Below are 55244 nucleotides of genomic sequence, written 5' to 3' on the forward strand. Positions count from 1 at the left end.
CGGGACGACGGTTCGATCGGCGGCAGCGGGGTAGGTCAACCCTCCGCCGGTTCCCCCGAATTGGGCCCGCAGACCTCTAGCCACTGTGCGTACTCATGGGCTTACCATCAGTCACCGCACTTGGCGGGGTCGGCCCGGTCGCTCCAAGCGGGCGCCATGAGGGGTGCCGCGACACGATCGCCCGGATCGCGATAGCGTCACCGGCGAACAGAGCTCGTACCACCTTGGAGGTGAGGGTGTCCCAGATCGCAGGCGAGCCCGGGACCCAGGACTTCGTGGAAGTCCGGCTGCCGGCTGCGGGTGCCTACCTGTCGGTGCTGCGAACGGCCACGGCCGGCCTCGCGGCACGTTTGGACTTCACCCTCGACGAGATCGAGGACCTCCGCATCGCGGTGGACGAGGCCTGCGCGATCCTGCTCCAGCAGGCCGTGCCGGGCTCCGTCCTCAGCTGCGTCTTCCGGCTGATCGACGATTCGCTGGAAGTGACCGTCTCCGCCCCGACCACGGACGGGCGGGCGCCGGAGCGCGACACGTTCGCGTGGACGGTCCTGTCGGCCCTGGCCGGCAAGGTCGAGGCGACGGTCGAGGAGAACAAGACAGTGAGCATCAGCCTCTACAAACAGCGCGGCGCGGGGCCAGGCCCGGCGTGAGCGGCGGGGAGATCCCGGTGCGGGGCGGGGATCGGCCCCGGGTGAGGCACGAGGTCGACGGCGGCATCCCGGAGCAGCAGCACGCCCGGCCGCACCCGGCTGACGCGGATGCGGAAGACGGCTTTTTGGACTCGGCGGAGCGACGGGCGGGCCCTATGAGCGAGAACCAGCACGAACAACCACAGCCCCCGGAGGCAGAGGCCCCGGAGGCGCCGGCCGCGCCCCTGGCGGTGCCGGATCCGCGGGACCGCAGCGGCGCGCGGGCCCTGTTCTTCGAGCTGCGCCGGCTGCCCGAGGGATCACCCGAGCGGGCGGAGCTGCGCAACCGGCTGGTCCGGATGCACCTGCCGCTGGTCGAGCACCTGGCGCGGCGGTTCCGCAACCGCGGCGAGCCGCTGGACGACCTGACCCAGGTCGCCACCATCGGCCTGATCAAGTCGGTGGACCGGTTCGACCCGGACCGCGGGGTCGAGTTCTCCACGTACGCCACACCCACCGTGGTGGGCGAGATCAAGCGGCACTTCCGCGACAAGGGCTGGGCGGTACGCGTACCCCGGCGGCTCCAGGAGCTGCGGCTCTCGCTGACCACGGCCACGGCGGAGCTGTCCCAGCAGCACGGCCGGTCCCCGACGGTGCACGAGCTGGCCGAGCGGCTGGGGATCTCCGAGGAGGAGGTGCTGGAGGGGCTGGAGTCGGCCAATGCCTACAGCACGCTCTCCCTGGACGTGCCGGACACCGACGACGAGTCGCCGGCGGTCGCGGACACCCTGGGCTCCGAGGACGAGGCGCTGGAGGGCGTCGAGTACCGGGAGTCCCTCAAGCCCCTGCTGGAGGGGCTGCCGCCGAGGGAGAAGCGGATCCTGCTGCTGCGCTTCTTCGGCAACATGACCCAGTCGCAGATCGCGCAGGAGGTCGGCATCTCGCAGATGCACGTCTCGCGGCTGCTGGCCCGCACCCTGGCCCAGCTCCGGGAGAAGCTCCTCGTCGAGGAGTAGCCGGGGAGGAGAAGGAGGACCCGGCTCCGGTCGGGCCCCGGGCCGCCGGATCCGTCGGAACTAGGGGGTGCCCCCCGGTCCGATGCCGAGCGCCTCGGTCGCCGTCGGGTTCACCAGCAGCGCGGCGACGGCCACCGCGGCCAGGGCGAGGGCCACGGCGGCGGCGGTCATCGCCCCGCCGGTGGTCCACAGGGTCCAGGCCACCGGCAGCGCCATCAGCTGCGTGATCAGCGCCGGGCCGCGGCTCCAGCGGCGGCCCAGGCGCAGCCCGCGCGCCGCGATCAGCGGGAGAGCGGCGAGGGCGAGCAAGGTGATGCCGCCGGTCTCGGCCTGCTGCGGGGAGTCGGGGTCGCCGGCGATGCCGACGAACAGCATGTAGACGCCGAGCCCGGCCAGGGCCAGGCCCTCCAGCGCGGTCAGTGCGGCGGCGGCGGTCAGCCGGCCCGGCAGCGCTGCGGGCTCGGGGGCGGCGGGGGCTTGGGGGCTCGGCTTCTTGCTCACCCCAGCAGGGTAGCCGCGGGCCGGAGGGCCCGGACGGTACGGTCGGTATGGGCCGCATATGGAGGGGTGGGTACTCTGGCGACCATGCGTGCTCTCCTCGTGGCCAACCCTGCAGCGACGACCACCAGTGCGCGCACGCGCGACGTCCTGACCCATGCCCTGGCCAGCGAGATGAAGCTGGAGGCGGTGACCACCGAGTACCGGGGGCACGCGCGCGACCTCGGGCGCAGGGCCGCGCGGGAGGGCGTCGACCTGGTGGTGGCGCTCGGCGGCGACGGCACGGTCAACGAGGTCGTCAACGGGCTCCTGCACGAGGGCCCCGATCCGGAGCGGCTGCCGGGGCTGGCCGTGGTTCCGGGCGGTTCCACGAACGTGTTCGCCCGCGCGCTCGGGCTGCCGAACGATTCGGTCGAGGCGACGGGTGCCCTGCTGGACGCACTGCGGGAGAGGCGCGAGCGGACGGTGGGCCTGGGGCTGGCGTCCGGCGTCCCGGGGACCGAGGACGAGTCGGTGCCGGAGCGCTGGTTCACGTTCTGCGCGGGCTTCGGCTTCGACGCCGGAGTGGTGGGGCGGGTCGAGCAGCAGCGCGAGCGCGGCAAGCGTTCGACCCACGCCCTGTACGTGCGGCAGCTGATGCGCCAGTTCTGGGAGGAGCCCAACCGGCGGCACGGCACGATCACGCTGGAGCAGCCCGGCGCGGATCCGGTGACGGATCTGGTGCTGTCGATAGTCTGCAACACCTCGCCCTGGACGTATCTGGGGAACAAGCCCCTTTATGCCTCTCCGGAGGCGTCGTTCGATACCGCACTTGACGTATTGGCGCTCGACCGTTTGTCAACTCCGGCCGTGGCCAGGTACGCGACACAGCTCCTGACCTCGACTCCTGAGCGCGGTCCGCACGGCAAGCATGCGGTGTCTCTGCACGATCTGACGGACTTCACCTTGCATTCGAAGGTTCCGCTCCCATTCCAGATGGACGGCGATCACCTCGGACTGCGCACCAGCGTTCGGTTCACAGGCGTACGCCGTGCACTGCGTGTGATTGTGTGAGTGGAAGGGCCCAAAGTCCTTTCAGTCGAACGTTTACACGCCAGTCCACCCCCAGGAACTAGGGCTGTGACCTAGTAGACACCGACGAATCCAAAAAAACTTTCCGGAAGGGGTTGTATCCCCGTCCGAGGTTTGCGAATCTCTACATGGCGATCGGGACAGCCCGCAGAACCCGGCACCCACACAGACCGCCAGAACCCCACCACGAATCTTCGGACCGCACCAGGCAACTGGGCGTCGGCCCTTCCCTCACGGGGGGATTCGTGAAAGCGTTCACATTCACAAGCAACCTGCCCGCAATACAAGGAGATGGAGCAGCCATGGACTGGCGTCACAACGCCGTTTGCCGCGAGGAAGACCCGGAACTCTTCTTCCCCATCGGCAACACCGGTCCTGCGCTGCTGCAGATCGAGGAAGCCAAGGCCGTCTGCCGCCGCTGCCCCGTCATGGAGCAGTGCCTGCAGTGGGCGCTCGAGTCCGGCCAGGACTCCGGCGTCTGGGGCGGTCTCAGCGAGGACGAGCGCCGCGCCATGAAGCGCCGCGCCGCTCGCAATCGGGCGCGTAACGCCACCGCCTGACATCGACTTTCGAGCCTCGAGCCGCAGCGCGTAGTACCCATATAAGCGCTCAGCAACGTGCTCTTGAGCCCCGGACCGATCACCCTCGGTCCGGGGCTCAGTGCTTTGCCGCCACAGTGCGCCCGAACGGCCCGTCACACTGAGTGACGGGCCGTTCGTACTACTTCTGCGGGCTGGCGGGTATGTCGAGGACGACCCGGGTGCCGCGCGGCTCGGCGCGGACCATGTCGAAGGTGCCGCCGAGCTCGCCCTCCACGAGGGTCCGTACGATCTGCAGCCCGAGGTTTCCGGCCCGCTGGGGGTCGAAGCCCTCGGGCAGGCCGCAGCCGTCGTCGACGATCGTGATCAGCAGCCGGGCGTCGTTGCGGCCGCTGCCGGAGCGACTGGCCGACACCTCCACGGTGCCGCCCTCCCCGTGGGTGAAGGCGTGCTCCAGGGCGTTCTGGAGGATCTCGGTCAGCACCATCGACAGCGGAGTGGCGACCTCCGCGTCCAGGATCCCGAACCGGCCGAGGCGCCGGCACTCGACCCGGCCGGGCGAGATCTCGGCGACCATCGCGATCACGCGGTCGGCGATCTCGTCGAACTCGACCCGCTCGTCCAGGTTCTGGGACAGGGTCTCGTGCACGATCGCGATCGAGCCGACGCGGCGCACCGCCTCGTTGAGCGCCTCGCGCGCCTGGGGCGAGTCCATCCGGCGGCCCTGGAGCCGCAAGAGGGCGGCCACGGTCTGGAGGTTGTTCTTCACCCGGTGGTGGATCTCCCGGATGGTGGCGTCCTTGGTGATCAGTTCACGTTCGCGACGGCGCAGTTCGGTGACGTCGCGGCACAGGACGAGGGAGCCGATGCGGGTCCCCTTGGGCTTGAGCGGGATGGCGCGGAGCTGGATGACCCCGCCGTTGCCCTCGACCTCGGTCTCCCGCGGGGCCCAGCCGCTGGCGAGCTTGACGAGGGCCTCGTCCACCGGGCCCCGGGAGGGGGCGAGTTCGGCGGTGGTGGTGCCCAGGTGCTGGCCGACCAGATCGGCGGCCAGGCCGAGGCGGTGGTAGGCGGAGAGCGCGTTGGGGGACGCGTACGTCACGACGCCGTCGGCGTCCAGGCGGATCAGGCCGTCGCCGACGCGCGGGGAGGCGTCCATGTCGACCTGCTGCCCCGGGAAGGGGAAGGCGCCCGCGGCGATCATCTGGGCGAGGTCGGAGGCGGACTGGAGGTAGGTCAGCTCCAGCCGGCTCGGTGTACGCACAGTGAGCAGGTTGGTGTTCCGCGCGATCACGCCCAGTACCCGGCCCTCGCGGCGGACGGGGATCGACTCGACGCGGACCGGCACCTCCTCGCGCCACTCCGGGTCGCCCTCGCGCACGATGCGGCCCTCGTCGAGGGCGGCGTCCAGCAGCGGGCGGCGGCCGCGCGGGACCAGGTGGCCGACCATGTCGTCCTGGTAGGAGGTGGGGCCGGTGTTGGGCCGCATCTGCGCCACGGAGACGTACCGGGTGCCGTCGAGGGTGGGGACCCAGAGCACGAGGTCGGCGAAGGAGAGGTCGGAGAGCAGCTGCCACTCCGAGACCAGCAGGTGCAACCACTCAAGGTCGGTTTCACCGAGAGCGGTGTGCTGGCGTACGAGGTCGTTCATGGAGGGCACCTTGCGAGCGTACCCCGGGTACGGGGATGACTTTCCCCACCACGAATACTCAGGAGTATCCAGGAAGGGCACACTCCGCGTACTGTTGGAGGAAGTGACGGGTCAGTAGACCCCGCACTTGGATGGACAGGACAGATTGGTCTAGTCCACAATTGGGTTTCAGACTTCCGCCCTCCCCGCACAGGAGGACGGAGCGAGGTGGCCACGCGTTCTGCCCTGACCGCGCAGGCACCTCCCAAACGGCCGCCGGGCACCGCACACCCTACGGCCGTGAGTACTCCGGGCTACGGTGCCGGGCGGGTTGAGGGTCCCGCCCTGCACCGTGGCCCAGAGGAAATCGCCTCTCGTGCGGATTCCCCCCGGCGGATTCCCCCGCGCGGATTCCGCTTCCCTATCGCGGCCAGGCCAGCAGCGCCCGCTCCGCGACCGCTTCCAGCTCTTCCCGGCTCGCCCCGTCGCGCGACTGCTGCGACATCCCCTGGAGCACCGCCCCGGCGAAGCGGGCCAGCGCCCGCGCGTCCGTGCCGGCCGGCAGCTCGCCGCTCGCGATGTCGGCCCTGATGCGGCTCTCGAACAGCTCCAGGTTGGCGTTGCGGCGCTCGCGCAGGGCCTCGGCCACCTCCTCCGAGGTGGTGTTGGCGGCCGCGCTGATCACCATGCAGCCCGGCGGGTGGGCGGGGTCGGTGTAGATCTCGGCGGCCTCGCGCAGGATGCGGCCGATGGCCGCGGCGGCGGTGGGCTCCTCGGCGAGCGCCACGCTCGCGAAGTCCCCGTACCGGCTGCCGTAGACCACCACGACCTCGTCGAAGAGCTTGCGCTTGTCGCCGAAGGCGGCGTAGAGGCTGGGCGCGCCGATCCCCAGGTTGCGGGTCAGGTCCGCGATGGACGTGGTCTCGTAGCCCTGCTCCCAGAAGGTGAGCATCGCCTTGTCGAGGGCGGCGGCCCGGTCGAAGGAGCGGGGTCTGCCGCGCTGTCCTGTCACCATGCGCGTCATTCTATAGCGGGCGCTAGGGAATCTGGTACGGTCCCTTTCTGCATCGATCGCTAGCGAATGATGGAGGGGGGCGCGTCATGGGCGTGCTCAAGGGGAAGACGGCACTGGTCACGGGCGGCAGCCGGGGCATCGGGAGGGCCGTCGCCGAGCGGCTGGCGCGGGACGGGGCGCTGGTCGCGGTGCACTACGGGCGCAACGAGGCGGCGGCGGAGGAGACCGTCGGGGCGATCGAGGCGGCCGGGGGGCGGGCCTTCGCCATCCGGGCGGAGCTGGGGGTGCCCGGGGACGCGCAGGCGCTCTGGGCCGCGTACGAGGCGCACCCCGCGCACACCGGGCGAGTGGACGTCCTGGTGAACAACGCCGGGGCCGCGACCTTCGCGGGCATCGGAGAGACGGACGAGGAGACCTTCCAGCGGGTCCAGGCGCTCAACGCCCAGGCGCCGTTCTTCGTGATCAAGCACGGACTGGAGCGGATGGCGGACGGGGGCCGGATCGTGAACGTGACCGGCACCCCGGACATCGCGCTGCCGGCGATCCTGGCCACGGTCATGGCCAAGGGCGCGGTGAACGCGCTGACGGTGTCGCTGGCCGCCGCGCTCGCGCCGCGCGGGATCACGGTGAACTCGGTGGGCCCCGGCATCACGGAGACCGACCTGAACGCGGCCTGGCTGGCCGATCCGGCGGCCCGGGCGCACGCCGCCTCCCGGTCGGTCTTCAACCGGGTGGGCACGGCGGAGGAGGTCGCCGACGTGGTGGCCTTCCTGGCCTCGCCGGACTCGCGCTGGGTCACCGGCCAGCACCTGGACGCCACGGGCGGCCTCCAGCTGGCACTGCTGTAGGCCCCGGGCGGGGCTGCTGCGGCTGCGCGGGGCCCTGCGGGGCCGATCCCCCTTCCACCGTTCCCAGGGGGTCCGCCCCTGACCCCGTCGCGGGCGCGGGGGCGGAGCCCCCCGCAGGGGGTCCGGGCGCAGCCCGGGGAACGGGCGAAGGGCGGGGCGGGGAGCAGCCCGCGCAGCGGCTCCGGCACGACCGGCGGGCAGGGGCCAACGGGGTGACGATGGATGTGGCGGAGGGCCGCCGGGGGCGGGCACGCTCTGCTAGATTGGTCTATACCACAAGCGCCCACACCTCTCAGATCGGCAGGCCCAGCGTGGAAGTTGTCATCGTCCCGGACGCCAAGGCAGGCGGCGAGCTCATCGCGGAGGCCATGGCCGCCCTGGTCCGCCGCAAGCCCGACGCCCTGCTCGGCGTGGCGACCGGCTCTACCCCGCTGCCCGTCTACGAAGCCCTCGTGGCCAAGGTCGCGGCCGGCGAGGTCGACGCCTCCGCGGCCCGGATCTGCCAGCTCGACGAGTACGTCGGCCTGCCGGCCGGGCACCCGGAGTCCTACCGCGCGGTCGTGCTCCGCGAGGTCGTCGAGCCCCTCGGCCTGACCGAGGCCTCCTTCATGGGCCCCGACGGCTCCGCCGAGGACGTCCAGGAGGCCTGCGAGGCCTACGACCGGGCCCTCGCCGCCGCCGGCGGGGTGGACCTCCAGCTGCTGGGCATCGGCACCGACGGGCACATCGGCTTCAACGAGCCCTGCTCCTCGCTCGCGTCCCGCACCCGCATCAAGACGCTGACGGAGCAGACCCGCGTGGACAACGCGCGCTTCTTCGACAACGACATGGACCAGGTGCCGCACCACGTCATCACCCAGGGCATAGGCACCATCCTCGACGCCCGCCACCTGGTCCTGCTGGCCACCGGCGAGGGCAAGGCCGAGGCGGTCGCCCAGACCGTCGAGGGCCCGCTGTCCGCCCTGGTCCCGGCCTCGGCGCTCCAGCTGCACCGGCACGCGACCGTCGTCGTGGACGAGGCGGCCGCCTCCAAGCTGAAGCTGGCCGACTACTTCCGCCAGACCTACGCCGCCAAGCCGTCCTGGCAGGGCCTGTAAGAGCCCTACGGCACACGAGAAGGCCGGGCCCCCCTCCACGGGGGCCCGGCCTTCTCATATCCCTGGCGCGTCCGGTCTCAGGCGCGTCCGGTCTCAGGCGCGTCCGGCGATGACCTCGGCCGCGGCCCGCCCGCACACGCGGGCGGCGCCGTGCGTGGCGACGTACAGCGCCCCGCGCGGCTCGGCGCGCGGCAGGCCCATCTCCACGACCACGGTGTCCGGCCTGGCCGCGACCAGGGCGTCCAGGACCTCCGTCATCCACGGGTGCCGGTGCGCGTCGCGGACCACCGCCACGACGGTGCGGTCCCCCGCGGCCGCCAGCACGTCGCCGGCGGCGGAGCCCTCGGGGTAGACGCCCGAGCCGGTCCCCGGGAGCAGCTCGGCCAGCTCCGCGGCGACCCCCCACGGGGTCTCGTCGCCCACCGCGATGTTCGCGACGGGCGCGAGCGTGGCCACGTACGCGTCGGAGGCCGGAGCCGTCCGGCCCGTCACGGCCACCGCGCGGCGGGCCGCCGTCAGGCCGATGCCGGACGCGCCGCTCCCCTCCCGCGGCGCGTCCGGGCGGGACCGGAGGGTCCACTCGGCGAGGGCGCGCACCCGGGCGGCGGCGTCGGCGAGCCGCTCCTCCGGGAGCACGCCCTCGCGTACGGCGGCGACCAGCGCGTCGCGCAGGCCGAGCACGGTCGCCTCGTCGGCGAGGCCCCCGCCGACGCAGATGGCGTCGGCGCCGGCCGCGATGGCCAGCACCGAGCCGCGCTCGATGCCGTACGTCCCGGCGATGGCGTTCATCTCCATGCCGTCGGTGACGATGAGGCCCTCGTAGCCCAGCTCCTTGCGCAGCAGGCCGGTGAGGATCTGCGGGCTGAGGGTGGCGGGGCGGGTCGGGTCGAGGGCGGGCACCAGGATGTGGGCGCTCATCACGGCCTTGGTGCCGGCCTCGATGGCCGCCTTGAACGGGATCAGCTCGCGGGCCTGGAGGGTGTCCAGGTCGACGTCGATGCGGGGCAGCGCGTGGTGCGAGTCGACGTTGGTGTCGCCGTGGCCCGGGAAGTGCTTGGTGCAGGCGGCGACGCCGGCGGCCTGGAGGCCCTCGACGTACGCGGCGGTGTGCCGGGCGGCGAGCGCGGTGTCGGCGCCGAAGGAGCGGACGCCGATGACCGGGTTGTCGGGGTTGGAGTTGACGTCCGCGGACGGGGCCCAGTTGAGGTTGACCCCGCACTCGGCGAGGCGGCGGCCCAGTTCGCGGGCGACCCCGCGGGTCAGGGCGGTGTCGTCGACGGCGCCGAGCGCCAGGTTCCCGGGGAAGGACGAGCCGCCCCGGACCTCCAGGCGGGTGACGTCGCCGCCCTCCTCGTCGATGGCGACGAGTACGTCCTCCCGTACCGCCCGGAGCTGCGCGGTGAGCGCGGCGAGCTGCTCGGGCGAGGCGATGTTGCGGCCGAACAGGCCGACGGCGGTGAGCCCGTCGCCGACCTGGCGCAGCAGCCAGGCGGGGGCGGTGGTGCCCTCGAAGCCGGGCTGGAGGACCGCGAGGGCGTCGCGGGTGAGGGTGTCCGGGCGGTGCGCAAGGATCGTCATGGTCCGTTATCCCTTCACGGCGCCGGAGGTCATGCCGCCGACGGCCTTGCGCTGGAGGAAGATGAAGATCACCAGGACGGGGATCGCGAAGATCGAGGACGCGGCCATGGTGGCGCCCCAGTCGTTGCCGAAGGCGGTCTTGAACTGGGTCAGCCACAGGGGCAGGGTCTGCGCGGTCTTCTCCTTGTTGAGGATCAGGACCATCGCGAACTCGTTCCAGGCGGTGATGAAGCCGAAGAGCGAGGTGGACATCAGACCCGGGGCCAGCAGCGGGAAGATCACCTTGCGGAAGGCCTGGCCGCGGGTGCAGCCGTCGATCTGGGCGGCCTCCTCCAGGGTCACCGGGACGGCGGCGATGAAGCCGCGCAGGGTCCAGATGGTGAAGGGGAGGACCATCGCGTAGTAGATCGCGGTCAGTACGGCGAGGTTGTTCAGCATCTCGGCGTCACGCATGATCATGTACATCGCGATGACCATGACCTCCCAGGGGGCCATCTGGGCCATCATCACGCCGAGGACGAGGCCCCTGCGGCCCTTGAACTTCATGCGGGCGATGGCGAAGCTCGCGGCGAGGGCGACCAGCAGGGCCAGCAGGACGGCACCCACGGTGACCACGAGGCTGTTGGTGACGTACGTCCAGAAGTTGTCGACGCCGGTGGCCTTGGAGAAGTTCTCCATCGTCGGGGTGAAGACGAAGACCGGGTCCTTGGTGAGGATCTCGCTGTTCGGCTTGAGGGCCGAGGAGAACATCCAGTAGACCGGGAAGACGAAGACCAGGGCCAGGAGCACCGCGCCGAGGTTCTTGGCGACGGTCGCGGGGCGCAGCGGCTTGCGGGTGCGCAGCTGCTGTGCGGGCTCGTTGGGGGCGGTGGTGGCGCTCACTGCTCCTCCTCCTGCTTCAGGATCAGGCGGAAGTAGAAGGACATGACGACCAGCAGGATCACGATCGTCAGGACGGAGATCGCGGCGGCGAGGCCGTAGTGGGCCTGGCTCTGGCCCTCGACGTAGGCGAACACCGGGAGGATCTCGGAGCCGCGGTCGGGGCCGCCCTTGTTCATCGCGTAGACCTGGGTGAAGGCCTTGAAGACCCAGATCACCTCAAGGAAGGTGGTGACCAGGAAGAAGGGCTTCAGGTTGGGGAAGACGACCTTCCAGAAGGTCTGCCAGCCGTTGGCCCCGTCCATGCGGGCGGCCTCGTACAGCTCGGCGCCGACCGTGGTGAGGCCGGCGTACATGTTGAGGGCGACGAAGGGGATGGAGCCCCAGACCACCAGGAGCGTGATGATCGTCAGGGTGGAGAGGCCGCTCTCGAACCAGTTGTGCTGCTCGTAGCCGGAGAAGCCGAGGGTGCGCATCACCCAGTTCATGACGCCGAACTGCTCGTCGAACAGCCAGTAGAAGACCTGGACGGAGGCGACGATCGGCATGGCCCAGGCCATCACCAGCGCCATCGACAGGACCAGGCGCATCCACTTGCCGAGGCGGTTCAGCAGGATGCCGATGAGGCTGCCGATCACCATGATCAGCACGACGTTGGCGAGGGTGAAGGCGAAGCTGCGGAGGACGACGGTCCAGAAGGCCGAGTCGCCGAGCAGCTGGGTGTAGTTGCCGAGTCCCGCGAAGGGGTACTTCCGCTGGATGAACTCGATCTTGTTGATGTCCTGGAAGGACAGGATCACGTTCTTGATCAGCGGGTACAGCAGCAGGAGCGCGAGGCTCGCCACGGCGGGCAGGACCAGCAGGTAGGGCAGCCACCCCGAGGGGAGCGGCCTTCTGCCCCCGCGAGGAGACGTATCACTGGGGCCGGTGCCGGCTGTGGGTGCCTTCGGCGGCCGTCCGGCGGACTTGTGTGGTGCGTCCTGTGGAGCGCTGGTCGTCGCTCCCTGGGAGTGCACGGTCATGGCTTGGCTTCCTCGCGGTTGACTGTGGAGTCAAATGCGCGACCGGGGGCGCGGCGGGCGGCTGCCCCCCCCCCCCACCCCCCGGTGCGTTCACACTGCTGGGCTGTGCGGGTACTGCTGGGTGGGGCCGTTACTTGTTGATGCGGTTCGCGATTTCCTTGTCCGCTTCCGCGCCCGCCTTGGCGGCGTCCTCGCCCTTCAGGACCTTGGTCATGAACTCCTTGACGGGGTTCGGCTCGGTCTCGACGTTCGCCCAGCCCGCGGTCACCGGGGTGATCTTGCCGTTGAGTCCGGCCTTGGCCATGGCCTCGGCGAAGGAGCCGGCGGCCGGGGCGAAGTTCGCGCCGACCTGGTTCGGCAGCAGCGCGCCCTTGACCTCGGCGGCGTACTTGGTCATCTGGTCCTTGCCGGTGGCGAGGGCCAGCCACTCCTTGGCGAGCTCCTTGTTCTTGGAGCGCTCGGCCACCGCGAGGTTCGAGCCGCCGAGGAAGACGGTGCCGGACTTGTCGGCCGTCTTGCCCGGGATCGGGAAGTAGCCGAAGTCGGCCTCCTTGCCCGCGTCCTTCAGGGCCTTCTCCGCGCCGCCGGCCTCCCAGCCGAGACCGATCCAGGAGGAGACGCCGCCCTTGGGGATGATGTCGGTGGACTGCTGCGGGGTGGCCTCGTCCTTGTCCTTCGGGGCGGTGGAGAAGGACTGGAGCTTCTTGTAGAAGTCCATCGCGGAGGCGGCCTGCGGGGTGGCCAGCTGGCCCTTCCACTTGCCGCCGTCCTTGACGGCGAGCTCGCCGCCCTCGTCCCAGATGAAGCCGGCGAGGATGTACCAGCTCTGGCCGGGCAGGTAGATCGGCTGCGCGGACGGGTCGGACGCCTTCAGCTTCTCCAGGCCGGCGATCCACTCGTCGCGGGTCTTCGGCGGGGTGACGCCGGCCTTCTCGTAGGCCTTCTTGTCGTAGACCACGACGCGGTTGGCGGCGTACCAGGGGGCGGAGTAGAGCTTGCCCTCGACCTCGGCGGAGGCGAGCATGCTCTTCTGCCAGGCGTCGGCGCCGAGCTTGGCCTTGTCCTTGGTGAGGTCGGCGAGGCCGCCGGTGACCGCGTAGCCGGCGGTCTGGGTGTTGCCGAGCTCAATGACGTCCGGCGGGGTGTTCTCGGAGAGGGCGGTGGTGACCTTCTCCTGGATGCCCGTCCACTTCTGCTCCTCGACCTTGACCGTGACACCGGGGTGCTTGGCCGAGAACTCCTTGTTGACCTGCTCGATCCAGGCCTTCGGAGCGGAACCGTCCATCACCCAGACGGTGATCTCCTTGGCGCCACCCGACGCGCCGGACTCCGGCTTGTCGTCGCCGCCGTTGCCGCACGCGGCGACACCGACCATCATGCCCACGACACCGACCGCCGCAATGAGCTTGCGCTTCACGCCACCCTCCTCAGGGATGCTGCTGCTTTGCACCTTCCCTCGCCCGCCGCGGTGACGTACGTACCAAGTACTGCCGTGGGGCCGGGATCTGATCCACATTGGTTTAGACCAGTACCGGGAGCTTGGCCTAGACCTTTAGGGGTGTCAAGGGTCTAATGAGCGGGTGCTCGGTCCGTTACCGGACCGACACCTGGGGGAGGGGAGGAGGCCTGCCCTCCCGCCCGTGTCACCATGTGACCGCACATATCGGAGGAGCCGGTGACGGCAGCGAAACTGGAGTCGGGAAGGCGGGCGGCGATGGCCACCGAAGGGGCGACCACGGAGCCGGAAGGCGGGGCAGCCACTCGCACGGCGCGTGTGCCCAAGTACTACCGACTCAAGCGGCACTTGCTCGACATGACCGAAACCCTCCCCCCCGGCACCCCCGTGCCGCCCGAGCGTACGCTCGCGGCCGAGTTCGACACCTCCCGGACCACGGTCCGGCAGGCCCTGCAGGAGCTCGTCGTCGAGGGCCGGCTGGAGCGCATCCAGGGCAAGGGCACCTTCGTCGCCAAGCCCAAGGTCTCGCAGCCGCTGCAACTCTCCTCCTACACCGAGGACATGCGGGCCCAGGGCCTGGAGCCCACGTCCCAGCTGCTGGACATCGGGTACGTCACCGCCGACGACACCCTCGCGGGCCTCCTGAAGATCGCCACGGGCGGGCGGGTGCTGCGCATCGAGCGGCTGCGCCTGGCCAGCGGCGAACCGATGGCCATCGAGACCACCCACCTGTCGGCCAAGCGCTTCCCCGCGCTGCGCCGCTCCCTCGTCAAGTACACCTCTCTCTACACCGCCCTCGCCGAGGTGTACGACGTCCGGCTCGCGGAGGCCGAGGAGACCATCGAGACCTCCCTCGCCACTCCGCGTGAGGCCGGACTGCTCGGCACCGACGTGGGCCTGCCGATGCTGATGCTCTCGCGGCACTCCCTTGACGCCGACGGGGAACCGGTCGAATGGGTGCGATCGGTATATCGCGGCGACCGTTACAAGTTCGTTGCCCGTCTCCAGCGACCTGCCACGTGATCACCGGTTGACTCCCCCTCCGACCTGGGTGGACGCTCGTACCGCTATGCGGACGGGGGCTTACATCCAGCGGTAACCCCCCGTAGATTCCCTGCGCTTAAGCAGATGATCAACGAGGGGACGAGGATCATGCCGGAACCGGAAGCAACAGGAACGGACGGGGCTCCGACAGCGGGAGGAGCGGCGGGTCCGGACTCGCCCCCTCCTTCGGGCAGGACCTCCCCCCAGTCCATCGCCGTCTGGGTGGGCGTCGCCCTCGTCGGAGCCCTCGGCTGGGGCGTGCTCGCCCTGTCCCGGGGTGAGGAGATCTCGGCCGCCTGGCTGCTCGCCGCCGCGCTGGGCTCCTACGCCATCGGCTACCGCTTCTACTCGCGCTTCATCGCCACCCGCGTCCTGAAGCTCGACAAGACGCGGGCCACCCCCGCCGAACGCCTCGACAACGGTGTCGACTTCCACCCCACCGACCGGCGCGTGCTCTTCGGCCACCACTTCGCCGCCGTCGCCGGCGCCGGCCCCCTGGTCGGCCCGGTGCTGGCGGCGCAGATGGGCTACCTCCCGGGCACCATCTGGATCGTCGCCGGCGTCATCTTCGCCGGCGCCGTCCAGGACATGGTGACCCTCTTCTTCTCCACCCGGCGCGACGGCCGCTCGCTCGGCCAGATGGCCCGGGACGAGATCGGCCCCGTCGGCGGAGCCGCCGCCCTGGTCGCCGTGTTCGTCATCATGGTCATCCTGCTGGCGGTGCTCGCGCTGGTCATCGTCAACGCGCTGGCGCACTCCCCCTGGGGTGTCTTCTCCATCGGCATGACCATCCCGATCGCCCTCTTCATGGGCGTCTACCTGCGCGTGCTGCGGCCGGGCCGGGTCACCGAGGTCTCCGTCATAGGCGTCGCGCTGCTGCTGCTCGCCATCGTCGCCGGCGGCTGGGTCGCCGACTCCTCCTGGGCGGGCACCTTCACCCTGGAGAAGGAGACGCTGGTCATCTGGATGGTCGTGTACGGCTTCATCGCCTCGGTGCTGCCGGTGTGGCTGCTGCTCGCGCCCCGCGACTACCTGTCCACCTTCATGAAGGTCGGCACCATCGCGCTGATGGCCGTCGGCGTGGTCATCGCGATGCCGACGCTGAAGATGCCCTCGGTCACCGACTTCGCCGCCCGCGGCGACGGCCCGGTCTTCGCCGGGTCGATGTTCCCCTTCGTCTTCATCACCATCGCCTGCGGGGCCCTTTCGGGCTTCCACGCCCTGGTCTCCTCGGGCACCACCCCGAAGATGATCCAGAAGGAGACCCAGGTCCGGGTCATCGGCTACGGCGCCATGCTGACCGAGTCCTTCGTCGCCGTCATGGCGGTGATAGCGGCGAGCATCATCGAGCCCGGCCTCTTCTTCGCGGTCAACTCCCCCGGCGGCGTCATCGGCGCCACCGTCCAGACCGCCTCGAAGGCCGTCACCGACTTCGGCTTCGCCATCAGCCCGGAGGCCCTCGCGCAGGCCGCGAAGGACGTCGAGGAAGCCAGCCTGCTGTCCCGCACGGGCGGTGCGCCGACCTTCGCACTCGGGATGTCGGAGATCTTCTCGTCGGTCATCGGCGGCGCCGGGATGAAGGCCTTCTGGTACCACTTCGCCATCATGTTCGAGGCCCTGTTCATCCTGACCACCGTCGACGCCGGCACCCGCGTCGGCCGGTTCATGCTCCAGGACACCCTCGGCAACGTGCACAAGTCCTTCAAGGACGTCAGCTGGAAGCCGGGCGTGTGGCTCGCCAGCGCCATCGTCGTCGGCGGCTGGGGCTACTTCCTGTGGGTCGGCGTCAAGGACCCGCTGGGCGGCATCAACCAGCTCTTCCCGCTGTTCGGCATCGCGAACCAGCTGCTCGCCGCGGTCGCGCTGGCCGTCTGCACCACGCTGCTGGTCAAGTCCGGCCGGCTCAAGTGGGCCTGGGTCACCGGCGTCCCGCTGGCCTGGGACGTCGCCGTCACCCTCACCGCGAGCTACCAGAAGATCTTCTCCGACGACGTGAAGGTCGGCTTCTTCGCGCAGCGCGACAAGTACCAGAGCGGCATCGACGCCGGGAAGGTGCTGCCGCCCGCCAAGAACATGGACGACATGCACACCGTGGTCACCAACGCCACGGTCGACGGGGTCCTGTCGGCGCTGTTCGCGGTCCTGATCATCATCGTGCTGGTGGACGCGGCCCGGGTCTGCCTCAAGGCCGTCGCCGACCCCGGGTCGGTCCGCCTCTCCGAGGTGCCGTGGACCGAATCGAAGATCATCGCCCCGGCCGGGCTGATCGCCACCGCCGGGGAGAAGGCCGAACTCGCCGCCGCCGGCCTCGACGGCAGCGGGGGCAAGGCCAAGGAGCCGGTCGCGTGAGCGGGGTGCGCGGGGCGCTGGCGAAGGCCAGGTTCTACGTACGGGAGTTCTCCGGCGAGGCCGCGTACGACCGCTACGTCGCGCACGCCCGCTCCCACGAGCCGGACGCCGAGGTCCTGACCCGGCGCGCCTTCGAGCGGGCCCGCACCGACGCCCGCGAGGCGGACCCCCGCGAGGGCTTCCGCTGCTGCTGAGGAACCAGAAGGGCCCCGCCGGACCTCCGGCGGGGCCCTTCGGCGCAGCCGGGGTCAGCGCACCCAGTCCTTGAGGGGCTCGGTCTGGAGGGTGATGCCGACGGGGTCGGGGAGCGTGACTTCCTTACCGAAGGGAACGGTGCGTACGCTCTCGTAGCATGTGCCGTCCGGGTCACTGTGGACGAGAACCTGGCACTTGAGCCGGTCGATGAGCAGGTAGACGGGGATGCCGGTCTCGGCATACGCGCGCGGCTTCTCGACCCGGTCGCGCCGTTCGGTGTCGGAGTCCCACGAGGTCACCTCGACGGCCATCAGGATCGGGCCCGGATCCACCCAGTCGCCCTGCCCGACGAACGCGTCCTCATGCGCCAGGATTCCATCCGGAATGGCGCGCCCGCCCCGGTACTGTTCGGCCTTGATCCCCTGCCCCGCGTGCAGCCAGAACCCTGGGCGGTGCTGGATACAGATCCGGGACAGCCACACGATGATCCGCCCATGGTCCCCGTCCGGCATCGCCTTGCTCCTCAGCACCCCACCGATGAATTCCAGCCGCAGCCCCTCCTCCTCGCGGGCCGCTATCCGTGCCAGGTGCTCGAACGCTTCGGTCGTCATGTGGGGATGGTCGGTCATGAGGGTCATGCCTCGCTCGCCTTCCTCGACGGTGCTGTCTCCGACGATAGCGGAGAGGTACGTCAGAGGGACGCGGAGTCGCGGGCGACACAACATCTAGGGGGTCACACAGACCCGGCCCACCACATGTATGCTCATCCTCGCTGTCGCCGCAGGGGAATCCGGTGCGAATCCGGAACTGTCCCGCAACGGTATGAAAAGTCCGAGGACCTGCCGACAGTGCGCCCGGATCGACCGAACCGGGTGCCGACACGTCCGGGCCTCGCGGTTGGGCCGGTGGACGCCATGCGGTGTGTACGCGATCCCGTCGCGCCCGCATGCGCCTCCCCGCGCCCCACCCGCCGATGACCGGGCCGAGCGAGGGAGAGCTCCCGCCGTGACCATCGCGCCTTCCGCACCGCGCGCCGAGTCCGTTTCTGGCGACACCACCGAAGGCCCGGGGGCCGCGCTGCTGCGTACTCTCACCGAGCTGACCGCCGACCTCCCCGACACCGACCCCGGCCGGGTCGCCGCCGCCGCCCTGCGCGGCCGCAGCGCCTCCGCCGACGAGGCCGAGCTGCGCGGGCTGGCCACCGAGGCCGCGGCGGGCCTGATCTCCGAGGACCCCGCCTACTCCCGCCTCGCCGCCCGCCTGCTGACGCTGGCCGTCGCCGACGAGGCCGCCGGCCAGGGCGCGACTTCCTTCGCCGAGTCCGTCGCCGTCGGCCACCGCGAGGGCCTGATCGCCGACCGCACCGCCGAGTTCGTCGCCGCCCACGCCGCCCGTCTGAACGCGCTGGTCGAGCACGCGCTCGCCGAGGGCGCGGACGACCGCTTCGGCTTCTTCGGCCTGCGCACCCTGCACAGCCGCTACCTGCTGCGCCACCCGATCACCCGCCAGGTGATCGAGACCCCGCAGTACTTCATGCTGCGCGTGGCCTGCGGCCTCGCCGAGGACGAGAGCGTCCAGGCCGTCGAGGAAGTCGCCTCGCTGTACGGCCTGATGAGCCGGCTCGACTACCTGCCGTCGTCGCCGACCCTGTTCAACTCAGGTACGCGCCACCCGCAGATGTCCTCCTGCTACCTGCTGGACTCCCCGCTGGACGAGCTGGACTCGATCTACGACCGCTACCACCAGGTGGCGCGCCTGTCGAAGCACGCCGGCGGCATCGGCCTCTCGTACTCCCGCATCCGCGCCCGCGGTTCGCTGATCCGCGGCACCAACGGCCACTCCAACGGCATCGTGCCGTTCCTGAAGACCCTCGACGCGTCCGTCGCCGCCGTGAACCAGGGCGGCCGCCGCAAGGGCGCCGCCGCCGTCTACCTGGAGACCTGGCACGCGGACATCGAGGAGTTCCTGGAGCTCCGCGACAACACCGGCGAGGACCAGCGCCGTACGCACAACCTCAACCTCGCCCACTGGATCCCGGACGAGTTCATGCGCCGCGTGAACGCCGACGCCGACTGGTCGCTGTTCTCCCCGGCCGACGTCCCCGAGCTGGTCGACCTCTACGGCGACGAGTTCGACGCCGCCTACGTCAAGGCCGAGGCGGCGGGCCTCGCCAAGAAGACCATGCCGGCCCGCGACCTCTACGGCCGCATGATGCGCACCCTCGCGCAGACCGGCCAGGGCTGGATGACCTTCAAGGACGCCTCCAACCGGACCGCGAACCAGACCGCGCTGCCCGGCACCGTCGTCCACTCCTCCAACCTCTGCACCGAGATCATCGAGGTCACCAACGACGCCGAGACGGCCGTCTGCAACCTCGGCTCGGTCAACCTCGGCGCGTTCGTCGCCGACGGCGAGATGGACTGGGCGCGCCTGGACGAGACCGTCCGCACCGCCGTGACCTTCCTCGACCGCGTCGTGGACATCAACTTCTACCCGACCGAGCAGGCCGGCCGCTCCAACGCCAAGTGGCGTCCGGTGGGCCTGGGCGCGATGGGCCTCCAGGACGTCTTCTTCAAGCTGCGCCTGCCCTTCGACTCGGCCGCGGCGAAGGCCCTGTCCACGAAGATCTCCGAGCGGATCATGCTGGCCGCGTACGAGGCCTCCTGCGACCTCGCCGAGCGCTCCGGCCCGCTCCCGGCCTGGGCCGAGACCCGTACCGCCCAGGGCGTCCTGCACCCCGACCACTACGAGACCGAGCGCCACTGGCCCGAGCGCTGGGACGCCCTGCGCGCCCGCATCGCGAAGTCCGGGATGCGCAACTCCCTGCTCCTCGCCATCGCCCCGACGGCGACGATCGCCTCGATCGCGGGCGTGTACGAGTGCATCGAGCCGCAGGTCTCCAACCTCTTCAAGCGCGAGACGCTCAGCGGTGAGTTCCTCCAGGTCAACGCCTACCTGGTGGAGGACCTCAAGCAGCTCGGCGTGTGGGACGCGCAGACCCGCGAGGCGCTGCGCGACTCCTCCGGCTCCGTCCAGGGCTTCGGCTGGATCCCGGCGGAGGTCCGCGAGCTGTACCGCACGGCGTGGGAGATCCCTCAGCGCGGCCTGATCGACATGGCGGCGGCCCGTACGCCGTACCTGGACCAGAGCCAGTCCCTGAACCTGTTCCTGGAGACGCCCACCATCGGCAAGCTCAGCTCGATGTACGCGTACGCCTGGAAGCAGGGCCTGAAGACCACGTACTACCTGCGCTCGCGCCCGGCGACGAAGATCGCCCGCGCCGCGTCCGGCGCCGCCGCCGTCCCGGCCGCCACCCCGGCCCAGCTGCCCCAGGCGCTCGACGCCGAGGCGCTGGCCTGCTCCCTTGAGAACCCCGAGTCCTGCGAGGCCTGCCAGTAATGAGCTCCACCGACAAGAAGAACCTCCTGGACCCGGGCTTCGAGCTCACGCTCCGCCCGATGCGCTACCCGGACTTCTACGAGCGCTACCGGGACGCGATCAAGAACACCTGGACGGTGGAGGAGGTCGACCTCCACTCCGACGTCGCCGACCTCGCGAAGCTGACGCCGGCCGAGCAGCACATGATCGGCCGTCTGGTCGCGTTCTTCGCGACGGGCGACTCGATCGTCTCGAACAACCTGGTGCTGACGCTGTACAAGCACATCAACTCCCCGGAGGCGCGCCTGTACCTGTCGCGCCAGCTGTTCGAGGAGGCCGTGCACGTCCAGTTCTACCTGACGCTGCTCGACACCTACCTGCCCGACCCGGACGACCGCGCGGCGGCCTTCGACGCGGTCGAGGAGATCCCCTCCATCCGCGAGAAGGCGCAGTTCTGCTTCAAGTGGATGGACTCGGTCGAGAAGATCGAGCGCCTGGAGACGGCCGCCGACCGGCGCCGCTTCCTGCTGAACCTGATCTGCTTCGCCGCGTGCATCGAGGGCCTGTTCTTCTACGGCGCCTTCGCGTACGTGTACTGGTTCCGCTCGCGCGGCCTGCTGCACGGTCTGGCGACCGGCACCAACTGGGTCTTCCGCGACGAGACCATGCACATGAACTTCGCCTTCGAGGTCGTGGACACGGTCCGCAAGGAGGAGCCGGAGCTCTTCGACGACGCCCTCCAGCAGCAGGTCACCGACATGCTGAAGGAAGCCGTCGAGGCCGAGCTGCAGTTCGGCCGCGACCTGTGCGGTGACGGCCTGCCGGGCATGAACACCGACTCGATGCGCGAGTACCTGGAGTGCGTCGCCGACCAGCGCCTGGTCCGCCTCGGCTTCCCGCCGGTGTACGGCTCGCAGAACCCGTTCTCGTTCATGGAGCTCCAGGGCGTCCAGGAGCTGACGAACTTCTTCGAGCGCCGCCCGTCGGCCTACCAGGTCGCCGTGGAGGGCACGGTCGACCTGGACGAGGACTTCTAGTCCCGGCCGCCGTTCGCCGTACGGACGTCCCCGCCCCGTGGAGCCACGGGGCGGGGACGTCGTGCTGTGGCGGTGCTACTTCTTGCAGGTCAGGTTGGCGGTCGCCTGCGCCGTCTTGCCCTTCGAGGGGCCGCTGTCGATCACGAACTTCTGGGTGACGGTGGCGGTCGCCGCGCCGGCCGGAACGGCCGCCTGGTCGGTCACGTTCTTGATCTCGCCCTCCGGGACGGAGAACTCGATGGTCCCCGGCACCTTTCCGGAGGTCCGCTCCCAGTGGTACTGGACGGTGCCACTGCCGAAGCCCACCAGGATCGCGGTGAACTTGACGCCCTCGGCGCAGTTGACCTCGCCGCTCGCGGGAGTGACGCTGACCTCCAGATCGCGGATGGCGACGTTGCGGGAGGTGTTGCCCTTGCGCTGGTCCTCCTTGCCCTCCTTCTCGCCCACCTTGCCGCCCTTGGCCTGGCCTTCCTTGAAGCCGGTCTCGTAGCCCCTGCCGTAGCCGTCCTGGAAGGCCTTGAGCCCGAATTCCTGGCACTGGTCGGCGGTGAGGCCGGGCTTCTTCTTGAACGCGTCGTCGTAGCTCTGGCGGTAGGAGTCGGCGAAGCCGTCGGCCCGGCCGTCCTTGAGGCCCTCGCTGTGGCCCAGTGCGAAGGCGTCCTTCTGCAGTTTCATCAGGTCACAGGCGGGAGGCGCAACCCCCACCGTGCCGGAGATGGTCTTCACGTCCTTGCCCACCCCGTCGATGGTGCGGGGGATGAGCTTGACGGTGATCGTCCGGGCACCGGGTTTGGCGTCCTTCTCGACCACCAGGAGGGCATTGTGGGTCACCGCGGTGCCCGCGGCGCCGAGGTCGAAGCAGCTGACACCCCCGCCGCCCTCCATCGTTATCTCCGTGCACGACTTCTGGCCGGCCGGGGCCTTGGTGTTCGTCACGACGACCTTCACACTGGCCGTGGATCCGGGAGTCAGCGGGCCGGAGACTTCTGCCGAGGTGATGGACACATCACCGTCGGCGACCGCGACCGGGGCGTACGACAGACCCAGTCCGACGGCCATGGGCAGAACGGCAGCCACGCGCAGGCAACGCTTCATGATGGTCCTTCCGCGTACCCCTCCCCTTCGGCGAGTTCGCGGCGTGCGTCACTTCCATGCTGGCCCGTCCGGGGGCGCGTGTCGAACGCGGGGCCCGCGCTCAGTGCGCGACGCCGCCCCGGCGCCAGGCGGTGGAGCGGGTGCCGGCCCGGCGGGGAGCGGCTGCGGGGCGGGGTGCGGTCGGGTGTCGGCGGGCCGCGGCGGCGAGCTCGCGGTCGGTGCGGCGCTCGTGCAGGGCGCCGTACAGGGCGGGGGCGAGGAGGAGGGCGGCCACGGCGAGGACGATGAGGTAGTCGAGGAACGTGTTCATGACTCCAAGATCGCCCGCGGCGCCGGAACCGGACAGTGGCAGGACTGTCATGGAAGAGCGGATTACTGCCACACTGGGTCCATGCTGAAGAACGTGGCCGTGGCCCTCGTCGACGGAGTGGCGCCCTTCGAGTTCGGGATCTTCTGCGAGGTCTTCGGGATCGACCGGAGCGAGCAGGGGCTGCCCGTGTACGACTTCGCGGTGTGCGCTGCCGAGGACGGTCCGCTCACCATGGCGGACGTCGGCTTCACCATCGCTCCGGCGCACGGACTGGAGCGGCTGGAGGAGGCCGATCTGATCTGCCTGCCCGCCGACCGGCAGGCGCCGGTACGGGAGTACCCCGAGCCCTTCCTCGACGCCCTGCGCCGGGCCGTGGACCGGGGCGCGCGGGTGCTCAGCGTGTGCAGCGGCGCCTTCGTGCTCGGCGCGGCCGGGCTGCTGGACGGACGGCGCTGCACCACGCACTGGATGCACGCCGCGGCACTCACCCGCCGCTATCCGGCGGCCCGGGTCGACCCGGACGTGCTCTACGTCGACGAGGGGCCGGTGATCACCTCCGCCGGCACCGCCTCGGGCATCGACGCCTGCCTGCACGTGGTCCGCCGGGAACACGGCGCCGAGGTGGCCAACACCATCGCCCGGCGGATGGTCGTACCGCCCCACCGCGACGGCGGCCAGGCCCAGTTCATCCAGCGGCCGCTCCCCCGCACCGCCTGCGACACGGTCGGAGAGGTGATCGGGTGGATGGCCCGGCACCTGGAGGAGGAGATCACCGTCGAGCGGCTCGCGGAGCGGGCCCACATGTCGCCGCGGACCTTCGCCCGCCGCTTCCTCCAGGAGACGGGGACCACCCCGTACCAGTGGGTGTTGCGCCAGCGCGTGCTGCTGGCGCAGGAGTTGCTGGAGGCCACCGACGACACGGTGGACGCCGTCGCCGGCCGCAGCGGATTCGGAACCGCGGCCGCCCTGCGCCACCACTTCCTGCGGACCCTGGGCACCACCCCGAACGCCTTCCGCCGCGCCTTCCGGGGACCCCGCGCGGTGGCCTGACCGCCGACCAACGGCCGGTAATCGACGGTGACTTGACATTCGGGCGGGGCAGGTCTGGCCCGGCTCCGGCGGCGGTGATGTCATCCGAACGCACCGGCCGCGCCCCGCACGGCGCGCCGGCCGCACTCCCCCCACACACGAAGGCCCCGCTCCGGTTCCGGAGCGGGGCCTTCGTACGCGTGCGGCGCGCGGGATCAGTCGTTCGGGACGACCTCGTAGCGCGGGGTGTTCTCCGCCATCTGGCGCAGCGCGTCCTTGCGGTCGCGCTTCGAGAGGCGGTCGATGTACAGGTACCCGTACAGGTGGTCGGTCTCGTGCTGGAGGCAGCGGGCGAAGTAGCCGGTGCCGCGGACCTTGATCGGGTTGCCCTGCGCGTCCTGGCCGGTGACCTCGGCGTAGTCCGGGCGGGCCAGCGAGGCGTACGCGGTCGGGACCGAGAGGCAGCCCTCGTTCGAGTCGTCCAGCACGCGGGCCGCGGCCGGCAGCTCGACGAGCTTGGGGTTGACCACGACGCCGGTGTGGCGCACGCCGTCGTCGTCCGGGCAGTCGTAGACGAAGACCTTCGCGTCCACGCCGATCTGGTTGGCGGCCAGGCCCACGCCCTCGGCGGTCTTCTGGCTGGCGAACATGTCGTCGATCAGCCGCGCCAGCTCGTCGCCGAACTCGGTGACGTCCTTGCACTCGCTGTGCAGAACCGGGTTGCCGACCACCGTGATCGGGCGGGACGTACCGCGCTCGCGGTAGGCGAGCTCGCGCGCCTCACAGTCCTCGGTGTCCACGACGTAGCCCTCGTCGTCGATCGGGGTCACCTGGTTCTCCTGCTGCGCCATGTCCGCCGTACGCCTTCCCTCAAGTCCGTGGTGTGCCCGTACAGCCTACGGCCCTGGCTCAGCAGACTTCCTCGAGATCCCGCCACTCACGGCTGTCGGGGCTGTCGGCGACCCAGCCGTCGAGCAGCCCGCGCACCAGACCGGCCGGGGCCGCGATGCCGCATTCGCGCTCGGGTACCCACAGGGAGCCGGATCCGGCCGTGCGGTGGCCCAGCGGGCCGGGGTGGCCCGGTTCGCTGTGGTCGTGCGGGTCCAGGTGGTCGCCGTTGTCCTCGCCGCTGGGCATCGCGCTCTCCGAACAGGTCCGGCACAGCAGGCGCACCGAGGAGGACCAGTCCTCCGCGGCGAAGCCGGCGTCCGAGGCCAGCTGCTCCAGGGCGTCACGGTCGGCCTCGGTGGCCGCCTCCAGCAGCACCACCCAGGTCGGCACCGGGGAGGGGGCCCAGAGCTCGATCTCGTCGAAGACCGGGTACGAGGGGCCGGCCGCGGTGATCCGCTCGCCGTGCGGCACCCCGTCGTGCAGGACGACCTCGCCCCAGCGACGCCCCGAGGAGGGCAGCGGGATCGACAGGACCTCCATGCGGGCTGGATCGAGCCTGCGGCCCCACACGACCTCGGCCTCGCCCTCGGGCGACAGCCGTACGGCCGCGCTGCCCAGCTCCATGCCCACCGGCTCGCCCGTGCCGGCCGTGCTGTGCGGGTCCCCGGGCACCTTCAGCCCGTACGCCTGCCAGGCCCGGCGGGCCAGCGGCCAGTCCTGGAGGGCGGTCGCGGCGATGCCGACGTTCCACCAGTCCGGGGCTCCGGTCTCCCGGTCGAGCAGGGCCACGGCACGCAGTCCGGCGGCCCTGGCCTGCTCCCAGTCGTGCCGGAACTTGTGGAGAAGTGCCAGGTTGAACCAGGACTCGGACAGCCAGGGCTCCAGGTCGGCAGCCCTGGTCAGCAGCGCGCCCGCGTCCTCGTACCGACCGTCGCCGATCAGCGTGAACGCGCGGTCGGTGGCCTGCCGCCACGAAGCGGAGGGCCGATGCCGTACCTTCCCGAAGATCCTCACGATTCCCGCCTGCTTGGGGGCACCCCCAGCGGTGGCTGGGGGACAGGTGCTGCCTTGCGCACACCCTCACGGACACTCCTACTGCATCCAACCATGCCCGCTCGGACGGCCGCTCATTACCCATGGGTTACCCCGGCGGAACGGGTACGACTCTGCCGCGTCCGCCCCTGGCCAGAACCCTCGCCAGGGACTCCACGACCTCCGGCTGGTAGTCGTGCCCGGTGCCCAGGCGCAGCTGTTCGAGGGCGGCCAGTGAGCCGCCCGGGTGACGGCCGCTCCCCGCCAGGTCGTCGTACGCGTTGACCGCGCGCACGATCCGGGCGGCGACGGGCTGCTCACGGTACGGATCCGCCTGCCGTTCCACGATCACCGCGACCTCCGCCGGCACTCCCGTCTGGCGGGCCACCTCGCCGCCCAGCTCGGCGATCCGGCGGGCCTCGGCGGCGGGCAGCGAGGCGGTGGCCCCGTCGGGGACGGGGTCGACGAGGGAGAGCTGGCCGATGTCGTGCATCAGCGCGGCGTACTCCAGGACCGTGAGCTCCCGCTCCGACAGGCCCAGCTCGCGGCCGACGGCGCGGCTGAGGGCGGCGACCCGGCGGGCGTGCCCGGGGGCGGTGTACCCGGCGATCTCGGTGGCCCGGGCGAGGGAGGTGATGGTCTGGCGGTAGGTGGTGCGGACGGCGGCGATCCGGTGGAAGGACATCTGGGTCAGCAGCAGCGGTACGCAGAGGACCGGCAGGGCCCAGGGGCCGGCCACGGCCACCCCGAGGGCCATCACGACGCCGGTGGCGCAGATCGCCGAGCCGGCGCCGGGCAGGGCGCGCAGCTCGTCGCGGAGCAGGGGGCCGTACGGCCAGCCGGTGCAGGCCCCGGCCGTGACGGCGGCGAGCACGGCGTCGCACAGGGCGGTGAGGCCCAGCAGGAGCAGCAGGAACAGGACGGGGTACGGGCCCTGCCCGAGCCGGTCGCCGAGCCGCCCGGAGTTGTGGAGCGGCTGGAAGCAGGCGGCGGCGAAGGCCACCGTGAGCACCCGGCGGGCCACGTGGTCCAGGGCCGGGCCGTGGCCCCGGGCGATGTGCGGGACGGTGCCGACGAGGGCGGCCGCGACGACGACGGCGACGGTCTGGAGCACCCCGTGGTGGGTGGGGTGCCCGGCGTTCTGTCCGAGCAGGGCGTACGCGAGGGCTCCGGCGGAGCCGAGCGGTGCGGGCCGGCTGTGCCCGGCGGGCCCGGCCCCGTCGCCGGCGCGGTCCGGGCGGTGGTCGCGGCGGGCGAGTTCGCCGAGGGCGACGAGGGTGCCGAAGGCGAGGGCGGTGCCGGGCTCGACGACGCCGGTCCACAGGGTGTGGCCCAGCCCGGCGGCGGTGAGCACGCCCGCGGCGGCGCGTACGGCCCAGCCGGCGAGGGCCCTCACCGGCCGCCGCCGGCCCGCCCGGCGGGGTCGGCGGTCCGCGGCCCTGCGCCGCCGCCCCCGGCACCCGCTTCGTCGTCCGGGGCCGGACCCGGCCGCGGCGGGGCCGGGGCGGCGGGGATCACCTGGAGGTCCTCGTCCGAGGTGACCACGGGGTGCCAGCCGTGCCGGCCGATGGCGGCGACGAGGGCCCGGACCATCGCCGGGTCGTACTGCGCCCCGGCGCAGCGCTCCAGCTCCGCGAGGGCGGTCGCCACCGGCCGGGCCCGGCTGTAGGAGCGGGTGGAGGTCATGGCGTCGAAGGAGTCGGCCACCGCCACCACGCGGGCCAGGACCGGGATCTGCTCGCCGCTGAGCCCGTACGGGTAGCCGGTGCCGTCGACCCGCTCGTGGTGGTGCAGGATCGCGGACCTCGCCTCGCCGAGGAATCCGATGCCCCGCACCATCTCGTGCCCGTATTCGGGGTGGAGTTCGATGGTCCGGCGCTCCTCCGGGGTGAGCGGCCCGTCCTTGCGCAGCAGCCGGGTCGGCACGCCGAGCTTGCCGACGTCGTGCAGGATCCCGGCGATCCGGACCACTTCGAGGCGGTCGTCCGCCATGCCCAGCTCGCGGGCGATCATGGCGGAGGCCTGGCCGACGCGTTCGCTGTGCCCGCGCGTGTAGCGGTCCTTGATGTCGACGGCCTGCACGAGGGCGCGGATCGTGGCCCGGTGCGCGGCGCGTTCGCGGTGGTACTGGGCGAAGACCCAGCAGGAGATGTACATCGGCAGCAGGACGAGCAGGGCGGCCGGAACCCCGTACGGGCTACGCCACATGACGGCCATCATCAGGCCGGCGAGCCCGTGCACGCAGTGCGGGGCCAGCGGGGCGGCCGCCAGGCCCCGCAAGGCGGTGGCGGCGGGGCGGTGTTCGGCGGCGGCCAGGACGGCGCCGTCGAGGACGGTGAGCACCAGGCAGAAGACGACGGCGGCGACGGCCGCGGGGAGCATCACGTACGGGAAGTCGGCCACCCGGGCGGCGGGCTCGCCGTCCGCTGCGGGCCGCCCGGTGAGGGCTTCCCGGCCGCCGAGGAGCCCGTAGACCCGCCCGGCCGCCCACGCGGCCGTCGCCTGCTGGGCGGCGTGCCAGATCCGCCGGACCGGGGCGGGCCGCCGCACGACGCTCTGCGCGAGTCCCCCGGGCACGGCCACGAGGGCGGCGGCCGACGGCGGCAGCAGGAAGACGGCGGCCATCACCACCGGGAAGAAGGAGCCGATGCCCTCGGGGACCCGGCGGCCCAGGAAGGGGAGGTTCCGTGCCGACTCGCAGCCGGGGCAGAGGAGGGCCAGCAGGGCCACCGTGGGCCACGGCGTCGCGGAGCCCGCGAGGAGGGCCGGGGCCGCGCAGGCCGAGGCGGCGAGGACGACGGCCAGGACGCAGGCGCGCGCCATCGGCGGAAGTACCCGCATGGCGCTCTCCTCCCCAGGGGCCGGGAAAACCGGGTACCGGACGTGAGCGGTACCGCGAGGGGAGAATAGGTCGGCCCCCGAACGGAGCGGGGCACATTTTCGCATTGCGCCGTACGGGCGCCCCCGGATTAGCACCTTCGAGTGAACGAAGTGGGCTTCCGGGGGCGGCGGTTCAACGGGGACCGGGCTGTTCAGCCGGTCGCGGGCCCGGCGGTGATGTCGCCCTCGGGCACGGCCTGACCCGAACGGATCAGTTCGATCCGTCCCATGACCTTGGAGCGGAGATCGGTCGGCACGTCGTCCGATCCGCAGCAGCGCTTGACCAGCTTCTTCACGGCCTGTTCCAGCCCGTACTTCTCCAGACAGGGATTGCATTCGCCGAAGTGCGTCTCGAACTTCGTGCAGTCACTGTCGGGCATCTCGTGGTCCAGGAACTCGTACAGATGGTCCAGGACCTCGGCGCACTCCGTCTCGTGCGGCTCTCCGCAGCTCATGAGCCCGAGCCTTTCAGGTCGTTCGACTCTCCCGCGCCGGCGGGGACCAGCCCGCGCTCACGGGCATAGTCCTCCAGCATTCCGCGGAGTTGACGGCGCCCACGGTGCAGCCGCGACATGACCGTACCGATGGGTGTACCCATGATGTCCGCGATCTCCTTGTACGCAAAGCCCTCTACGTCGGCAAGATAGACCGCGATGCGGAACTCCTCCGGAATGGCCTGGAGCGCCTCCTTCACGTCCGAATCGGGCAGGTGGTCGAGCGCCTGCGATTCGGCGGAACGCAGACCGGTCGACATGTGCGACTCGGCGCGCGCCAGCTGCCAGTCCTCGATCTCCTCGGCGGCGCTGCGCTGGGGCTCGCGCTGCTTCTTGCGGTAGGAGTTGATGAACGTGTTGGTCAGAATGCGGTAGAGCCACGCCTTGAGGTTGGTGCCCTCGCGGAACTGGTGGAAGGACGCGTACGCCTTCGCGTAGGTCTCCTGGACCAGGTCCTCGGCGTCGGCCGGGTTGCGCGTCATGCGCAGCGCGGCGGAGTACATCTGGTCGAGGTAGCCGAGGGCGTCCCGCTCGAAACGCGCATTGCGCTCAGCGGTCGTCTCCTGTGCCTGGCCTTCGTCGGTCCCAGCGACAGGACCCACCTCCTCCGACAGCGTGGCGGCTCCGAAAGCGGATCCGCTCGAATCGGAGAATAGTCGACCATCCCGGCCCTCCGCCGCCCGAAGCGAACCGCGCTTGGGGGCAGGCAGCACCGTCCAGTCCAGGTCAGCGGCCTGCGGGCGGTTCTGGCTGATGACCTGGGTCATGCGCTCCCTCTCCTCCGACGTTCTTTTCCCTGCGTTCCGACACTCCCCACAACAGGCGGCCGGGGCAGCGCATTCCCCGGTGCGCCAAGGGTTTTCGGGAGTTCCGGGGGCCTGGCGGGGGCGGGTGAGCGGGGTCACGCCGGAATCTGTCAGGTCCGGGCCGCCCCGGCACCGGCGCGGGGCCGTCCGGGGCATCGTCCGGGCCCGCGGGAGCCCTCCGGGGCTCAGCCGAGGAGCCGGGCGAGCCACGGCGCCACCGCGCCGGTGATCACTTCCAGGGCCCCGTCCTGGGTCAGGTCCGCCTTCTTCGGCACGGCGAACCCGTGGTCGCCGAAGGGCACCTCCACCAGTTGGTGCTCCCCCTCGGGGAACTCGTCCGGCCGCCCGAAGGCGTCCCGTCCACCCTGCACCACCAGCACGGGCCGCCCGGCGCCCAGCAGCTCCTCGGCCCTGGACTTCTCCGGCCTGCCCGGCGGGTGCAGCGGGAAGGCCAGCGCGAGCACCCCGGCCGCGCCCAGCCCGGCGGCGGTCCGGCAGGCCACCCGGGCCCCGGCGCTGCGCCCGCCGGCCACCACGGGGAGGCCGGGCCGCTCCAGCGCGGGCCACAGGGCCCGCCAGCCCTCGTCCAGCACCTTGGGCGCGGCGGCGACCTTCTTCCCGGCCACCCGCCAGGGCTGCTCGACCAGGGCCACGGTGACGCCCCGGGCGGGCAGTGCCGCGGCCAGGGCCTGGAGGTCACGGGCCTCGATGCCGCCGCCGGCGCCGTGGCCCAGGGCCAGCACCAGCTTCGCGGCGCGGGCGCTGTGCCAGGTGATCCGGGCCTCGCCGACGGGGGTGTCCACGCTCTCGGTACGGGTGCTCATGGGCCCATCCTGCCGGGCTGCGGGGGCCGCTCCGCCGCTGGGACACGGCCTAGAACAGCGTCGCCTCCTCCGGGCCCTCCAGCTCCTGGAGCAGCTCCGGCCCGTTGTTGCGCACGCTGCTCACCGCCGTGGCCACGGGGTAGGCCCGCATCAGCCCGCCGGGCGGGGGTGCCAGCAGGTCCCGCAGGCCGTTCTCGTCGGTGCGGGCGGGGTCCAGCCAGGCGTCCCAGCGGTCCGGGGGCAGCATCAGCGGCATGCGCGGGTGGATCTCGGAGAGCGAGCGCGGGCCCTCGGCGGGCGCCACCCCCAGCGGGGTGGTCTCGGCCTCGGCGGTGATCACCGAGCAGGTGGCCCACCAGGCCGCCGGGTGGTCGGAGGGCAGGGTGGCATCGCGCCAGAACTCGTAGATCCCGGCCATCGCGAGGACCGAGCCGTCGGCGGGGAGCACGAAATAGGGCTGCTTGCGGCCCCGCTTCTTCTTCCCCTCCACCTCCAGCTGGCGCTCGTCGTGCTCGGTGACCCACTCGTAGTACCCGTCGGCGGGGACGATGCAGCGGCGCTGCGCGAAGGGGCGGCGGAAGGACGGCTTCTCGTGCAGGGTCTCGGACCGGGCGTTGATCATCCGGGCCGCGCCCTCGGGGTTCTGCGCCCAGGAGGGGACCAGGCCCCACTTGAGCACGCGCAGCTGGCGAACCGGACGGGGGTCCCGCGCGTCTTTGAGGGGACGGTCGAGGACGACGTGGACCTCCTTGGTCGGCGCCACGTTCCAGTCGGGGGCCAGGGTCTCCTCCGGCTCCCACCTCTCGATCCCGAATATCCCCGCCAGCTCCTGGGGCGTCCGACTCGCCGCAAACCTTCCGCACATGGCTGACACACTGCCATGGACCCGACCCCCGACCGCAAGGAGTCCGCCACTCCATGAACATCAGCACGCCGGCCGGCCTCTGGGACCGGCTCACCGGAATACAGACCCCGCCCTCCTGGTGGCTGGTGGTGGCGACCGGCCTGGCCGCGCTCGCGGTCGTGGCGCCGCGGCCGGTGTGGCTGGTGGCCCGGAACGCGATCACCATCGCGCACGAGGGCGGCCACGGGCTGCTCGCCGTCCTGACCCGCCGCCGGCTCACCGGGATCCGGCTGCACTCCGACACCAGCGGAGTCACCCTCAGCTGGGGCAAGCCCACCGGGATCGGGATGGTCCTGATGCTCGCCGCCGGCTACACGGCGCCCGCTCTGCTGGGCCTGGGCGGGGCGGCCCTGCTGGCGGCGCACCGGATCACGCTGCTCCTGTGGGTGGCGACCGCGCTGCTGCTGGTGATGCTGGTGATGATCCGGAACGCGTACGGGCTGCTGACGGTGGTGCTGACCGGCGCGGCCTTCCTGCTGGTGTCCTGGAAGGCCCCGGAGGCGGTGCAGGCGGCGTTCGCGTACGCGGTGGTGTGGTTCCTGCTGCTGGGCTCGGTGCGGCCGGTGTTCGAGCTCCAGGCCCAGCGCCGGGGCGGCGCGGCGCCGGAGTCGGACGCGGACCAGCTGGGCCGGCTCACCCACGTGCATCCCGTCGCCTGGCTGCTCCTGTTCCACACGGTCACCCTGTGCTGCCTCATCGGCGGCGGGCGCTGGCTGCTCGCCCTCTGAGACGGGGCCGCGATCCAGATCCGGGGCCGTGGGAAGCCACTAAAGTAAGGGCCATGACCGAGACCCCCGCGCTCCACGACCTCTGGCCCGCTCCGTTCGCGGAGGGGGCCGTCCACGCCACCGTCACCGTGCCTGGGTCCAAATCGGTCACCAACCGCGCCCTCGTGCTCGCCGCCCTCGCGGCCGAGCCGGGCTGGGTGCGCCGCCCGCTGCGCTCGCGCGACTCCCAGCTGATGTCGGACGCCCTGCGGGCGCTGGGCGTCGGCATCGAGGAGACCGTCTCCTCCAGCTCCGCCGACGGCGACAGCGGCGAGGCCTGGCGGGTCATCCCCGCCGCCCTGCACGGCCCGGCCACCGTCGACGTCGGCAACGCGGGCACGGTCATGCGCTTCCTGCCGCCCGTGGCCACACTGGCCGACGGCGACGTCCGCTTCGACGGCGACCCGCGCTCCTACGAGCGCCCCCTCGGCCAGGTCATCACCGCGCTGCGTACCCTCGGCGCCCGGATCGACGACGACGGCCGGGGCGCCCTGCCCATGACCGTCCAGGGCGGCGGGGCCCTGGAGGGCGGCACGGTCGAGATCGACGCCTCCAACTCCTCGCAGTTCGTCTCGGCGCTGCTGCTGTCCGCGCCGCGCTTCAACCAGGGCGTCGAGGTCCGGCACGTGGGCGGCAGGCTGCCGTCGATGCCGCACATCCGGATGACCGTGGACATGCTGCGCGCGGCGGGCGCCCAGGTCGACACCCCCGAGGCCGGAGGCGAGAAGGACGTGTGGCGGGTGGCGCCCGGCGCGCTCCTCGGCCGCGACATGGTCGTCGAGCCGGACCTGTCCAACGCCCAGCCCTTCATGGCCGCGGCGCTGATCACCGGCGGCACGGTCACGATCCCGGACTGGCCGCTGCGCACCACGCAGCCCGGTGACGCGCTGCGCGAGATCTTCACCGCGATGGGCGGCTCCTGCGAGCTGACCGAGGCGGGCCTGGTCTTCACCGGCACCGGCAAGATCCACGGGATCGACGTGGACCTGAGCGAGGTCGGCGAGCTGACCCCGGGCATCGCGGCCGTGGCCGCGCTGGCGGACTCGGAGTCGGTCCTGCGGGGGGTCGCGCACCTGCGGCTGCACGAGACGGACCGCCTGGCGGCGCTGACCGCGGAGATCAACGGCCTCGGCGGCGACGTCACCGAGACCGAGGACGGCCTGCGGATCCGCCCGCGCAAGCTGCGCGGCGGCGTGTTCCACACGTACGACGACCACCGCATGGCCACGGCCGGCGCGGTGATCGGCCTGGCCGTGCCCGGCGTGGAGATCGAGAACGTGGCGACGACCGCGAAGACCCTGCCGGACTTCCCGAAGATGTGGACGGACATGCTCGCGGGAGCGGATGCGGGAGCGGGAGCGTAGGGGCCCGGTCATGCGCAGGTACGGCAAGCACACCGACGAGGACGACATCCGCCAGCGCCCGAACCCCAAGGGCAACCGGGCCAGGACGAACATCCGGCCCAAGCACGAGGACGCCGCCGACGGCTTCGTCCTCACCGTGGACCGGGGCCGGCTGACCTGCCTGGTCGAGGACCGCAAGATCACCGCGATGAAGGCCCGCGAGCTGGGCCGCAAGGCCGCGGTGGTCGGCGACCACGTGTCGCTCGTCGGTGACCTGTCCGGCAAGAAGGACACCCTCGCGCGGATCGTGCGGATCCAGGAGCGCAAGTCCGTCCTGCGGCGCACCGCGGACGACGACGACCCGTACGAGCGGGTGGTCGTCGCCAACGCCGACCAGCTGGCCATCGTCACGGCGCTGGCCGACCCGGAGCCCCGGCCCCGGATGATCGACCGCTGCCTGGTGGCCGCGTACGACGCCGGGCTGGAGCCGCTGCTGGTGCTCACCAAGTCCGACCTGACCTCCGCCGACAAGATCCTGGAGGTCTACTCGACCTTCGGGCTGAACTACGTGGTCACCAACCGCGAGGAGCTGGCGACGGGCGATGCCGCCGAGCGGGTGCGCGAGCGCCTGGAGGGCCGGATCACCGCCTTCGTCGGCCACTCCGGCGTCGGCAAGACGACGCTGGTGAACTCTCTGGTCGGCGCGGGCCGCCAGCGGGCCACCGGGCACGTCAACGCCGTCACCGGCCGCGGCCGGCACACCACCACCTCGGCGCTGGCGCTGCCGCTGCCCTCCGGGGACGGCTGGGTCATCGACACCCCGGGCGTGCGCTCCTTCGGCCTGCACCACGTGGACCCGTCCCGGGTGGTCCTGGCCTTCCCGGAGCTGGTGCCGGGCACGGAGGAGTGCCCGCGCGCGTGCAGCCACGACGAGCCGGACTGCGCGCTGGACCGGTGGGTGGAGGAGGGCCACGCGGACCCCGCGCGGCTGTACTCGCTGCGGCGGCTGCTCCAGACGCGCGAGCGCCGCGAGGGCGACTGACCGAGGGCGGTGGCGGGCCGGACCGCGGCAGGTTGATCGTCCGGCGGGGTTTGCCACCGGCCATGTCTGGTAAATGCATAATCGCACCAAGTGACGCCGAGTCACCTGACGCGGGGAGGCATACGCCATGGCGTGGCTGCTGGTCGTGGTCGCCGGGATCCTGGAGACGGGCTTCGCGGTCTGCCTCAAGCTGTCGCACGGGTTCACCCGGCTGTGGCCGACGATCGCCTTCGCGTGCTTCGCGCTCGGCAGCTTCGGGCTGCTGACCCTCGCCCTGAAGAAGCTGGACGTGGGGCCGGCCTACGCGGTGTGGACGGGCATCGGCGCGGCCGGGACGGCGATCTACGGCATGGTGTTCCTGGGCGACCTGGTCTCCACTCTCAAACTCGTCTCGATCACGCTGGTGATCCTGGGGGTCATCGGCCTCCAGCTCTCCGGGTCGGCGCACTGAGCAGCCGCAGCAGCTCCGCCGCCGCCGGCTCCTGGCCCGGCTCCCCCGGCGCGACCACGTAGGACAGCGCGAGCCGTACGGCGAGCTCGCAGCGGCGGGCCGGCTCCTGCGGCAGCGCGGCCGCGGCCCGGTCTCGCGCCGCCCGGGTCAGCTCCCCCGGCCCGAGCGCCTGCCGGCCCCCCGCCGGGGGCGGCGAGGGCAGGCCCGGCCCCCAGGAGCCGGTCAGCAGCGCCCGTACGAGGACCCGGGCGCGGGCAGCCCGTACGGTCCAGTCGGCGACGGCGGCGAGCCGCTCGGCGGAGCCGCGCGCGGCCGGGGCGGTCAGCGCCCGCTCCACCCCGTCGAGGTACCAGTCGGCGGCGCGGCGCACCAGGGCCCGGCCCAGGCCCGCCTTGCCGCCGAACTCGTTGTAGAGGGTCTGGCGCGACACCCCGGCGGCGGCCGCGACTTCGACCATCCGCACGGCCGGCCAGGGCCGGGCGGCCAGCGCGGCCTCGGCCGCTTGCAGCAGGGACTCACGGGCCGTCGGCATCGCCACCTCCCCGCTGGGTTAGCCGGCCGCGCTTCCCCACCAGGGTTGACGGGTCGCCAGATCCCGTCAAGGGCGCGTCCCGGCCGCACTGTGGACCTCGTTCGCCGGGCCCGGCGTGTCCCGCTACTGTTCGGCCATGTCCACGTATGCCGATGACCTGCGCCTCGCCCTCGAACTCGCCGACGCGGCGGACGCCGCCACGATGCAGCGCTTCCGCGCCCTCGACCTCCAGGTCGAGACGAAGCCGGACATGACGCCGGTGAGCGAGGCCGACAAAGCGGCCGAGGAGGTCGTCCGGGCCGGGATCCAGGCCGCACGCCCCGACGACGCGATCCTCGGCGAGGAGTACGGGCTCAAGGGCGAGGGCCCGCGCCGCTGGGTCGTGGACCCGATCGACGGCACGAAGAACTACGTGCGCGGCGTTCCCGTCTGGGCGACGCTGATCTCCCTCATGGAGGGGGACGCGGACGGGGTGTTCCGTCCGGTCGTCGGCGTGGTCTCGGCCCCGGCGCTGGGCCGCCGCTGGTGGGCCTCGCAGGGCGGGGGGGCCTTCGCGGGCGGCGCGCTGGGCGAGCCGGCCGGGCCGGTCTCGGTGTCGAAGGTGGCCTCCCTGGGCGACGCCTCGTTCGCGTACTCCTCGCTGAGCGGCTGGGAGGAGCAGGGCCGGCTCCCGGGCTTCCTGGAGCTGACGCGCGAGTGCTGGCGCACGCGGGCGTACGGGGATTTCTGGCCGTACATGATGGTCGCGGAGGGGTCGCTGGACCTGTGCGCCGAGCCGGAGCTGAACCTGTGGGACATGGCCGCGATCGCGGTGGTGGTGCAGGAGGCGGGCGGCCGGTTCACGAGCCTGGACGGGGTGGACGGGGTGGACGGCGGCAACGCGGCGGCCTCGAACGGCCTGCTGCACGACGAGATGCTCGGGTACCTGAACCGGAAGGCCTGACGCCCTTCCCCCCGGCGCCCTCGCGCGCCGAGCGTGCCCTCTTGATGGCTTTCCGTGTCCGTGGGAATCTGAGGATCCCCCCGCTTGTGCGCTTGTGAATTCCTTCTCTAAGTGGAGGCCGTTCACGCGACGCACCCCACCCAGGCGGGGGCTCACCCAGGAGGTGGCTCTCTCCATGCTCGTCCGCGACGCCATGAGCACCGTGATCCTCACCCTCGGACCCGCCCACTCCCTCCGTCAGGCGGCCTGCCTGATGTCCGGCCGGCGCGTGGGCGCGGCCGTCGTCCTCGACCCCGACCACAGCGGGATCGGCATCCTGACCGAGCGCGACATCCTGAACTCGATCGGCGCCGGCCACGACCCCGACCGGGAGTCCGTGGGCGCGCACACCACGAACAACGTCGTCTTCTGCACCCCCGACGCGACCGTGCAGGAGGCCGCGGAGGCCATGGTCCACGGCGGGTTCCGGCACCTGATCGTGCTGGAGGACGGCGGCCCGGTCGGCATCGTCTCCGTCCGCGACGTCATCCGCTGCTGGGTACCGGCCCGCCGGGCCGTGCCCGCGTAGAAAGCCGTCGGGCCGGCCCCCTGGCGGGGACCGGCCCTTCGACTCTCGGCGAGCAACCGTCAATTGAGGTTCCCCTACGGCGCGCAACCACCTCCGCGAGAGCGGCGGCGGTTCGGCCGCAAAGCGGGGTGTCAGCCGCGAAGGGCCTGGACCGCGGCTTCGAGCCGCTTGCCGAAGTCGGCGTCCGCCCGGCGGAAGTTGTCGACGGCGCGGTCGACGATGTCGTCACGGGAGACCTTGGCGATGAAGCCGGACAGGTTCTCGATCAGACGGGACTTCTCGTCCTCGGAGAAGAGGCGGTAGAGGTCGCCCGCCTGGACGAAGTCGTCGTCCTCGGAGTGCGAGGGGGTGGCGTGGTTGCCGGTGCCGCCGGCGACGGGGGTGGACTCCCACAGCGGGCGGCCGGTCTGGGCGGGGCCGCCGAAGCTGTTGGGCTCGTAGTTCTTGGAGCCCTTGTGGCGGCCGTCGTACAGGTGGCCGTCGCGGGAGTTGGTACGCGCCTCGGTGGCGTGCGGGCGGTTCACCGGCAGGTGGTCGGCGTTGATGCCGACGCGGTAGCGGTGGGCGTCGCCGTACGCGAAGAGGCGGCCCTGGAGCATCTTGTCCGGGGAGGGGCCGATGCCGGGGACGAAGTGCGCCGGGGAGAAGATGCTCTGCTCGACCTCGGCGAAGACGTTCTCCGGGTTGCGGTTGAGCTCCAGCTTGCCGATCTCGATCGGCGGGTAGTCCGCGTGCGGCCACACCTTGGTGAGGTCGAACGGGTTGAAGCGGTAGTTCTCCGCGTCGGCCGCCGGCATGATCTGGACCTGCACGGTCCAGGTCGGGAACTCGCCGCGCTCGATGGACTCGCGCAGATCGCGCTGGTGGGAGTCCGGGTCCTCGCCGGCGAGCCGGTTGGCCTCGGCCTGGGTGAGGTTCTTGATGCCCTGGTCGGTCTTGAAGTGGTACTTGACCCAGAAGACCTCGCCGGCCTCGTTGCTCCACTGGAACGTGTGCGAGCCGTAGCCGTTCATGTGGCGGTAGGACGCCGGTATGCCGCGGTCGCCGAACAGCCAGGTCACCTGGTGGGTGGACTCGGGCGACAGGCCCCAGAAGTCCCAGACGTTGTCCGGCTCCTGCGAGCCCGTGTACGGGTCGCGCTTCTGGGTGTGGATGAAGTCGGGGAACTTGATGGCGTCCCGGATGAAGAAGACCGGCGTGTTGTTGCCGACGAGGTCGTAGTTGCCCTCTTCGGTGTAGAACTTCAGCGCCCAGCCGCGCGGGTCGCGGCGCGCGTCGGCGCCGCCGAGGCTGTCGGCGACCGTGGAGAAGCGCAGGAACGTTTCGGTCTGCTTGCCGACCTCGGAGAGGAACTTGGCGCGGGTGTACCGGGTGACGTCCGCCGTCACCGTGAAGGTGCCGTAGGCGCCGGCGCCGCGGGCGTGCACCACGCGCTCCGGGATGCGCTCGCGGTTGAAGTGCGCGAGCTTCTCCAGCAGGAGCTGGTCCTGGACCAGGACCGGACCACCGACGCCGGCCGTCTCGCTGTTCTGGTTGTCGGCGACCGGAGCCCCGGCCTCCGTGGTGAGCGGTCCCTGCGTCACGTGCGCCTCCTGCGTCATTCCTGCATGTCCTGTCCTTGGCGTTTGCCGTAATCGATCCTACGATGGACTTTGTCTAAGTCAAGTAAGCATCCAAGTCCACATCGGTTCGGGATCTACACCGATTCCCCACTGTTAGGCTGGCGTGTATGAGTGACCTGCTGGAACGACTTCGCGGACGCGGCTGGCGCATGACCGCCCAGCGCCGCGTCGTGGCCGAGGTGCTCGACGGTGACCACGTTCACCTGACGGCAGACGAGGTGCACGCACGCGCTGTGACGAAACTGCCCGAGATTTCTCGAGCGACCGTCTACAACACCTTGGGCGAGCTCGTATCCCTCGGCGAGGTCCTGGAAGTCTCGACGGACCGGCGGGCCAAGCGGTACGACCCGAACGCCCACCGTCCCCACCACCACCTGGTCTGCGCCCAGTGCGGCGCCATCCGGGACGTCCACCCGGCGGGCGACCCGCTGGCCGACCTGCCCGACGGCGAGCGCTTCGGCTTCGTGGTCTCGGCGGTCGAGGTGACGTACCGCGGGGTGTGCCCGAACTGCGCGGGCGCCTGAAGTTCCACGGAAGAAGGCCGGGAGCCCTGGGCTCCCGGCCTTCTTCGCGTTCAGGAACGACCCGGAAAACGACCCGAGGCCCGGATCCATGGGATCCGGGCCTCGGGCCTTCAGTAGCGGGGACAGGATTTGAACCTGCGACCTCTGGGTTATGAGCCCAGCGAGCTACCGAGCTGCTCCACCCCGCGTCGGTAAACACGACTCTACGGGAGGCCACCCGGCAGATGCAAATCACTTGTACGGGACCTACGCGGACAGCTCCTCCGCCAGGGCGTCGCGCAGCCGGGCGGCGCGCTCGGACACCTCGGCCGGGCCGAGCTCCATGGCCCGCACGCACCACTTCTGCCCCTCGGCGAGGTCCCCGTGCCGGGCCGCGAGCAGCCCCAGCCGCAGGGCGGCCCGGCCGTGCCCGGCCACCGCCGCCCGGGTCCACCACAGGGCCGCCTCGGGTTCGTTGCCCTCGCGGGCCAGCAGCAGCCCGAGGTTGAAGGCGCCGTTGCGCGAGCCGGACTCGGCCGCCTCCCGGTACCACCGGGCGGCCACCGTGAGGTCGCCCCGGGCGGCGGCGAGCATGCCGACCCGCACCTGGGCCCGGCGGTGGCCCTGCTCGGCGGCGCGCGCGTACCACTCCTCGCTCTCGGTACGGGCCGCTCCGCCGACGGGCTCACCGAGGGCCACCGGCTCCGGCGGCGGGGCCAGCGACTCCAGCAGGGCGGCCAGCCGGAAGGCCGCCTCCGCGCTGCCGCCGCCCGCCGCGCAGCGCAGGTGCCGCTCGGCGGCCCGCTCCTCGCCGTCGCGCACCAGGGCGATCCCGACCTGGAGCGCCGCGTCGGTGTGCCCGGCGGCGGCGGCCCGCTCGTACCACCTCAGGGCGGAGCGGTCCTCGTCGCGGCTGGCGAAGAGGATCCCGAGGTTGAAGGCGGCGTCGACGCTGCCGGCCTCGGCGGCCTTGGAGAACCACGGCTCGGCCCCGGCCGCGTCCCCGGCCTGGAGCAGCATGATCGCCAGCGCGTTGGCGGCCTCGCGGTGGCCGGCGTACGCGGCCCGGCGGTACCACTGCTCGGCCTGCGCGGTCCGCTCCTGGGCGGCGCAGAGCAGGGCGAGGTTGTAGGCGCCGTTGTGGTCGCCGGCGTCCATCGCGACCCGGTACCACTTCTCGGCCGTCTGGGTCTCGCCGCGGGCGGCGTGCAGCGCGCCGAGGGCGTTCGCCGCGTTGCCGTCGCCGTCCTGGGCCGCGCGGTGCCACCAGGCGGCCGCGCTGTCCTCGTCACCGGCATCGCGCAGCAGGAAGCCGAGGGCGCAGGCTGCCCGGGCCTCCCCCTGCTTGGCCGAGCTGAGGTACCAGCGGCCGGCCTCCTTCAGCTCGCCGCGGGCCTCCAGCAGGGCGCCCAGGTGCAGGCCGGCGCGGCGGTGCCCGCGCGCGGCGGCCTGGCGGTACCACTGCTCGGCCTCGGCGGGGTCGCCCTTGCGCAGGTGGCGGGCGAGCCGGTACGCGGCCTCGCGGTGCCCCTGCTCGGCGGCGGCCCGGAACCAGCGCTCGATGCCCTTGTCCCCGCGGTGTTCCAGCAGGTCGGCCAGCCCGTAGGCGCCCAGGGCGTGCCCTGATTCGGCCGCCTGGCGCAGCCAGTACTCGGCGGCGGGCTCGTCCCCGCGCTCGCGGTAGTGGCGGCCCAGGGCGTGCGCGGCGGGGGCGGAACCGGCGACGGCGGCGACCCGCCACCAGACGGCGGCCTCGTCGGGGTAGCCGCGCTGGAGGAGCAGGACCCCGAGGTTGTTGGCGGCGGCGCGGTCGCCGGCTCCGGTGGCGCCGCGGAGGTAGGGCTCGGCCCCGGCCAGGTCGCCGCGGCGCAGCAGCAGGGCGCCGAGCACGCTCATGGCGCCCGCGTCGCCCTTGTCGGCGGCCACGCGGTGGCGGGCCTCCAGCTCGGCGTCGGTGGCGCCCTCGGCGTCCCCGAAGGCTTCTGCCGCGAAATCCGCATCGGTCAGTGCGGTCTGCGCGTTAACGGTCGGAGCGGCCTCGCCCGTTCCCGCGCCCGACTCGGCCTCCGCCCTCACAAACCGCCCTGTCTCCAGCAGAGTTGACCTGTCCCCCATAAATCCCATCGTCGCATCACCTGCTACCCGCGTACACCTGGTATGTCGCAGCCAGTGAGGTCACTACAGCGTTTTGTCGACATGCCCACAGAGAGACAAGTCAAACACGCTCGCCCCCCAACTCACCCGCCCCAGTGACCCCGTGTCTCCCAACAGCACCTTTTTCGGCGCTCCGGACATGACGAAGGCCCGGATCCCATTGGATCCGGGCCTTCGTCTTCAGTAGCGGGGACAGGATTTGAACCTGCGACCTCTGGGTTATGAGCCCAGCGAGCTACCGAGCTGCTCCACCCCGCGTCGGTGAAACAACAGTACCACGACGCGGGACAGAGCCATTACGGGGTAATCCGCACCGCCTAGCCGGCCGGCTTCGGCGCCGTCAGCTTCGCCTCCGCGTCGATCGCCCGCTTCAGCGCCGCCTGCAGGTCGCTCTGCGCCTTGCCGTACGCGGCCCAGTCGCCCGCCTTCATCGCCTTGTCGGCCTCTTCCACGGCCTTCTGGGCGTCGGAGAGGGCCGCCTTGACCGTCGGGTCCTGCGCGGTCGGCGGGGTGTTCGGGTTCGTGGGCGTGGTGGGCGGCGTCGGCGTGGTGGGCGTGGTCGGGGCCTCGGCTCCGAAGACCACGCTCAGCGCCTTCTCCAGGGTGTCCTCGAAGGCCGTCTGGCCGCCGTAGGTCACCAGCACCTTGCGCAGCAGCGGGTACTTCAGCCCGGAGCTGCGCACGTACACCGGCTCCACGTAGAGCATTCCGCCGTCCATCGGGACCGCGAGCAGGTTGCCGTACTCGATCTCCGAGTCGCCGCCGCGGAGCAGCCGGATCGACTCGGCGATCTTCGGCTCCGACTGGAACTTGCTCTGGACCTGGCCGGGGCCGTCCGGCGGCTTGCTCGTCGGCATCTTGAGGATTCGGATCTTGCCGTAGTCCGGGGTCCCGGGATCGGCGTTCACCGCCATGAAGGCGCTCAGGTTGGGCCGCTCGTTCGGCGTGAAGGTCGTCGTGAGCGAGAAGACCTGGTCCTTCTCCGGCTGGCCCGGCATCTTCATCGACAGGTAGTACGGCGGGACCGCCGTGCCGGCCTTGGTCGTCGGGTCGTCCGGGACGGCCCAGGCCTCACTGCCGCTGAGGAAGGTCTGCGGGTCCGTGACGTGGTACCGGGTCAGCAGCTCGCGCTGGACCTTGAAGAGGTCCTGCGGGTAGCGCATGTGGTCCATGAGCGGCTTGGAGATCTCGCTCTTGGGCTTCACCGTGCCCGGGAAGGCCTTCATCCAGGTCTTCAGGACCGGGTCCTTGGTGTCCCACTGGTACAGGTCGACCGTGCCGTCGTACGCGTCGACGGTGGCCTTCACCGAGTTGCGGATGTAGTTGACCTGGTTCTCCTGGGCGACCACCGCGCGCTGGCTGTTGGTCAGCGAGTCCGCGGTGCTCTGGCCCAGCGTGGTGCGCGAGGCGTACGGGTAGCCGTTGGTCGTCGTGTAGGCGTCGACGATCCACTTGATCCGGCCCTCGACGACGGCCGGGTACGGGGCGCCGTCGATGGTCAGCCAGGGCGCGACGGCCTCGACGCGGTCCTTGGGCGTGCGGTTGTACAGGATCCGCGAGCCGTCGCCGATGGCGCCGGAGTAGAGGATCTGCGGCTCGCTGAAGGCGAGCGCGTACGCGGCCCGGTTGACCGGGTTGTCCAGGTTGACCCCGGAGTCGCCCTTGTAGCTGGTCTCCTTCTCGCCCTTGTCGTCCGAGTAGTCGAGCTCCTTCTGCGGACCGCCGACGATCGAGTACTGCTTCGTCTGCTCGCCGTAGTAGATGCGCTGCTCGAAGTCCGTGCCGAACATGCCCTTGGAGGGCAGGTCGGACTGCGTGAAGTCGGGGGCGCCGTCCTTGACGGTGGTGCCCTTGGCCGCGACCACGCCGTAGCCGTGCGTGTACTTGAAGTGGTCGTTGATCCAGTTGTTCTTCGGGATGCCGCCGATGTTCAGCTCGCGGAGCCCGATGACCGTGTCCTGGCCGGAGTACCGGTCGACCGCCAGCGTGGACGGGAAGCCGTAGTAGCCCTTGACCTGCTGGAGCTGCTGGAAGGCCGGGGAGACGATGTTCGGGTCGAGAAGGCGCAGGCTGGCGGTGGTGTCGGCCACCGACCGCAGCTTGGTGCGGTCCTCGGTCTGGGGGACGCCCGGGTAGTCCTTCACGTCCGCGCCGTCGATCGCGTAGGCGTCGCGCGTGGCCTTGATGTTCTTCTCGACGTACGGCGATTCCTTGGCCTGCTCGTTCGGCTGGACCTGGAACTTCTGCACGATCGCCGGGTACAGCCCGCCGATCAGGATCGCCGAGAGGACCATCAGGCCGAAGCCGATGACCGGCAGCTGCCACGTGCGCCGCCACAGGGTGGCGAAGAACAGCACCGCGCAGATCGCCGCGATGGCGACGAGGATCGTCTTCGCCGGCAGGTAGGCGTTGGCGTCGACGTAGCGCAGGCCGGTCCAGTTGTCCGCGGCCTTGAAGTCGCTGGACTTCACGGCGAGGCCGTACCGGTCGAGCCAGTACGCGACGGCCTTGAAGGTGACGAAGAGGCCGAGCAGCACCGACAGGTGCCCGGTCGCCGCGGCGGTGGCCCGGGCTCCCGGGCTGGTCACGCGCAGTCCGCCGTACAGGTAGTGCACGACGACGGCGGCGATCACCGAGAGCACGACGGCTGCGAAGCCGAAGCCGAGGAGGAAGCGGTACCAGGGCAGGTCGAAGGTGTAGAACGACACGTCCAGGTGGAACTGGGGGTCCTTGCGCCCGAAGGGCACCCCGTTCACGTACATCAGCCAGGTCTTCCACTGGCCGGCCGCCGAGGCGCCCGCGATCAGGCCGACGATCGCCGCGATGGCCAGGAGCAGCCACTTCTTGTACGGGGCGACGCTCATCCGGTAGCGGTCGAGGCTCTGCTGCTCCATCGACATCGCGCTGAGCGGCGGCCGCAGCCGGTACGCCAGCCAGATGTTCAGGCCGACCGCACCGGCCATCAGCAGGCCGAAGACGGCGAAGAGGCCGATCTTGGTCCACAGGGTCGTGGTGAAGACGGAGGAGTAATTGACGGAGCGGAACCAGAGCCAGTCCGTCCAGAACCCGGCGAACATGATGAACGCCATGGCCAGGACGGCAAGGACGCCCAAGGTCGTCAGAAGAGTCCGGGCTCGCCGGGAGGGGCGGCCGACTCTCATCCGTGGCCCGGAGGGGCCTCCGCCGCGGTCCGGCATCTGGAAAGCCAAGGTGCGCACCTCGAAAGTCGCTGGGTCTGGTCCTGGGCCCACGATCGTAGGGCCCACCCATGCAACTTACTGAGGCTTTAGTCAGTTCCCGGTATCGGGGGGAAAGGAGGCAGGATGTTGTCCATGTCCAACCTTTCGCCCTCCCCCGGCACCCCCATGGCGGCCAGCCCGCTGACCCGCGCCGTCCTCGAGATCGACGAGTACGCCTCCACCCTCGGCTGGGACAAGCCGGCCCGGCTGTTCGCCCTGGTCGACACGGCCCGGCTGCGCAGGCAGGAGCCCCGGCTCGCCGGGCAGCTCGGCCTGGACCAGGACGACGCCGGCAAGAGCCAGCTCACCCCGATCGAGCAGGACGAGGTGCCGGCCGGGACCCCGCTGGACAAGTTCCTGGGCACCATCGCCTGGCCGGACGCGGTCGTCGGCTGCGCCCTGACGGTGGAGCGGCTGATGCTGCCGCCGTCCGCGGAGGCCTCCGTACCGGCCGGGCTGAACGACAAGCAGCTGACCAAGTGGGTCGCCGCCCACCCCGAGCGGCAGGAGGTTCGCCTGACGGTGGGCGTCCTGCGCGACGGCTCGCGCGAGTCGGCGGTACGGCTGCGGGAGAAGGACTCCTCCAGCGAGGTGCTGACCGGAGCGACCCTGGTGCCGGGGCTGGCCGAAGCGCTGGCGGCGACCTTCCTGGGATAGGGCCCGTCGGCGGCGGGGCGGGGGCGCGGGCGGGGCGCGGTCAGGACGCGGTGCACTTCGGCAGTCCGGCCGTGTCCCCCTTGCCGATGCTCTGGAGCGCCTTGGTGGCGTCGCCGATGGTGGCGACCTTCACCAGGGTCAGGCCCTCGGGCGTGTGCTGGGCCGCCGAGGCGCAGTTCTCGGCCGGGGTGAGGAAGTACTCGGCGCCGGCCTTGCGGGCGCCGATGGTCTTCATCTGGATGCCGCCGATGGGTCCGACCTTGCCCTCGTCGTCGATGGTGCCGGTGCCCGCGATGAACTTGCCGCCCGTGAGGTTCTCGGGGGTGAGCTTGTCGACGATGCCGAGGGCGAACATCAGGCCGGCGCTCGGGCCGCCGACGTCGGCGAGCTTGATGTCGATCGGGAACGGGAAGGTGTGGTCGGTCCCGGCCCGGATGCCGACGATGGCGTGGCCGTCGTCCTCCGCCTTGCCCGCGGTGATGGTGATCTTCGCGCTGCCGGTGGGCTCGCGGTTCGCCTTCTCGGCCTCGGCCGCCTCGGCGGCGGGCACGACGGTGAACTCGACGGGCTCGCCGGGCTTGTGCTTGGTCACGAGCTTGGCGACGTCCCCGGGGGCGGTGACGGGGGCGCCGTCCACCGCCTTGATCACGTCCCCGGCGTGCAGCCGGCCCTCGGAGGGGCTGCCCTTGACGACGGTGGAGACGACGACGCGGGCCGTGACCGGGATGCCGAGCTGCTTGAGGGCGGCCACCTTGGCGCTCTCCTGCGACTGGCTGAACTCCTCGGCGTTCTCCTGCGTGGATTCCTTGTCCGTCTTGCCGTTCGGGTAGAGGTTCTCGTGCGGTACGACGATGTTGTCGCCGGCCGCCCAGCCGTAGACCGCTTCCAGCAGGTTCATGTCGTAGTCGGCGCCGGTGACGCGGACCGTGGTCATGTTGAGGTGGCCGCTGGTCGGGTACGTCTTGTGCCCCGAGATGTTCAGCACCGGCTCGCCGCGCGAGTCGCCCAGCGTGTTCACGGTCGGACCCGGGCTCATCTCGGAGTACGGGACCTTGATGAAGACCCCCGCGCAGAGCAGCGCGAACAGCACGAGGAAGGAGGCGAGCATCGTCGCGGTGCGGCGTGGCATGGATCGACAGTACGGGACGGCCCGACCGGGCGGCCCGTGGGGCCGGTCCGTACGGGGCCCGCGGGCGGAACTCTCAGCGGATTCTCAGCCGGGGCCTGGTCGGGGGGCTGCGGGGGACGGGATTCGGGCTCTTGAGGGGGACGGGGAGGGGGCTCCCGGGACGCGTCAGACGGCGTCGGAACCGGAGTGCGCCTTTTCGTTCGTCCCGGCCCGGTCGGCCCTGTCCATGGCCTCGCGGAACCTGGCGTAGCCGGCCAGTTCGGATATGTCGCCCTGGGTGCGGTCGCGGGCCGCCCAGCTGCCCCATATCGCCGCTCCGATCGCGGCGAACAGCGGAATCAGCAGCCACACCAGTGATGCCATGAACGTGCCTCCCTGCCCCGAAAGTGCGTGTCGTTGGTGGCTTCAACGCTCGTGCCCGGAGGGGGGTTACGCAAATCGAGGGCGTGTTGCGCGGCCGAACGGGGGTGACGCTACCCCCCGCCCGTGAGGACCCCGCGCCCGGCCCCCGTCCCGGCCCGCCTCAGCAGGCGCCGACCCATTCCTCCGTGCCGTCGGAGAAGGTCTGGTGCTTCCAGATCGGGACCTCGTGCTTGAGGTCGTCGATCAGCATGCGGCAGGCCTCGAAGGCCTCGCCGCGGTGCGGGCACGAGACGGCGACGATCACGGCCAGGTCGCCCACGGCGAGGTCGCCGACGCGGTGTACGGCGGCCAGGGCGCGGACCGGGTACTTCGCCACGACGCGGTCCGCGACGCGGCGCATCTCGGCCTCCGCCGTCGGGTGGCACGAGTAGCCGAGCGAGTCGACGTCGGCTCCGCCGTCGTGGTTGCGCACCGTCCCGACGAAGAGGGTGGTGCCTCCGGTGGCGTCGTCGCCGACGGCCTTGAAGACCTCGTCGAGGGAGAGCGGGGTCTCACGGATCTCGAGCAGCCGGATGGGGTCCTGAGCGGCCTGCTCGCCGGGGTGGTCGAAGTGCGGTGCCATGTTCCCCATCGTGCCCTAGCCGCCGACCCGGTGGAATAGCCGTTTCGCCCGGGGCGCGGCGCGCCGGTTGGGAGCCTCCTACAGGAGCCGGGCGCCCCCGGACCGGGCCGGTCCGGGGCGGGGCCCCGCAGGTCAGAGCCCGCGGCGGCGCCGGGCCCGGCGTACGGCGGCGGCCGCGCCGAGCAGGGCGACCGTGGCACCGGCTGCGCCGGCGGCCGTGGCGGCGTCCTTGCGGCCGAGGCGGCGGCCCGCGACGGTGTGCCGGCCCGCGACCTCCTGGAGCAGCTCGGCCAGCACCTCCTCGTTGGTCCAGCGGGGCCGCCAGCCCGCCGCGTGCAGCCCGCTGACGCTGACCACCCACGGGTGCATGGTGTACGCGAGGTCCCCGGCCGGGGACGGGGTCAGACCGATGCGGTGGAGCCGGGCCGCGGCACCCAGCGCGACGGCGGAGGGCAGCTCCATGCGGCGGATCCCGCTGAGCTCCTCGACCTCCTCCTGCTCCAGCCAGCCCTCGCAGCCGACGGCGAGTTCTCCCTCGGCCTTCTCCAGGGCGGCGTACTCCAGGGCGCTGACCAGGTCCTCGACGTGGCAGAACTGCCAGGTGGGCCGGGACCCTGCGACGACGAGCAGGCGCGGGGACTCGAAGTACCGGGTCAGGGCCGTGTCCGTGCCGCCGACCAGGACCGCGGGGCGGACGACGGTCACGTTCAGCCCGGGATGGGCGCGGGGGGCGCGGCGGCCCAGGCGCTCGATCTCCAGCAGGTCGCCGACGCCGGTGGCCTCGGCGGTGGCGCGCAGCTCGGAGTCCTCCGAGAGCGGGATGTCGTTGTCCGGCAGGGCCCCGTAGACCATCGCGGAGGTGCACAGCACGACCCGGTGCACGCCTGCCGCCGCGGCGGCGGTCAGCACGGTCTGGGTGCCGCGCACGTTGTACGCGGTACGGGCGGCCGGGTCCGTCTCCAGGTCGAGGTCCAGCGCGAGGTGGACGACGACGTCCGCGCCGCGCAGCTTCTCGGCGATCGCGGGGTCCCGTACGTCCAGGACGTGCCACTGGGCGGCGGCGCAGTCCCCGCGCCGCTCGTCGATGGCCACGACCTGCTTGACCTCGTCGGATTCGACGAGGCGGCTCACCAGGGCGGCGCCGACCCCCGAGGCGGCTCCGGTCACCGCGATCACGGGGCTGCGACGGCGGGGACCGGCCGGGTTTCGCGGCTGGCGAACGCCGGGGGCGCTGTCGTCGTGCTCAGGGCGGTTTTCGGCGTCGTGCGGCGCGCGAGCCTGCGGATCTGGGGAACTCACCGGGCGTCTCCAGCGGTTGTCTTCAGTGGGGACGCGCTGTGACGCGTACCCACCAGGTGATGTCCATCCTGCCGCAGCCCAGGACCCGGCGGAGCACCGAGCCCGGAAGCGGGAGTGGTGTCTACGCTGGGTGGTGTTGTCGGACCATCGCCCGTCGGCACCCGCCGACGGCCCTACGAGCCGAGGAAACCCGTGAGCGACACCCCATTCGGATTCGGCCTTCCGCCGGAGGAGCCGGAGGACGGCGACAATGGCAAGAAGGGCGGCCAGGGAGGTCCCGCCAATCCGTTCGGGTTCGGCCCGGGCGGCCTTCCCGGCGGCTTCCCCGGCGGTGCGGAGAATCCGTTCGCCGCGATGTTCGGCTCGATGAACCCGAACGACCTCGGTGCCGCCTTCCAGCAGCTCGGCCAGATGCTGAGCTACGAGGGCGGTCCCGTGAACTGGGACATGGCCAAGGACATCGCCCGCCAGACCGTCGCGCAGGGCACCGCGGACGGGGTCAAGGACGCGAGCGTCGGCATCGCGGAGAAGTCCGCGGTCGAGGAGGCCGTGCGCCTGGCCGACCTGTGGCTCGACGGCGTGACCTCGCTGCCGTCCGGTGCCAACGCGGCCGTCGCGTGGAGCCGCGCCGAGTGGGTCGAGGCGACCCTCCCGGTGTGGAAGGAGCTGGTGGACCCGGTCGCCGAGCGCGTCGGCGCGGCCATGGGCAGCGTGCTGCCCGAGGAGATGCAGGCCATGGCGGGCCCGCTCCTCGGGATGATGCGTTCCATGGGCGGGGCCATGTTCGGCCAGCAGATCGGCCAGGCCGTGGGCACGCTCGCGGGCGAGGTCGTCGGCTCGACGGACATCGGGCTGCCGCTGGGCCCGGCCGGGCGGGCGGCGCTGCTGCCGCTGAACATCGAGGCCTTCGGCAAGGACCTGGGCGTCCCCTCGGACGAGGTGCGGCTGTACCTGGCGCTGCGCGAGGCGGCGCACGCCCGCCTGTTCGCGCACGTACCGTGGCTGCGCTCGCACCTGTTCGGTGCGGTCGAGGGCTACGCGCGGGGCATCAAGGTGGACACCTCGAAGCTGGAGGACGTGGTCGGCCAGCTCGATCCGTCGAACCCGGAGCAGCTCCAGGAGGCCCTTCAGGGCGGAATGTTCCAGCCGCAGGACACCCCGGAGCAGAAGGCCGCCCTGGCCCGTCTGGAGACGGCGCTCGCGCTGGTCGAGGGCTGGGTGGACGCGGTCGTGCACGAGGCGGCGAAGCCCCGTCTGACCTCGGCGGACGCGATGCGCGAGACCATGCGCCGGCGGCGTGCCTCGGGCGGCCCGGCGGAGCAGACCTTCGCGACGCTGATCGGGCTGGAGCTGCGTCCGCGGCGGCTGCGGGACGCCTCGCGGCTGTGGGCCTCGCTCACGGACGCGCGCGGCGTGGACGGCCGCGACGGGCTGTGGGAGCACCCGGACATGCTGCCGACGGCTTCCGACCTGGACGACCCGGACGGGTTCGTGCACCGCGAGCAGCTGGACTTCTCGGAGATCGACAAGATGCTCGGCGAGGCCGCCCAGCGGCGTGACGAAGAGGGCGACGACAAGAAGTGAGCCTGTACGACGACGCGGTCCGGGTCCTGAAGGAGTACGAGGGCCCGGACGGCCAGCAGGAGGAGCTGCGCGGGGTCTACCTGGACCACCTGGCCGTCCACCCGGACGGGGTCTACAAGCCCTGTACGGCGGGGCACGTCACGGGCAGCGCGCTGGTGATCGACCCGGTCGGCGGCCGGGTGCTGCTGACCCTGCACAAGAAGCTCGGCATGTGGCTCCAGATGGGCGGGCACTGCGAGCCCGGGGACACGAGCCTCGCCGGGGCCGCGATGCGCGAGGCCGTCGAGGAGTCGGGCATCGGCTCGGGGCTGACGCTGGTGGCGGGCGGGCCGGTGCGCCTGGACCGGCATCCGATCCCGGCGCCGTGCAACTGGCACCTGGACGTGCAGTACGCGGTGCTGGCCCCGGCCGGCGCGGAGGCGGAGATCAGCGACGAGTCGCTGGACCTGCGCTGGTTCGCGTACGAGGAGGTGGCGGAGGTCGCCGACACCTCGGTGGTGCGGCTGCTGGAGGCCACCCGGGCGCGGCTCGGCGCGTGATGCGCTGAGGGCGTGGCGATTCGGCGAAGGGGCGGACCCGTGCGGGTCCGCCCCTTCCCCGTGTGCCGGCCCGGTGCCGGTGTGCCGGTCAGTTCCAGGCGTTGTTCTGGTTCTGGGCGTGCGCGCCGTGCTGGCCCACGCCGTACTGCGCGGCGACGCCCTGTCCGAGCTGGGCGTTCTGCGGGGGCAGCACCTCGCTGGGCTGCACCAGCGCGAAGCCGGTGCCGAGGAAGCTGAGCTCCCAGCCCTCGCCGGTGTTGCCGCGGCGCCGCCACACGCCGGTGGAGTGGGTCTGGGCCTGCATCTGCACGCGCAGCGAGGTGGACCAGGCGACGATGGCGTCGGCGTCCGCGTTGACGTACTTGTCGGGGGTGACCTGCATCATCAGCGGCTGGCCCGAGGTCATGAGGGCGACCTTGCCGCGGCCGGAGAGGTTGAGCTGGTACTTGCCGGAGCCGGAGATCCCGTACTGGCTGTCGACGGCGATGACCTCGCTGTGCAGGGTGGAGTCCATGGCGAGGACGTAGCTGCTGTCGACGGTGAGGCCGTCGTGGTCCACGTCGAGGACGTGGACGTACTGGGCGAGGTTGGCGAAGTAGACGGTGCCCTGGCCGGAGCAGCGCATCAGGTCCAGGCCCTCGCCGGTGCGGCGCCGGGCATTGCGCTGGTTGCCGCTCTGGTACTCGCCGTCGAAGTCGACGATGCCCTGGTAGGCGACCATCGAGCCCTTGCGGGCGAGGACGTCGTCGGAGCCGGTCAGGGTGACCCTCAGGAGCTGGGGGTTCTGGATGGCGTAGCGGTCCTGGGACTGCTGCTCGGCGTGGCCGAAAAGTGAGCTCTGCATGATGTGTCCGCTCCCCCTCAGCCCCGGGTCCGGAGCCGGTCGGTGCTGTCCTCGCTGGGCTGTACGACGACGATGCCCTGACCGGAGAAGGCCATCTGGTAGGCCTCCCCGCTGCCCCGGCCGATCATCGACGAGGCCTTGAAGCTGCGCTTCCCCTTGACCTTGAGGTTCGGGGACCAGGCGACGAGCGCGTCCGGGTCGACGTACGTCTCGTCCTCGCCGCGGCCGCAGTCGACCACGATCGGGGTGCCGCGGGAGGTGATGGCGACCCAGCCGGTGCCGGCGACCTGGACGTTGAACAGGCCCTGGCCGGCGAACTTCGCCATGCCCTTGACGCGCTCCACGCCCCACTGGAGGTGGGCGTCGAAGGCGAGGAGGTTGGTGCCGTTGACGGAGAGGGCGTCGTTGTTGAGGTTGATGCAGACGACGTCCGCGCCGTAGTCGGCGAGGTAGAGCAGGCCGTCGCCGGTGCACTTCATCAGGGGGGCGCCCTCGCCGGTCAGCCACTGGGAGGCCATCTGGCGGACGGCGGGCGGGTTGGGCTCGTACTGGACGAAGCCCTCGTAGGCGACCATCGAGCCGGTGCGGGCGAAGAGGTCCTGTCCGCTCTGCATGGCGACCTTGAGCATGGCCCGGCCGTGGTTCTCCATGCGGGCCGTGACGGGGGTCGGGGCGTAGCCCGCGAGCTGCTGGTTCATTGCGTTCATGGCGTTCATGTGGGGCTCCCTCAGACCTCGTACGGCTGGACGACGATGAAGTTGCCGGGGGCGCCGCGGAACTGGAGGTTCACGGTCTCCCCGCTGTGGCCCGGGTAGGCGTTGCGGCGCAGCCGGACCTGGCTGGAAATGATCACCTGGGAGGCGGCCGACCAGGCGACGATGGCGTTGCTGTCGGCGAAGGTGGTCGGGGTGACCGGCAGGACGACGGGCACGCCGTGCGTCTTGACGATGACGGTGCCGGAGCCCTGGAACAGCATGGTGAACAGGGCGCCGCCGGGGATGCCGTGGCCCTCGATGCGGCGGACCTCGTGCTGGAGGGACTCGTCGAAGGCGAGGACGCTCTCGGCGGAGACGCAGATGCCGTCGCCCTGGAGCTCGATGGCGTGCAGGTGTGCGCCGTTCTCGGCGAGGAAGACCTGGCCGCGGCCGGTGCAGCGCATCAGCTGCATCTCCTGGCCGGTGGCGTTGCCGACGATGCGGCCGGCAAAGCCCGCGCCCTTGTAGCTGAAGTCGACCTTGCCCTGGTAGAGGACCATGCTGCCCTGGCGGGCGAGGACGGCCTGGCCGCCCATCGACAGGTCGACCCGCATGAGCTGCTGGTTCTGTGGGGTCCAGCGGGCGCCGGTGGGCGCCTCCTTGTACGGCTGGAGGGCGGCGGCGAGGCCGGCACCGGGCGCGGCGGCCTGCGGGGCCTGGCCGTAGGGGGCCGGGGGCTGCTGGCCGTACGGGGCCTGCTGGCCGTAGGGGGCCTGCGGGGCGGCCGGCTGGCCGGGGACCTGGCCGTACGAGGGCTGCGGCTGCTGGCCGTACGGCGCGGGGGCCGGGGCCGGCGGCGGGACCTGGCCGCCGTAGGACTGCTGCGGCTGCTGGCCGTACGAGGGGGGGCCGGGCTGCTGCGGCGGGTGGGGCGGCTGGCCGTACGGGGCCGCGGGCGCGCCGAGCGGGGCGACCATGGTCGGGGCCGAGTGCACGGGCGCGGGCGCCGGGGGCTGCTGGGCCGGGGGCTGCTGCTGCGGCTGCTGGGGCTGCTGCTGGGGCTGCTGCTGCGGCGGGGCGTACGGCGCGGGAGCGGGCGCCGGGGCGGGCGGCTGCTGCTGGACCGGGGCGCCGAAGGACGGGGCCGGGGCGGCGGCCTGCGGCGGCGGGGCGAACGCGGGGGCGGCGGCCTGCGGCTGCGCCGGGGCCTGCGGCTCGGGCTGCGGCTCGTCCTCGGCGACCTCGCCGCCGAAGTGCTCCAGCAGCGCGGCGAGGCCGCCGTCGAAGCCCTGGCCGACGGCGGCGAAGCGCCAGACGTCCTTGCGGTAGAAGTCGCCGATCATCAGGGCGCGTTCGGTGCTGAACTCGGAGCCGGTGAAGGAGTACCGGACGACTTCCTCGCCGCCGGCCACGATCCGGATGTAGCCGGGGCCGATCTGCGACATCTGGCCGGCGCCGTCGAGGGTGGCGCTGAAGGACAGCTTGTGGATGGACGCGGGCACGTGGTCGAGGGTCACCCGGAAGGACTCGGTGTCCCCGGCCTGTTGGCCGAGCTGCTGGATCGACTCCTCGGGCGACTTCGGCTGGTTGTAGAAGACGAAGTAGCGGTCGTCCGAGAGCCGCTCGTCGGCATCGAGGCCGAAGCAGCTGATGTCGAAGGTGAGCCCGGGCCCCGCGATCTGGACGCCCACGTACAGATCGGTGCCCGCCGTCAGATCACTGATCTTGGCCTTGTGGCCGCGTTGGAATTCCCTGGCCATGTGTCCGACCGTCCCCCATCCCGACTTCGACTGCTCGATAATGTGCCGCTCAGGCTAACGGCTCCTGCCGACATCCGGCCAAGCCGGTTCCGACCCGGTCCCGACCCGGTTCCGACCCGGTTCCGGCACCAGGTGCCGACCCGGATCCGACCCCGTGCGCGTCCGCCTTCCGTGACGGGAGGTCACTCCCCGCGGGCGGCCGGGACCCGGGGCATGCGCTCCGCCGCGGACACCCCCTCGAGGAACCCGCGGGCCCGCTCGGTCCTCGGGTAGGCCTCCAGCAGCTCCCAGAACCGGGGGCCGTGGCCGGGCACCAGGAGGTGCGCCAGCTCGTGCAGCAGCACGTAGTCGACGACGTACTCCGGCATTCCCTGGATGCGGTGGGACAGCCGGATGCTGCCCTCCGCGGGAGTGCAGGAGCCCCAGCGGGTGTTCTGGTTGGTGACCCAGCGGACCGAGAGCGGACGCGCGCGGCCACTGAAGTACTGCTCGGACAGACGCTCGGCACGGGCGATCAGTTCCGCGTCGCCGAGGGTGCGCTTGCTCTCCTGGGCGGCGAGCTTGTCGAGCATGACGCCCACCCAGCGCCGCTCCTCCGCCTCGGACATCCGGGCGGGGATCAGGACGACGGTGCGCTCGCCCTCGCGGTAGGCGGACACGGTCCTGCGGCGGCGCGCGCTCCGGCGTACTTCGACGGCGCGCTGTGGCGGGTCGGCTGGCACGCCACGACGGTACCCGGTCGCCGCGGCGGAAATCCCGCGCGTCCGAGGTTCGAGCATGATCGGTTCCCCGGAGCGTCACGGACACCCTCCGTTCATCTCATATGCCCAATACCCCTTGCCTGTGGACAAACCCGTGCACGCGGTCGGGCGGCCGGGCATCGTGGCGGAAAGACGGAAACGCAGGAAAGACGGAAACGCAGGAACGCAGGAACGCGGAAACGCGGAAACGCGGAAGACGGACACGCGAACGGGGAGGCAGCGATGTATCCGAAGGTGAAGCCGGCGCTGGCGCGGGCGTGGCGGGACCTGCAGACGGTGCA

53 protein-coding genes, 2 tRNA genes and 1 riboswitch (1 of these 56 cut by a window edge) are annotated in these 55244 nt (G+C 71.7%); of the genes, 23 read left to right on the forward strand and 32 right to left on the reverse strand.

What is annotated here, in order from left to right; all coding sequences use genetic code 11:
* Positions 1 to 236 precede the first annotated feature (236 nt).
* Entirely contained in the window at positions 237 to 650 is a 414-nt protein-coding gene (locus ACZ597_RS02305) for an ATP-binding protein (RefSeq protein WP_033218654.1), read from the forward strand.
* Between the two features lie 11 nt (positions 651 to 661).
* Positions 662 to 1645: an RNA polymerase sigma factor SigF gene (locus ACZ597_RS02310; RefSeq protein WP_471325094.1), complete on the forward strand. Its 984-nt coding sequence runs from the start codon at positions 662 to 664 to the stop codon at positions 1643 to 1645.
* Positions 1646 to 1705: 60 nt separating this feature from the next.
* Here the strand turns inward: ACZ597_RS02310 and ACZ597_RS02315 are convergent, their stop codons facing one another.
* On the reverse strand, positions 1706 to 2146 hold the full coding sequence (locus ACZ597_RS02315; protein WP_471323816.1) for a hypothetical protein: 441 nt from the start codon (positions 2144 to 2146) through the stop codon (positions 1706 to 1708).
* 84 nt (positions 2147 to 2230) lie between these two features.
* On the opposite strand from ACZ597_RS02315, the gene ACZ597_RS02320 reads away from it, so the two are divergent.
* Both ACZ597_RS02320 and ACZ597_RS02325 read left to right on the forward strand, forming a co-directional pair.
* The gene (locus ACZ597_RS02320) at positions 2231 to 3196 is read left to right on the forward strand and encodes a diacylglycerol/lipid kinase family protein (protein ID WP_471323819.1); all 966 of its coding nucleotides are present in this window, start codon (positions 2231 to 2233) and stop codon (positions 3194 to 3196) included.
* 320 nt (positions 3197 to 3516) lie between these two features.
* Positions 3517 to 3774, forward strand: a complete 258-nt coding sequence (locus ACZ597_RS02325) for a WhiB family transcriptional regulator (protein ID WP_004937597.1) — start codon at positions 3517 to 3519, stop codon at positions 3772 to 3774.
* Positions 3775 to 3934: 160 nt separating this feature from the next.
* Here the strand turns inward: ACZ597_RS02325 and ACZ597_RS02330 are convergent, their stop codons facing one another.
* Complete coding sequence (locus ACZ597_RS02330; protein ID WP_471323822.1) at positions 3935 to 5404, reverse strand: sensor histidine kinase; 1470 nt, start codon at positions 5402 to 5404, stop codon at positions 3935 to 3937.
* Positions 5405 to 5804: 400 nt separating this feature from the next.
* Entirely contained in the window at positions 5805 to 6398 is a 594-nt protein-coding gene (locus tag ACZ597_RS02335) for a TetR/AcrR family transcriptional regulator (RefSeq protein ID WP_471323825.1), read from the reverse strand.
* Positions 6399 to 6484: 86 nt separating this feature from the next.
* Here ACZ597_RS02335 and ACZ597_RS02340 point away from each other — a divergent pair, with 86 nt between their 5' ends.
* The gene (locus ACZ597_RS02340; protein WP_471323827.1) at positions 6485 to 7246 is read left to right on the forward strand and encodes an SDR family oxidoreductase; all 762 of its coding nucleotides are present in this window, start codon (positions 6485 to 6487) and stop codon (positions 7244 to 7246) included.
* A 311-nt stretch (positions 7247 to 7557) separates the two neighbouring features.
* A complete protein-coding gene (gene nagB / locus ACZ597_RS02345; RefSeq protein WP_471323830.1) occupies positions 7558 to 8343 on the forward strand; it encodes a glucosamine-6-phosphate deaminase in 786 nt (261 codons plus the stop codon).
* A 93-nt stretch (positions 8344 to 8436) separates the two neighbouring features.
* Here the strand turns inward: nagB and ACZ597_RS02350 are convergent, their stop codons facing one another.
* The 4 genes from ACZ597_RS02350 to ACZ597_RS02365 all read right to left on the reverse strand — a co-directional run bounded on the left by ACZ597_RS02350 (position 8437) and on the right by ACZ597_RS02365 (position 13239).
* Positions 8437 to 9921, reverse strand: a complete 1485-nt coding sequence (locus tag ACZ597_RS02350) for a glycoside hydrolase family 3 protein (RefSeq protein WP_471323833.1) — start codon at positions 9919 to 9921, stop codon at positions 8437 to 8439.
* A gap of 6 nt (positions 9922 to 9927) precedes the next feature.
* Positions 9928 to 10764, reverse strand: coding sequence for a carbohydrate ABC transporter permease (locus ACZ597_RS02355; protein ID WP_471325097.1), 837 nt, complete (start codon positions 10762 to 10764; stop codon positions 9928 to 9930).
* A gap of 35 nt (positions 10765 to 10799) precedes the next feature.
* Positions 10800 to 11822 carry a carbohydrate ABC transporter permease gene (locus ACZ597_RS02360; protein WP_471323835.1) on the reverse strand — a complete coding sequence of 341 codons (1023 nt, stop codon included), beginning with the start codon at positions 11820 to 11822 and terminating at the stop codon, positions 10800 to 10802.
* 130 nt (positions 11823 to 11952) lie between these two features.
* The gene (locus tag ACZ597_RS02365) at positions 11953 to 13239 is read right to left on the reverse strand and encodes an extracellular solute-binding protein (protein ID WP_471323837.1); all 1287 of its coding nucleotides are present in this window, start codon (positions 13237 to 13239) and stop codon (positions 11953 to 11955) included.
* 297 nt (positions 13240 to 13536) lie between these two features.
* Between ACZ597_RS02365 and ACZ597_RS02370 the strand changes: the two genes are divergently transcribed.
* The 3 genes from ACZ597_RS02370 to ACZ597_RS02380 all read left to right on the forward strand — a co-directional run bounded on the left by ACZ597_RS02370 (position 13537) and on the right by ACZ597_RS02380 (position 16865).
* Positions 13537 to 14301 carry a GntR family transcriptional regulator gene (locus ACZ597_RS02370; RefSeq protein WP_362465995.1) on the forward strand — a complete coding sequence of 255 codons (765 nt, stop codon included), beginning with the start codon at positions 13537 to 13539 and terminating at the stop codon, positions 14299 to 14301.
* A 129-nt stretch (positions 14302 to 14430) separates the two neighbouring features.
* Entirely contained in the window at positions 14431 to 16671 is a 2241-nt protein-coding gene (locus tag ACZ597_RS02375; RefSeq protein WP_471323841.1) for a carbon starvation CstA family protein, read from the forward strand.
* Complete coding sequence (locus ACZ597_RS02380; RefSeq protein ID WP_471323844.1) at positions 16668 to 16865, forward strand: CstA-like transporter-associated (seleno)protein; 198 nt, start codon at positions 16668 to 16670, stop codon at positions 16863 to 16865. Before ACZ597_RS02375 ends, ACZ597_RS02380 begins: the two co-directional genes overlap by 4 nt.
* A 54-nt stretch (positions 16866 to 16919) precedes the next feature.
* Here the strand turns inward: ACZ597_RS02380 and ACZ597_RS02385 are convergent, their stop codons facing one another.
* Complete coding sequence (locus ACZ597_RS02385) at positions 16920 to 17504, reverse strand: Uma2 family endonuclease (RefSeq protein WP_471323847.1); 585 nt, start codon at positions 17502 to 17504, stop codon at positions 16920 to 16922.
* A gap of 134 nt (positions 17505 to 17638) precedes the next feature.
* Positions 17639 to 17715: riboswitch (adenosylcobalamin-variant (AdoCbl-variant) riboswitch) on the forward strand.
* Positions 17716 to 17871: 156 nt separating this feature from the next.
* Here ACZ597_RS02385 and ACZ597_RS02390 point away from each other — a divergent pair.
* Positions 17872 to 20265 (forward strand): ribonucleoside-diphosphate reductase subunit alpha, encoded by a 2394-nt coding sequence (locus ACZ597_RS02390; protein ID WP_471323850.1) that lies wholly within the window; start codon positions 17872 to 17874, stop codon positions 20263 to 20265.
* Positions 20265 to 21281 (forward strand): ribonucleotide-diphosphate reductase subunit beta, encoded by a 1017-nt coding sequence (locus tag ACZ597_RS02395; protein WP_362064370.1) that lies wholly within the window; start codon positions 20265 to 20267, stop codon positions 21279 to 21281. The genes ACZ597_RS02390 and ACZ597_RS02395 overlap by 1 nt, the downstream gene beginning before the upstream one ends.
* A 75-nt stretch (positions 21282 to 21356) precedes the next feature.
* Here ACZ597_RS02395 and ACZ597_RS02400 read toward each other — a convergent pair whose 3' ends face one another.
* Together ACZ597_RS02400 and ACZ597_RS02405 are read right to left on the reverse strand one after the other, a co-directional pair.
* Complete coding sequence (locus ACZ597_RS02400) at positions 21357 to 22340, reverse strand: hypothetical protein (protein ID WP_471323854.1); 984 nt, start codon at positions 22338 to 22340, stop codon at positions 21357 to 21359.
* 136 nt (positions 22341 to 22476) lie between these two features.
* Complete coding sequence (locus ACZ597_RS02405) at positions 22477 to 22686, reverse strand: hypothetical protein (protein ID WP_471323857.1); 210 nt, start codon at positions 22684 to 22686, stop codon at positions 22477 to 22479.
* An 81-nt stretch (positions 22687 to 22767) separates the two neighbouring features.
* On the opposite strand from ACZ597_RS02405, the gene ACZ597_RS02410 reads away from it, so the two are divergent.
* Positions 22768 to 23736 carry a helix-turn-helix domain-containing protein gene (locus tag ACZ597_RS02410; protein WP_471323859.1) on the forward strand — a complete coding sequence of 323 codons (969 nt, stop codon included), beginning with the start codon at positions 22768 to 22770 and terminating at the stop codon, positions 23734 to 23736.
* A gap of 194 nt (positions 23737 to 23930) precedes the next feature.
* Here the strand turns inward: ACZ597_RS02410 and def are convergent, their stop codons facing one another.
* From def to ACZ597_RS02450, 8 genes are all read right to left on the reverse strand, one after another.
* Positions 23931 to 24566 (reverse strand): peptide deformylase, encoded by a 636-nt coding sequence (gene def, locus ACZ597_RS02415; protein ID WP_469111164.1) that lies wholly within the window; start codon positions 24564 to 24566, stop codon positions 23931 to 23933.
* A gap of 58 nt (positions 24567 to 24624) precedes the next feature.
* Entirely contained in the window at positions 24625 to 25620 is a 996-nt protein-coding gene (locus ACZ597_RS02420) for a tetratricopeptide repeat protein (protein ID WP_471323862.1), read from the reverse strand.
* Positions 25621 to 25747: 127 nt separating this feature from the next.
* On the reverse strand, positions 25748 to 27034 hold the full coding sequence (locus ACZ597_RS02425; protein WP_471323865.1) for an HD-GYP domain-containing protein: 1287 nt from the start codon (positions 27032 to 27034) through the stop codon (positions 25748 to 25750).
* Positions 27031 to 28479: an HD-GYP domain-containing protein gene (locus ACZ597_RS02430; RefSeq protein WP_471323868.1), complete on the reverse strand. Its 1449-nt coding sequence runs from the start codon at positions 28477 to 28479 to the stop codon at positions 27031 to 27033. Before ACZ597_RS02430 ends, ACZ597_RS02425 begins: the two co-directional genes overlap by 4 nt.
* Before the next feature lie 191 nt (positions 28480 to 28670).
* Positions 28671 to 28973, reverse strand: coding sequence for a mycothiol system anti-sigma-R factor (gene rsrA, locus ACZ597_RS02435; RefSeq protein WP_388933841.1), 303 nt, complete (start codon positions 28971 to 28973; stop codon positions 28671 to 28673).
* A complete protein-coding gene (locus ACZ597_RS02440) occupies positions 28970 to 29614 on the reverse strand; it encodes a sigma-70 family RNA polymerase sigma factor (RefSeq protein WP_007266438.1) in 645 nt (214 codons plus the stop codon). The genes rsrA and ACZ597_RS02440 overlap by 4 nt, the downstream gene beginning before the upstream one ends.
* Before the next feature lie 389 nt (positions 29615 to 30003).
* Entirely contained in the window at positions 30004 to 30642 is a 639-nt protein-coding gene (locus ACZ597_RS02445; protein WP_471323871.1) for an alpha/beta hydrolase family protein, read from the reverse strand.
* 49 nt (positions 30643 to 30691) lie between these two features.
* The gene (locus ACZ597_RS02450) at positions 30692 to 31507 is read right to left on the reverse strand and encodes an SOS response-associated peptidase (protein WP_471323874.1); all 816 of its coding nucleotides are present in this window, start codon (positions 31505 to 31507) and stop codon (positions 30692 to 30694) included.
* Between the two features lie 53 nt (positions 31508 to 31560).
* Between ACZ597_RS02450 and ACZ597_RS02455 the strand changes: the two genes are divergently transcribed.
* The 4 genes from ACZ597_RS02455 to ACZ597_RS02470 all read left to right on the forward strand — a co-directional run bounded on the left by ACZ597_RS02455 (position 31561) and on the right by ACZ597_RS02470 (position 35149).
* The gene (locus tag ACZ597_RS02455) at positions 31561 to 32274 is read left to right on the forward strand and encodes a M50 family metallopeptidase (RefSeq protein ID WP_471323877.1); all 714 of its coding nucleotides are present in this window, start codon (positions 31561 to 31563) and stop codon (positions 32272 to 32274) included.
* A gap of 53 nt (positions 32275 to 32327) precedes the next feature.
* Entirely contained in the window at positions 32328 to 33677 is a 1350-nt protein-coding gene (gene aroA / locus ACZ597_RS02460) for a 3-phosphoshikimate 1-carboxyvinyltransferase (protein ID WP_471323880.1), read from the forward strand.
* 10 nt (positions 33678 to 33687) lie between these two features.
* Positions 33688 to 34698, forward strand: coding sequence for a ribosome small subunit-dependent GTPase A (rsgA, locus tag ACZ597_RS02465; RefSeq protein ID WP_471323883.1), 1011 nt, complete (start codon positions 33688 to 33690; stop codon positions 34696 to 34698).
* 127 nt (positions 34699 to 34825) lie between these two features.
* On the forward strand, positions 34826 to 35149 hold the full coding sequence (locus ACZ597_RS02470) for a DMT family transporter (RefSeq protein ID WP_007266432.1): 324 nt from the start codon (positions 34826 to 34828) through the stop codon (positions 35147 to 35149).
* Here the strand turns inward: ACZ597_RS02470 and ACZ597_RS02475 are convergent.
* Entirely contained in the window at positions 35115 to 35681 is a 567-nt protein-coding gene (locus ACZ597_RS02475; protein WP_471323887.1) for a TetR/AcrR family transcriptional regulator, read from the reverse strand. The two genes, ACZ597_RS02470 and ACZ597_RS02475, sit on opposite strands and share 35 nt — an antisense overlap.
* A 136-nt stretch (positions 35682 to 35817) precedes the next feature.
* Between ACZ597_RS02475 and hisN the strand changes: the two genes are divergently transcribed.
* Complete coding sequence (gene hisN / locus ACZ597_RS02480) at positions 35818 to 36624, forward strand: histidinol-phosphatase (protein ID WP_471323890.1); 807 nt, start codon at positions 35818 to 35820, stop codon at positions 36622 to 36624.
* Between the two features lie 175 nt (positions 36625 to 36799).
* Complete coding sequence (locus ACZ597_RS02485) at positions 36800 to 37192, forward strand: CBS domain-containing protein (RefSeq protein ID WP_427710389.1); 393 nt, start codon at positions 36800 to 36802, stop codon at positions 37190 to 37192.
* A gap of 131 nt (positions 37193 to 37323) precedes the next feature.
* On the opposite strand, the gene ACZ597_RS02490 is transcribed toward ACZ597_RS02485, so the two are convergent.
* Positions 37324 to 38793 (reverse strand): catalase, encoded by a 1470-nt coding sequence (locus ACZ597_RS02490; protein ID WP_471323892.1) that lies wholly within the window; start codon positions 38791 to 38793, stop codon positions 37324 to 37326.
* A 128-nt stretch (positions 38794 to 38921) separates the two neighbouring features.
* Between ACZ597_RS02490 and ACZ597_RS02495 the strand changes: the two genes are divergently transcribed.
* On the forward strand, positions 38922 to 39338 hold the full coding sequence (locus ACZ597_RS02495; RefSeq protein ID WP_388933871.1) for a Fur family transcriptional regulator: 417 nt from the start codon (positions 38922 to 38924) through the stop codon (positions 39336 to 39338).
* Positions 39339 to 39452: 114 nt separating this feature from the next.
* Here ACZ597_RS02495 and ACZ597_RS02500 read toward each other — a convergent pair.
* The 4 genes from ACZ597_RS02500 to ACZ597_RS02515 form a co-directional block, all read right to left on the reverse strand.
* A tRNA-Met gene (locus ACZ597_RS02500) sits at positions 39453 to 39526 on the reverse strand.
* A gap of 58 nt (positions 39527 to 39584) precedes the next feature.
* Positions 39585 to 41441 (reverse strand): tetratricopeptide repeat protein, encoded by a 1857-nt coding sequence (locus ACZ597_RS02505; protein WP_471323895.1) that lies wholly within the window; start codon positions 41439 to 41441, stop codon positions 39585 to 39587.
* 214 nt (positions 41442 to 41655) lie between these two features.
* Positions 41656 to 41729, reverse strand: a tRNA-Met gene (locus ACZ597_RS02510).
* A gap of 59 nt (positions 41730 to 41788) precedes the next feature.
* Complete coding sequence (locus ACZ597_RS02515) at positions 41789 to 44668, reverse strand: UPF0182 family membrane protein (RefSeq protein WP_471325101.1); 2880 nt, start codon at positions 44666 to 44668, stop codon at positions 41789 to 41791.
* A gap of 126 nt (positions 44669 to 44794) precedes the next feature.
* Here ACZ597_RS02515 and ACZ597_RS02520 point away from each other — a divergent pair, with 126 nt between their 5' ends.
* Entirely contained in the window at positions 44795 to 45367 is a 573-nt protein-coding gene (locus tag ACZ597_RS02520) for a PPA1309 family protein (protein WP_471323898.1), read from the forward strand.
* Positions 45368 to 45407: 40 nt separating this feature from the next.
* Here the strand turns inward: ACZ597_RS02520 and ACZ597_RS02525 are convergent, their stop codons facing one another.
* From ACZ597_RS02525 to ACZ597_RS02540, 4 genes are all read right to left on the reverse strand, one after another.
* Positions 45408 to 46496, reverse strand: a complete 1089-nt coding sequence (locus ACZ597_RS02525; protein WP_471323900.1) for a YlbL family protein — start codon at positions 46494 to 46496, stop codon at positions 45408 to 45410.
* A gap of 165 nt (positions 46497 to 46661) precedes the next feature.
* Positions 46662 to 46859 (reverse strand): hypothetical protein, encoded by a 198-nt coding sequence (locus ACZ597_RS02530; protein ID WP_471323903.1) that lies wholly within the window; start codon positions 46857 to 46859, stop codon positions 46662 to 46664.
* A 160-nt stretch (positions 46860 to 47019) separates the two neighbouring features.
* Positions 47020 to 47481 carry a molybdenum cofactor biosynthesis protein MoaE gene (locus ACZ597_RS02535; RefSeq protein WP_471323906.1) on the reverse strand — a complete coding sequence of 154 codons (462 nt, stop codon included), beginning with the start codon at positions 47479 to 47481 and terminating at the stop codon, positions 47020 to 47022.
* A gap of 132 nt (positions 47482 to 47613) precedes the next feature.
* Positions 47614 to 48780: an SDR family oxidoreductase gene (locus ACZ597_RS02540; protein WP_471323909.1), complete on the reverse strand. Its 1167-nt coding sequence runs from the start codon at positions 48778 to 48780 to the stop codon at positions 47614 to 47616.
* Between the two features lie 192 nt (positions 48781 to 48972).
* Between ACZ597_RS02540 and ACZ597_RS02545 the strand changes: the two genes are divergently transcribed.
* Positions 48973 to 50364, forward strand: a complete 1392-nt coding sequence (locus tag ACZ597_RS02545) for a zinc-dependent metalloprotease (protein ID WP_471323912.1) — start codon at positions 48973 to 48975, stop codon at positions 50362 to 50364.
* A complete protein-coding gene (locus tag ACZ597_RS02550; protein ID WP_471323915.1) occupies positions 50361 to 50903 on the forward strand; it encodes an NUDIX hydrolase in 543 nt (180 codons plus the stop codon). The genes ACZ597_RS02545 and ACZ597_RS02550 overlap by 4 nt, the downstream gene beginning before the upstream one ends.
* An 88-nt stretch (positions 50904 to 50991) precedes the next feature.
* Here the strand turns inward: ACZ597_RS02550 and ACZ597_RS02555 are convergent, their stop codons facing one another.
* From ACZ597_RS02555 to ACZ597_RS02570, 4 genes are all read right to left on the reverse strand, one after another.
* On the reverse strand, positions 50992 to 51747 hold the full coding sequence (locus tag ACZ597_RS02555; RefSeq protein ID WP_471323916.1) for an AIM24 family protein: 756 nt from the start codon (positions 51745 to 51747) through the stop codon (positions 50992 to 50994).
* A 17-nt stretch (positions 51748 to 51764) separates the two neighbouring features.
* Positions 51765 to 52445 carry an AIM24 family protein gene (locus tag ACZ597_RS02560; protein ID WP_385767817.1) on the reverse strand — a complete coding sequence of 227 codons (681 nt, stop codon included), beginning with the start codon at positions 52443 to 52445 and terminating at the stop codon, positions 51765 to 51767.
* Between the two features lie 29 nt (positions 52446 to 52474).
* Positions 52475 to 54202, reverse strand: coding sequence for a TerD family protein (locus ACZ597_RS02565; RefSeq protein ID WP_471323918.1), 1728 nt, complete (start codon positions 54200 to 54202; stop codon positions 52475 to 52477).
* Between the two features lie 182 nt (positions 54203 to 54384).
* Positions 54385 to 54924: a M48 metallopeptidase family protein gene (locus ACZ597_RS02570; protein ID WP_471323920.1), complete on the reverse strand. Its 540-nt coding sequence runs from the start codon at positions 54922 to 54924 to the stop codon at positions 54385 to 54387.
* Between the two features lie 261 nt (positions 54925 to 55185).
* On the opposite strand from ACZ597_RS02570, the gene ACZ597_RS02575 reads away from it, so the two are divergent.
* On the forward strand, positions 55186 to 55244 hold the beginning of the coding sequence (locus tag ACZ597_RS02575; protein ID WP_471323923.1) for a ThiF family adenylyltransferase. 1123 nt of this gene lie beyond the right edge of the window; only the first 59 of its 1182 coding nucleotides appear in the window; the start codon lies at positions 55186 to 55188; the stop codon falls past the right edge of the window.

This window comes from Streptomyces sp. NPDC040718 (assembly GCF_055593565.1).

Bases quoted from the DNA above. Each gene is read 5' to 3' on its own strand.
- ACZ597_RS02555 (WP_471323916.1), bottom strand. From the start codon at position 51,747: ATGCAGAGCTCACTTTTCGGCCACGCCGAGCAGCAGTCCCAGGACCGC.
- ACZ597_RS02505 (WP_471323895.1), bottom strand. From the start codon at position 41,441: ATGGGATTTATGGGGGACAGGTCAACTCTGCTGGAGACAGGGCGGTTT.
- hisN (WP_471323890.1), top strand. From the start codon at position 35,818: ATGTCCACGTATGCCGATGACCTGCGCCTCGCCCTCGAACTCGCCGAC.
- ACZ597_RS02325 (WP_004937597.1), top strand. From the start codon at position 3,517: ATGGACTGGCGTCACAACGCCGTTTGCCGCGAGGAAGACCCGGAACTC.
- ACZ597_RS02370 (WP_362465995.1), top strand. From the start codon at position 13,537: ATGGCCACCGAAGGGGCGACCACGGAGCCGGAAGGCGGGGCAGCCACT.
- ACZ597_RS02490 (WP_471323892.1), bottom strand. From the start codon at position 38,793: ATGACGCAGGAGGCGCACGTGACGCAGGGACCGCTCACCACGGAGGCC.
- ACZ597_RS02495 (WP_388933871.1), top strand. From the start codon at position 38,922: ATGAGTGACCTGCTGGAACGACTTCGCGGACGCGGCTGGCGCATGACC.
- def (WP_469111164.1), bottom strand. From the start codon at position 24,566: ATGGCGCAGCAGGAGAACCAGGTGACCCCGATCGACGACGAGGGCTAC.
- ACZ597_RS02400 (WP_471323854.1), bottom strand. From the start codon at position 22,340: ATGGCCGTCGGACTGGGTCTGTCGTACGCCCCGGTCGCGGTCGCCGAC.
- ACZ597_RS02360 (WP_471323835.1), bottom strand. From the start codon at position 11,822: ATGACCGTGCACTCCCAGGGAGCGACGACCAGCGCTCCACAGGACGCA.
- ACZ597_RS02515 (WP_471325101.1), bottom strand. From the start codon at position 44,668: ATGCCGGACCGCGGCGGAGGCCCCTCCGGGCCACGGATGAGAGTCGGC.
- ACZ597_RS02385 (WP_471323847.1), bottom strand. From the start codon at position 17,504: ATGACCCTCATGACCGACCATCCCCACATGACGACCGAAGCGTTCGAG.
- rsgA (WP_471323883.1), top strand. From the start codon at position 33,688: ATGCGCAGGTACGGCAAGCACACCGACGAGGACGACATCCGCCAGCGC.
- ACZ597_RS02470 (WP_007266432.1), top strand. From the start codon at position 34,826: ATGGCGTGGCTGCTGGTCGTGGTCGCCGGGATCCTGGAGACGGGCTTC.
- ACZ597_RS02520 (WP_471323898.1), top strand. From the start codon at position 44,795: ATGTTGTCCATGTCCAACCTTTCGCCCTCCCCCGGCACCCCCATGGCG.
- ACZ597_RS02350 (WP_471323833.1), bottom strand. From the start codon at position 9,921: ATGACGATCCTTGCGCACCGCCCGGACACCCTCACCCGCGACGCCCTC.
- ACZ597_RS02565 (WP_471323918.1), bottom strand. From the start codon at position 54,202: ATGGCCAGGGAATTCCAACGCGGCCACAAGGCCAAGATCAGTGATCTG.
- rsrA (WP_388933841.1), bottom strand. From the start codon at position 28,973: ATGAGCTGCGGAGAGCCGCACGAGACGGAGTGCGCCGAGGTCCTGGAC.
- ACZ597_RS02560 (WP_385767817.1), bottom strand. From the start codon at position 52,445: ATGAACCAGCAGCTCGCGGGCTACGCCCCGACCCCCGTCACGGCCCGC.
- aroA (WP_471323880.1), top strand. From the start codon at position 32,328: ATGACCGAGACCCCCGCGCTCCACGACCTCTGGCCCGCTCCGTTCGCG.
- ACZ597_RS02455 (WP_471323877.1), top strand. From the start codon at position 31,561: ATGAACATCAGCACGCCGGCCGGCCTCTGGGACCGGCTCACCGGAATA.
- ACZ597_RS02335 (WP_471323825.1), bottom strand. From the start codon at position 6,398: ATGGTGACAGGACAGCGCGGCAGACCCCGCTCCTTCGACCGGGCCGCC.
- ACZ597_RS02375 (WP_471323841.1), top strand. From the start codon at position 14,431: ATGCCGGAACCGGAAGCAACAGGAACGGACGGGGCTCCGACAGCGGGA.
- ACZ597_RS02530 (WP_471323903.1), bottom strand. From the start codon at position 46,859: ATGGCATCACTGGTGTGGCTGCTGATTCCGCTGTTCGCCGCGATCGGA.
- ACZ597_RS02410 (WP_471323859.1), top strand. From the start codon at position 22,768: ATGCTGAAGAACGTGGCCGTGGCCCTCGTCGACGGAGTGGCGCCCTTC.
- ACZ597_RS02430 (WP_471323868.1), bottom strand. From the start codon at position 28,479: ATGCGGGTACTTCCGCCGATGGCGCGCGCCTGCGTCCTGGCCGTCGTC.
- ACZ597_RS02525 (WP_471323900.1), bottom strand. From the start codon at position 46,496: ATGCCACGCCGCACCGCGACGATGCTCGCCTCCTTCCTCGTGCTGTTC.
- ACZ597_RS02475 (WP_471323887.1), bottom strand. From the start codon at position 35,681: ATGCCGACGGCCCGTGAGTCCCTGCTGCAAGCGGCCGAGGCCGCGCTG.
- ACZ597_RS02405 (WP_471323857.1), bottom strand. From the start codon at position 22,686: ATGAACACGTTCCTCGACTACCTCATCGTCCTCGCCGTGGCCGCCCTC.
- ACZ597_RS02485 (WP_427710389.1), top strand. From the start codon at position 36,800: ATGCTCGTCCGCGACGCCATGAGCACCGTGATCCTCACCCTCGGACCC.
- ACZ597_RS02330 (WP_471323822.1), bottom strand. From the start codon at position 5,404: ATGAACGACCTCGTACGCCAGCACACCGCTCTCGGTGAAACCGACCTT.
- ACZ597_RS02340 (WP_471323827.1), top strand. From the start codon at position 6,485: ATGGGCGTGCTCAAGGGGAAGACGGCACTGGTCACGGGCGGCAGCCGG.
- ACZ597_RS02535 (WP_471323906.1), bottom strand. From the start codon at position 47,481: ATGGCACCGCACTTCGACCACCCCGGCGAGCAGGCCGCTCAGGACCCC.
- ACZ597_RS02445 (WP_471323871.1), bottom strand. From the start codon at position 30,642: ATGAGCACCCGTACCGAGAGCGTGGACACCCCCGTCGGCGAGGCCCGG.
- ACZ597_RS02450 (WP_471323874.1), bottom strand. From the start codon at position 31,507: ATGTGCGGAAGGTTTGCGGCGAGTCGGACGCCCCAGGAGCTGGCGGGG.
- ACZ597_RS02320 (WP_471323819.1), top strand. From the start codon at position 2,231: ATGCGTGCTCTCCTCGTGGCCAACCCTGCAGCGACGACCACCAGTGCG.
- ACZ597_RS02395 (WP_362064370.1), top strand. From the start codon at position 20,265: ATGAGCTCCACCGACAAGAAGAACCTCCTGGACCCGGGCTTCGAGCTC.